Origin of the sequence: Cupriavidus sp. DF5525 (assembly GCF_040149425.2) — a bacterium.
Taxonomy (GTDB): Bacteria; Pseudomonadota; Gammaproteobacteria; order Burkholderiales; family Burkholderiaceae; genus Cupriavidus; species Cupriavidus pickettii_A.
On record NZ_CP168265.1, the window covers coordinates 2823080 to 2876350 of the forward strand.

General features: G+C 62.0%; 69 protein-coding genes and 1 tRNA gene (1 of these 70 running past the window's edge). 21 read left to right on the top strand and 49 right to left on the bottom strand.

Annotated elements, in window-relative coordinates:
* Positions 1-28: 28 nt before the first annotated feature.
* The 37 genes from ABNX08_RS13180 to ABNX08_RS13360 all read right to left on the bottom strand — a co-directional run bounded on the left by ABNX08_RS13180 (position 29) and on the right by ABNX08_RS13360 (position 29434).
* Positions 29-838 (bottom strand): hypothetical protein, encoded by an 810-nt coding sequence (locus ABNX08_RS13180; RefSeq protein ID WP_349609164.1) that lies wholly within the window; start codon positions 836-838, stop codon positions 29-31.
* A gap of 10 nt (positions 839-848) precedes the next feature.
* A complete protein-coding gene (locus ABNX08_RS13185) occupies positions 849-2021 on the bottom strand; it encodes a hypothetical protein (protein WP_349609162.1) in 1173 nt (390 codons plus the stop codon).
* Positions 2022-2024: 3 nt separating this feature from the next.
* Complete coding sequence (locus ABNX08_RS13190; RefSeq protein WP_349609160.1) at positions 2025-2195, bottom strand: hypothetical protein; 171 nt, start codon at positions 2193-2195, stop codon at positions 2025-2027.
* Between the two features lies 1 nt (position 2196).
* Positions 2197-3081 (bottom strand): hypothetical protein, encoded by an 885-nt coding sequence (locus ABNX08_RS13195; protein ID WP_349609158.1) that lies wholly within the window; start codon positions 3079-3081, stop codon positions 2197-2199.
* Positions 3082-3537, bottom strand: a complete 456-nt coding sequence (locus ABNX08_RS13200) for a hypothetical protein (protein ID WP_349609156.1) — start codon at positions 3535-3537, stop codon at positions 3082-3084.
* Positions 3534-4988, bottom strand: coding sequence for a hypothetical protein (locus ABNX08_RS13205; RefSeq protein WP_349609154.1), 1455 nt, complete (start codon positions 4986-4988; stop codon positions 3534-3536). Before ABNX08_RS13205 ends, ABNX08_RS13200 begins: the two co-directional genes overlap by 4 nt.
* Positions 4988-5533 carry a hypothetical protein gene (locus ABNX08_RS13210; RefSeq protein WP_349609152.1) on the bottom strand — a complete coding sequence of 182 codons (546 nt, stop codon included), beginning with the start codon at positions 5531-5533 and terminating at the stop codon, positions 4988-4990. The genes ABNX08_RS13205 and ABNX08_RS13210 overlap by 1 nt, the downstream gene beginning before the upstream one ends.
* Entirely contained in the window at positions 5530-6624 is a 1095-nt protein-coding gene (locus ABNX08_RS13215; protein WP_349609150.1) for a hypothetical protein, read from the bottom strand. Before ABNX08_RS13215 ends, ABNX08_RS13210 begins: the two co-directional genes overlap by 4 nt.
* On the bottom strand, positions 6624-7532 hold the full coding sequence (locus ABNX08_RS13220) for a hypothetical protein (protein WP_349609148.1): 909 nt from the start codon (positions 7530-7532) through the stop codon (positions 6624-6626). The genes ABNX08_RS13215 and ABNX08_RS13220 overlap by 1 nt, the downstream gene beginning before the upstream one ends.
* Positions 7522-7743 (bottom strand): hypothetical protein, encoded by a 222-nt coding sequence (locus ABNX08_RS13225; RefSeq protein WP_349609146.1) that lies wholly within the window; start codon positions 7741-7743, stop codon positions 7522-7524. The genes ABNX08_RS13220 and ABNX08_RS13225 overlap by 11 nt, the downstream gene beginning before the upstream one ends.
* A complete protein-coding gene (locus ABNX08_RS13230; RefSeq protein WP_349609144.1) occupies positions 7740-11369 on the bottom strand; it encodes a hypothetical protein in 3630 nt (1209 codons plus the stop codon). Before ABNX08_RS13230 ends, ABNX08_RS13225 begins: the two co-directional genes overlap by 4 nt.
* Before the next feature lie 169 nt (positions 11370-11538).
* Positions 11539-11973 carry a hypothetical protein gene (locus ABNX08_RS13235; protein ID WP_349609142.1) on the bottom strand — a complete coding sequence of 145 codons (435 nt, stop codon included), beginning with the start codon at positions 11971-11973 and terminating at the stop codon, positions 11539-11541.
* A 3-nt stretch (positions 11974-11976) separates the two neighbouring features.
* On the bottom strand, positions 11977-12750 hold the full coding sequence (locus ABNX08_RS13240) for a hypothetical protein (protein WP_374063607.1): 774 nt from the start codon (positions 12748-12750) through the stop codon (positions 11977-11979).
* An 18-nt stretch (positions 12751-12768) separates the two neighbouring features.
* Complete coding sequence (locus ABNX08_RS13245; RefSeq protein ID WP_349609138.1) at positions 12769-13221, bottom strand: hypothetical protein; 453 nt, start codon at positions 13219-13221, stop codon at positions 12769-12771.
* Complete coding sequence (locus tag ABNX08_RS13250) at positions 13218-13553, bottom strand: hypothetical protein (RefSeq protein ID WP_349609136.1); 336 nt, start codon at positions 13551-13553, stop codon at positions 13218-13220. Before ABNX08_RS13250 ends, ABNX08_RS13245 begins: the two co-directional genes overlap by 4 nt.
* A gap of 14 nt (positions 13554-13567) precedes the next feature.
* Positions 13568-13912 (bottom strand): DUF2190 family protein, encoded by a 345-nt coding sequence (locus ABNX08_RS13255; protein ID WP_349609134.1) that lies wholly within the window; start codon positions 13910-13912, stop codon positions 13568-13570.
* A 39-nt stretch (positions 13913-13951) separates the two neighbouring features.
* Positions 13952-16012, bottom strand: coding sequence for a ClpP-like prohead protease/major capsid protein fusion protein (locus ABNX08_RS13260; protein ID WP_349609132.1), 2061 nt, complete (start codon positions 16010-16012; stop codon positions 13952-13954).
* Between the two features lie 102 nt (positions 16013-16114).
* Positions 16115-17674 carry a phage portal protein gene (locus ABNX08_RS13265; protein ID WP_349609130.1) on the bottom strand — a complete coding sequence of 520 codons (1560 nt, stop codon included), beginning with the start codon at positions 17672-17674 and terminating at the stop codon, positions 16115-16117.
* A 2-nt stretch (positions 17675-17676) separates the two neighbouring features.
* Positions 17677-17904: a hypothetical protein gene (locus ABNX08_RS13270; RefSeq protein WP_349609128.1), complete on the bottom strand. Its 228-nt coding sequence runs from the start codon at positions 17902-17904 to the stop codon at positions 17677-17679.
* A gap of 69 nt (positions 17905-17973) precedes the next feature.
* Positions 17974-18282, bottom strand: a complete 309-nt coding sequence (locus ABNX08_RS13275) for a Mor transcription activator family protein (protein ID WP_349609126.1) — start codon at positions 18280-18282, stop codon at positions 17974-17976.
* Positions 18279-20279: a terminase gpA endonuclease subunit gene (locus ABNX08_RS13280; RefSeq protein ID WP_349609124.1), complete on the bottom strand. Its 2001-nt coding sequence runs from the start codon at positions 20277-20279 to the stop codon at positions 18279-18281. Before ABNX08_RS13280 ends, ABNX08_RS13275 begins: the two co-directional genes overlap by 4 nt.
* Positions 20279-20653 carry a terminase small subunit gene (locus ABNX08_RS13285; RefSeq protein ID WP_349609122.1) on the bottom strand — a complete coding sequence of 125 codons (375 nt, stop codon included), beginning with the start codon at positions 20651-20653 and terminating at the stop codon, positions 20279-20281. Before ABNX08_RS13285 ends, ABNX08_RS13280 begins: the two co-directional genes overlap by 1 nt.
* Before the next feature lie 308 nt (positions 20654-20961).
* Positions 20962-21777, bottom strand: coding sequence for a hypothetical protein (locus tag ABNX08_RS13290; RefSeq protein WP_349609120.1), 816 nt, complete (start codon positions 21775-21777; stop codon positions 20962-20964).
* Positions 21778-22047: 270 nt separating this feature from the next.
* Positions 22048-22326: a hypothetical protein gene (locus ABNX08_RS13295; protein ID WP_349609118.1), complete on the bottom strand. Its 279-nt coding sequence runs from the start codon at positions 22324-22326 to the stop codon at positions 22048-22050.
* Entirely contained in the window at positions 22316-22741 is a 426-nt protein-coding gene (locus ABNX08_RS13300) for a hypothetical protein (RefSeq protein WP_349609116.1), read from the bottom strand. The genes ABNX08_RS13295 and ABNX08_RS13300 overlap by 11 nt, the downstream gene beginning before the upstream one ends.
* Positions 22742-22994: 253 nt before the next feature.
* A complete protein-coding gene (locus ABNX08_RS13305; RefSeq protein ID WP_349609114.1) occupies positions 22995-24887 on the bottom strand; it encodes a hypothetical protein in 1893 nt (630 codons plus the stop codon).
* A 13-nt stretch (positions 24888-24900) separates the two neighbouring features.
* A complete protein-coding gene (locus tag ABNX08_RS13310) occupies positions 24901-25176 on the bottom strand; it encodes a hypothetical protein (RefSeq protein WP_349609112.1) in 276 nt (91 codons plus the stop codon).
* The gene (locus tag ABNX08_RS13315) at positions 25173-25442 is read right to left on the bottom strand and encodes a hypothetical protein (RefSeq protein ID WP_349609110.1); all 270 of its coding nucleotides are present in this window, start codon (positions 25440-25442) and stop codon (positions 25173-25175) included. The genes ABNX08_RS13310 and ABNX08_RS13315 overlap by 4 nt, the downstream gene beginning before the upstream one ends.
* Positions 25439-25717, bottom strand: a complete 279-nt coding sequence (locus ABNX08_RS13320) for a hypothetical protein (protein WP_349609108.1) — start codon at positions 25715-25717, stop codon at positions 25439-25441. Before ABNX08_RS13320 ends, ABNX08_RS13315 begins: the two co-directional genes overlap by 4 nt.
* A gap of 178 nt (positions 25718-25895) precedes the next feature.
* Positions 25896-26240 carry a helix-turn-helix domain-containing protein gene (locus tag ABNX08_RS13325; protein WP_349609106.1) on the bottom strand — a complete coding sequence of 115 codons (345 nt, stop codon included), beginning with the start codon at positions 26238-26240 and terminating at the stop codon, positions 25896-25898.
* Positions 26237-26608, bottom strand: coding sequence for a hypothetical protein (locus tag ABNX08_RS13330; protein WP_349609105.1), 372 nt, complete (start codon positions 26606-26608; stop codon positions 26237-26239). Before ABNX08_RS13330 ends, ABNX08_RS13325 begins: the two co-directional genes overlap by 4 nt.
* A gap of 7 nt (positions 26609-26615) precedes the next feature.
* Positions 26616-26897 carry a hypothetical protein gene (locus ABNX08_RS13335; protein WP_349609103.1) on the bottom strand — a complete coding sequence of 94 codons (282 nt, stop codon included), beginning with the start codon at positions 26895-26897 and terminating at the stop codon, positions 26616-26618.
* A gap of 21 nt (positions 26898-26918) precedes the next feature.
* The gene (locus ABNX08_RS13340) at positions 26919-27632 is read right to left on the bottom strand and encodes a hypothetical protein (RefSeq protein WP_349609101.1); all 714 of its coding nucleotides are present in this window, start codon (positions 27630-27632) and stop codon (positions 26919-26921) included.
* Positions 27583-28539 (bottom strand): hypothetical protein, encoded by a 957-nt coding sequence (locus ABNX08_RS13345; protein WP_349609099.1) that lies wholly within the window; start codon positions 28537-28539, stop codon positions 27583-27585. The genes ABNX08_RS13340 and ABNX08_RS13345 overlap by 50 nt, the downstream gene beginning before the upstream one ends.
* Positions 28540-28549: 10 nt before the next feature.
* On the bottom strand, positions 28550-28741 hold the full coding sequence (locus ABNX08_RS13350; protein WP_349609097.1) for a hypothetical protein: 192 nt from the start codon (positions 28739-28741) through the stop codon (positions 28550-28552).
* A gap of 79 nt (positions 28742-28820) precedes the next feature.
* Complete coding sequence (locus ABNX08_RS13355) at positions 28821-29066, bottom strand: hypothetical protein (RefSeq protein ID WP_078196964.1); 246 nt, start codon at positions 29064-29066, stop codon at positions 28821-28823.
* 131 nt (positions 29067-29197) lie between these two features.
* On the bottom strand, positions 29198-29434 hold the full coding sequence (locus ABNX08_RS13360; RefSeq protein ID WP_349609095.1) for a transcriptional regulator: 237 nt from the start codon (positions 29432-29434) through the stop codon (positions 29198-29200).
* 114 nt (positions 29435-29548) lie between these two features.
* On the opposite strand from ABNX08_RS13360, the gene ABNX08_RS13365 reads away from it, so the two are divergent.
* Positions 29549-30028 carry a hypothetical protein gene (locus ABNX08_RS13365; RefSeq protein WP_349609093.1) on the top strand — a complete coding sequence of 160 codons (480 nt, stop codon included), beginning with the start codon at positions 29549-29551 and terminating at the stop codon, positions 30026-30028.
* Positions 30029-30474: 446 nt separating this feature from the next.
* Here the strand turns inward: ABNX08_RS13365 and ABNX08_RS13370 are convergent, their stop codons facing one another.
* Positions 30475-30708, bottom strand: a complete 234-nt coding sequence (locus ABNX08_RS13370) for a hypothetical protein (protein WP_349609091.1) — start codon at positions 30706-30708, stop codon at positions 30475-30477.
* A gap of 218 nt (positions 30709-30926) precedes the next feature.
* Here ABNX08_RS13370 and ABNX08_RS13375 point away from each other — a divergent pair, with 218 nt between their 5' ends.
* From ABNX08_RS13375 to ABNX08_RS13435, 13 genes are all read left to right on the top strand, one after another.
* Positions 30927-31058: a hypothetical protein gene (locus tag ABNX08_RS13375; RefSeq protein ID WP_349609089.1), complete on the top strand. Its 132-nt coding sequence runs from the start codon at positions 30927-30929 to the stop codon at positions 31056-31058.
* A gap of 12 nt (positions 31059-31070) precedes the next feature.
* On the top strand, positions 31071-31418 hold the full coding sequence (locus ABNX08_RS13380) for a hypothetical protein (protein ID WP_349609087.1): 348 nt from the start codon (positions 31071-31073) through the stop codon (positions 31416-31418).
* Positions 31415-31648 (top strand): hypothetical protein, encoded by a 234-nt coding sequence (locus ABNX08_RS13385; protein WP_349609085.1) that lies wholly within the window; start codon positions 31415-31417, stop codon positions 31646-31648. Before ABNX08_RS13380 ends, ABNX08_RS13385 begins: the two co-directional genes overlap by 4 nt.
* The gene (locus tag ABNX08_RS13390; protein ID WP_349609083.1) at positions 31645-32199 is read left to right on the top strand and encodes a hypothetical protein; all 555 of its coding nucleotides are present in this window, start codon (positions 31645-31647) and stop codon (positions 32197-32199) included. The genes ABNX08_RS13385 and ABNX08_RS13390 overlap by 4 nt, the downstream gene beginning before the upstream one ends.
* 118 nt (positions 32200-32317) lie before the next feature.
* Complete coding sequence (locus ABNX08_RS13395) at positions 32318-32449, top strand: hypothetical protein (RefSeq protein ID WP_349609081.1); 132 nt, start codon at positions 32318-32320, stop codon at positions 32447-32449.
* Positions 32446-32790 (top strand): hypothetical protein, encoded by a 345-nt coding sequence (locus ABNX08_RS13400; protein ID WP_349609079.1) that lies wholly within the window; start codon positions 32446-32448, stop codon positions 32788-32790. Before ABNX08_RS13395 ends, ABNX08_RS13400 begins: the two co-directional genes overlap by 4 nt.
* Positions 32787-33023, top strand: a complete 237-nt coding sequence (locus ABNX08_RS13405; RefSeq protein ID WP_349609077.1) for a hypothetical protein — start codon at positions 32787-32789, stop codon at positions 33021-33023. Before ABNX08_RS13400 ends, ABNX08_RS13405 begins: the two co-directional genes overlap by 4 nt.
* On the top strand, positions 33020-33256 hold the full coding sequence (locus ABNX08_RS13410) for a hypothetical protein (RefSeq protein WP_349609075.1): 237 nt from the start codon (positions 33020-33022) through the stop codon (positions 33254-33256). Before ABNX08_RS13405 ends, ABNX08_RS13410 begins: the two co-directional genes overlap by 4 nt.
* Complete coding sequence (locus ABNX08_RS13415; RefSeq protein WP_349609073.1) at positions 33253-33558, top strand: hypothetical protein; 306 nt, start codon at positions 33253-33255, stop codon at positions 33556-33558. The genes ABNX08_RS13410 and ABNX08_RS13415 overlap by 4 nt, the downstream gene beginning before the upstream one ends.
* A complete protein-coding gene (locus ABNX08_RS13420; protein ID WP_349609071.1) occupies positions 33555-34241 on the top strand; it encodes a hypothetical protein in 687 nt (228 codons plus the stop codon). Before ABNX08_RS13415 ends, ABNX08_RS13420 begins: the two co-directional genes overlap by 4 nt.
* Positions 34241-34978 carry a hypothetical protein gene (locus tag ABNX08_RS13425; protein WP_349609069.1) on the top strand — a complete coding sequence of 246 codons (738 nt, stop codon included), beginning with the start codon at positions 34241-34243 and terminating at the stop codon, positions 34976-34978. The genes ABNX08_RS13420 and ABNX08_RS13425 overlap by 1 nt, the downstream gene beginning before the upstream one ends.
* Positions 34975-36648 (top strand): DNA cytosine methyltransferase, encoded by a 1674-nt coding sequence (locus ABNX08_RS13430; RefSeq protein WP_349609067.1) that lies wholly within the window; start codon positions 34975-34977, stop codon positions 36646-36648. The genes ABNX08_RS13425 and ABNX08_RS13430 overlap by 4 nt, the downstream gene beginning before the upstream one ends.
* Positions 36645-36956: a hypothetical protein gene (locus tag ABNX08_RS13435; RefSeq protein ID WP_349609064.1), complete on the top strand. Its 312-nt coding sequence runs from the start codon at positions 36645-36647 to the stop codon at positions 36954-36956. The genes ABNX08_RS13430 and ABNX08_RS13435 overlap by 4 nt, the downstream gene beginning before the upstream one ends.
* Before the next feature lie 26 nt (positions 36957-36982).
* On the opposite strand, the gene ABNX08_RS13440 is transcribed toward ABNX08_RS13435, so the two are convergent.
* Positions 36983-37507, bottom strand: a complete 525-nt coding sequence (locus ABNX08_RS13440; protein ID WP_349609062.1) for a hypothetical protein — start codon at positions 37505-37507, stop codon at positions 36983-36985.
* On the opposite strand from ABNX08_RS13440, the gene ABNX08_RS13445 reads away from it, so the two are divergent.
* From ABNX08_RS13445 to ABNX08_RS13465, 5 genes are all read left to right on the top strand, one after another.
* Positions 37506-38135 carry a hypothetical protein gene (locus ABNX08_RS13445; RefSeq protein ID WP_349609061.1) on the top strand — a complete coding sequence of 210 codons (630 nt, stop codon included), beginning with the start codon at positions 37506-37508 and terminating at the stop codon, positions 38133-38135. The genes ABNX08_RS13440 and ABNX08_RS13445 overlap by 2 nt on opposite strands.
* Entirely contained in the window at positions 38132-38404 is a 273-nt protein-coding gene (locus tag ABNX08_RS13450) for a hypothetical protein (RefSeq protein ID WP_349609059.1), read from the top strand. The genes ABNX08_RS13445 and ABNX08_RS13450 overlap by 4 nt, the downstream gene beginning before the upstream one ends.
* Positions 38401-38856, top strand: a complete 456-nt coding sequence (locus ABNX08_RS13455) for a hypothetical protein (protein ID WP_349609057.1) — start codon at positions 38401-38403, stop codon at positions 38854-38856. The genes ABNX08_RS13450 and ABNX08_RS13455 overlap by 4 nt, the downstream gene beginning before the upstream one ends.
* A gap of 80 nt (positions 38857-38936) precedes the next feature.
* Positions 38937-39101: a DUF4224 domain-containing protein gene (locus ABNX08_RS13460; protein ID WP_374063608.1), complete on the top strand. Its 165-nt coding sequence runs from the start codon at positions 38937-38939 to the stop codon at positions 39099-39101.
* Positions 39098-40195, top strand: a complete 1098-nt coding sequence (locus tag ABNX08_RS13465) for a hypothetical protein (protein WP_349609053.1) — start codon at positions 39098-39100, stop codon at positions 40193-40195. Before ABNX08_RS13460 ends, ABNX08_RS13465 begins: the two co-directional genes overlap by 4 nt.
* 23 nt (positions 40196-40218) lie before the next feature.
* On the opposite strand, the gene ABNX08_RS13470 is transcribed toward ABNX08_RS13465, so the two are convergent.
* The 3 genes from ABNX08_RS13470 to ABNX08_RS13480 form a co-directional block, all read right to left on the bottom strand.
* Positions 40219-40926, bottom strand: coding sequence for a YfbU family protein (locus ABNX08_RS13470; RefSeq protein WP_349609051.1), 708 nt, complete (start codon positions 40924-40926; stop codon positions 40219-40221).
* A 242-nt stretch (positions 40927-41168) separates the two neighbouring features.
* Positions 41169-41244 (bottom strand) — tRNA-His (locus ABNX08_RS13475).
* A gap of 98 nt (positions 41245-41342) precedes the next feature.
* Positions 41343-41621, bottom strand: coding sequence for a hypothetical protein (locus tag ABNX08_RS13480; RefSeq protein WP_022535694.1), 279 nt, complete (start codon positions 41619-41621; stop codon positions 41343-41345).
* Between the two features lie 428 nt (positions 41622-42049).
* Between ABNX08_RS13480 and ABNX08_RS13485 the strand changes: the two genes are divergently transcribed.
* Positions 42050-42202 (top strand): hypothetical protein, encoded by a 153-nt coding sequence (locus tag ABNX08_RS13485; RefSeq protein WP_022535695.1) that lies wholly within the window; start codon positions 42050-42052, stop codon positions 42200-42202.
* 476 nt (positions 42203-42678) lie between these two features.
* Here the strand turns inward: ABNX08_RS13485 and dusA are convergent, their stop codons facing one another.
* Entirely contained in the window at positions 42679-43656 is a 978-nt protein-coding gene (gene dusA / locus ABNX08_RS13490; protein WP_374063677.1) for a tRNA dihydrouridine(20/20a) synthase DusA, read from the bottom strand.
* A gap of 173 nt (positions 43657-43829) precedes the next feature.
* Here dusA and ABNX08_RS13495 point away from each other — a divergent pair, with 173 nt between their 5' ends.
* Positions 43830-44924, top strand: coding sequence for a site-specific integrase (locus ABNX08_RS13495; protein WP_349609047.1), 1095 nt, complete (start codon positions 43830-43832; stop codon positions 44922-44924).
* 234 nt (positions 44925-45158) lie between these two features.
* Here ABNX08_RS13495 and ABNX08_RS13500 read toward each other — a convergent pair whose 3' ends face one another.
* The 6 genes from ABNX08_RS13500 to ABNX08_RS13525 all read right to left on the bottom strand — a co-directional run.
* Positions 45159-45698, bottom strand: a complete 540-nt coding sequence (locus tag ABNX08_RS13500; RefSeq protein WP_349609045.1) for a HEPN domain-containing protein — start codon at positions 45696-45698, stop codon at positions 45159-45161.
* Positions 45699-45890: 192 nt separating this feature from the next.
* Complete coding sequence (gene brxL, locus ABNX08_RS13505; protein ID WP_349609043.1) at positions 45891-47978, bottom strand: BREX system Lon protease-like protein BrxL; 2088 nt, start codon at positions 47976-47978, stop codon at positions 45891-45893.
* A 5-nt stretch (positions 47979-47983) separates the two neighbouring features.
* Positions 47984-50524 (bottom strand): PglZ domain-containing protein, encoded by a 2541-nt coding sequence (locus ABNX08_RS13510; RefSeq protein WP_349609041.1) that lies wholly within the window; start codon positions 50522-50524, stop codon positions 47984-47986.
* Complete coding sequence (locus ABNX08_RS13515) at positions 50521-50673, bottom strand: hypothetical protein (protein WP_349609039.1); 153 nt, start codon at positions 50671-50673, stop codon at positions 50521-50523. Before ABNX08_RS13515 ends, ABNX08_RS13510 begins: the two co-directional genes overlap by 4 nt.
* Entirely contained in the window at positions 50670-52679 is a 2010-nt protein-coding gene (locus tag ABNX08_RS13520) for a type II restriction endonuclease subunit M (protein ID WP_349609037.1), read from the bottom strand. Before ABNX08_RS13520 ends, ABNX08_RS13515 begins: the two co-directional genes overlap by 4 nt.
* On the bottom strand, positions 52679-53271 hold the 3' portion of the coding sequence (locus ABNX08_RS13525) for an Eco57I restriction-modification methylase domain-containing protein (protein WP_349609035.1). 1297 nt of this gene lie beyond the right edge of the window; only the last 593 of its 1890 coding nucleotides appear in the window; its start codon lies off the right edge, out of view; its stop codon occupies positions 52679-52681. The genes ABNX08_RS13520 and ABNX08_RS13525 overlap by 1 nt, the downstream gene beginning before the upstream one ends.

The window sequence follows — 53271 nt, forward strand, 5'->3', positions numbered from 1 at the left end:
TCCGCCCTCCGGCGGTACCTCACTGAAATTAGGTGGCGATGACCTGCAGCGCTCCCGGCGGGAAGTTCGGTGGCAGCGCACCGGCCGGGAGCAAGCGGTTCGCAGCGAGCGGGATCGTCAGCAGAGCATTGCCTGCAGTCAAAGCGTCGAAGAGCACGACCTTCTCGGCATCGATCCAGTTGACAGCAGGGCTCGGCCAAAGGAGTTGGGCCGCGTTGCTGCAGCCGTTGTCCGCGTGAGGCGCCGCCCAGGCTCCCGTGCTGGGGCCAACTGCCTTGCGGGCATAGTCACCAGCCGAGATCTCCGCACCTGCGCCGGCCCCGGCCACACTGGTGAGCAACCCCGCGTAGATTGCCGAGGGCGCCGTCCAGCTGCCCGTGCGCAGCATGTGCGTGCCGATCGCCGAAATGAGCGCGTCGGAGAGGTGCCCCGAAAAGACGATGCGAAGGTCGCCCGCAGCAAAGCTCGGAGCCGGTGCACCGCTGCCGATAACGGTCGCGGTGTCGAGTGCGCCAGAGGCAAGCACGTTGCCGCCGGTCGAGGCGTCACAGATACCGAAGTGCGTGACGGTGCCCCATGCCGCTGTCGGCGCTGGGAACGTGACCGCTGCGGCATTGGTAAAAGTCTTGTCCCCGCTGACTGGCAGCGCCCACGAGGCATCCCCCGGGCCGCGGGCAACGCGGGCGTAGCTGCCGCCGGTCACCTCCTGCGCCATGCTCCCCGCTTCGCCTGGATCCCCTGTGAAGAGCGCGACATAGAGCGCGATCGGCTTGGTCCAGCTGGTGGCGCGCAGCAAGTGGTTGAGAATTGCGGCTTCGGTATAGTTGGAAAGGCTCATGTGTCAATCCTCAGAAAAGCAGGAAAAAGTTGCCGACGCCCGGGGTGACTCCTGCCCCTGCCAAACGGGCGCGCGGCGTGGCATCGATACGCCCGACTGCTGCTAAAGGTGTACCGGCATCGAGGTCTGCAATGCCTTCAATCGAAGCTGGAGCCTCGCCAGTGAGCTGAGTACCTAGCGCCAGATTTGCGATACCGGACAAGCTTGCAGGCGCACTACCGGCGATCGGCGTTTCCCCAGGCGCGACCGCTGTATAGGTGGCATAAATGTCAATGCCTTGCCCCCCAATGACATCCCGGAGCGTAGATGGGCTGGTCCAAGCTGAAGCTTCTGTCTCCAGACCATCCGCCATCAGGTTGGTGTTGAACGGGACAGTCGGCGTGGACAGGTTCTCACTGGCAATGAAGCAAAGCCAGTAAGTGCCAGGAGCCACGGACACCGGACTGGAGAAGGCCAGCGTTACCCATGAGTTGGCGGTGGTGCCAGTGATCTCGACCGTCTGGGCGACCTTAGTTCCCGGTGTACCAGCATTGTCGGCAAAGATGGCCGCCTTGCACTTCACGGTGGCCGAGGTGGTCTTGATATAGGTCGAAATCGATTCCACCAAGACCGTGTCCGCCCCCCCCAGCACGAACTTCTCCCCGTGCTCCCGGTCGGTCTGGTAGGTGCCAGAACCCGCATCCACCGAGGAACGCCCAAAGCGCAGCTGTCCGTCATCGCCTTCCAGCACGATGGGGTAGGTGTAGCCGGAGGCAATAGTCGGGGTGCCAAAGGTGGCACTGGGGCCATCGGAGTAGGTGTCCGAGTTGTAATAGATCGCCCCGGCAGCGAAGCACAGTCCGGTCAGGTCGGTGGCATCGGCAATGACACCGGCCCACACATACGCCCCGGCTGCCACCTCCAAAGCCGGCGAGATCGTGAACAGATGCCATCCGGTGGTGTGCCCGGTGCTCTCCGGCGAGCTGCGCAACAGCGCACTGGGGACGGCTCCGACATCGCTGTAGATCACCGCCTTGAAGTGGTTGCTGGCCATGGCCGAGCCCCAGTTGACCCAGACCTTGTCGACCATCACGGTCTGGCCGGTGGTGTTCTGGTAGCGGCAGACGGCCTTGTTATTGGCCGGGGGGAGCTGGGCCAGCAAGCCCCCTGTAACCTGCTGGCCGAAGTTGATCTTGGCGCCCATGCCTTACACCCCCGACTGGTAGGGCACGTTGGCCGCCCCACTCTCGAGGATGCCCAGCCAGGCCACTGAGGTTGCGTTGCTGTCTTGAAACCGGCAGACGGCCTTGTTGTTGCCGGGAGGCATCTGGACGCCAGTGCCGCCCGATGTCTGGTTGCCAAAGGTAGTGAGCGCCATATCAGAAGCCGCGAGAAATTGCCACGACGTCATACTTCGCCGCGGCAGTGTTGTAGATCAAGCCGATCCGGTCGAGCGCGCCGCCGGCCGTGGAGAGCGTGATGGACGGTAGGTCCGTGCCGTAGCGCACGTTCGCGCTCCACGTCACGGTGCGCCCGCCGGTCGCGTCCTGCTTGAGTTCGAGCACACACTTTTGCCCGTCGGCGGCACCAGCGAGCGTGATCGTAGGATTCCCGCCCAGCGTGATGCGGATGACGTCAGCATCCGAGAAGTCGGCGGTGATCGTCCCGGCGTAGGTAACGCTCTTGATCTCAGGCACATACGGCTTCGCGCCGGCGAGCGCCGCGGCCGCGATCGCCTCGAGGAGCGCATCGAGGGACTGATAGGTCGCGCCCATCGCGGTCGAGTTCAGTGCAGCATGGAAGTCGAGAGCGGTCGGAAATACGGCAGCTAGCCGCGTGATCGTGCCAAAGGCCGACCCGGTCCACACCACCGAATAGATCGGCTCCACCGAGGTAGTCACCACGTTCGGCTGACCGCCGGCATCTACCTCGATGTAATAAGTTGCGGCTGATTTGCCAGAGAAGCTCAGCGTTGCGGCACTCACCATCTGCAAGACCTTCGAGAAGGAGTTGCGCCAGGTGTAGCCGGGTTGCAGCGTGAGGTTTGACCCACTTGTCGATGTCGCATAGCTCCCATAGCCAATTAAGGCCACGGTGCCAAACATTCCCTCGAATGCAGTGACCGCAGTCGCTGCACTTGAAGCTCCGCCTTGAGTAGCAGCCTGGAGCCCATCGATGGCGCCCTTGATGATGTCGTAGTTGCTATTGTGCTTGGCGATATAGTTGTTATCGCCAGCGGACAGGGATGAGAGTTCGATACTCACTTAGCGAATCTCCTGAAGAACGCCGCCCCGGAAGATCGCCGAGGAACCATAGGGAACAGCGCCATACCCACCGTAAGTAGCTAGTTCGCCATAGGTCAGTGGCCGCCCTTCGATCGTGAGATCGGTGATCGATCCCACCGACAGGTCTTCCAAGTTCACCGTGACAAGGGTGTAGGTGCCGGGCAGCTCCTTTGAGAAGCCGAACACCTCATACTGGCCAGTGGCCGTACGACGCAACCGGCAGGCGTTGCCGGTGTCGGCATAAAGCAGCTCGTCATTGCCGCGTGCGATCGGAACGTTGCGCAGCGGATCCTTCTCTCCGATATCGACGTCGACCGCGTAGATGGTGTTCAGGCCGTCGGTCACCAGCAGCATCGGCCGGGTCAGGATCTTGCCGTCCAGCTCGGCCTTGGCGTCCCGAATCTGCGCCGAAACGAGATTGGTCAGAATGCTCATGCGACAAACCCCTGTAGATCGAGCACCGCTGGCGCGTTACGCGCCAGGTTGCGGGTGTAGTCAGTCACGCAAAACCGGGTACCGTCAGGAAGCTGCAGGATGTCGCCGGGCTCGATTCGTGGATCATCGACAATCGAAGCGCCCCACGACGTGGCACTGCGCGCCCGAAAAGCCAGCTCGCGGACAGCGACTGCCTGCGCGTGCGCCTCGTTCACAATCAGGTCGTTCTCGATGTCTTCGATGTTCTCTGTCCAGATCGAGGCGGCCCCGTTCTTCGCCTCCGTGGTGTTCCGGCCATGCACGAAGTCATATGGAGTACCCCAGACCTCGTAGATACCGGTACCGATGGACGCCATGATCAGCAGCACCACCAACTCGGCCGCGCCGTGGACAACCTTGCCGACCGGCGCCGTCGGCCCGCCAAAAGGCGGCGCGATGTCCGGGAGGGCGCTATAGACCTTCATGGCGAGGATCAAGCCCACCAGCGTTGGCGCCCAAGCCACCGTAGTCAGCAAGATTTCGCCGCTCGTCGTGGTGAGCTGCTTGTACTCCTCGTCACAGACGGGCAACAGGCCGCCGTTGGCGGACTGCTTGATGACCAGACGCGTGTTTTCCGCGCGCTGCGTCGCGTCGTCGGAGAAGGTGATGCTCTTGCGCTGGTGTAACTGAAAGAAGCCCGCCGTGATAGTCGCGTCAGCCAGCTTGGCGTCCTGTTGAGCCACCTTGGTCAACTGCGGGTCCAGCCATTTCAGCCGGACGCTGGAGAGCGCCGGCACCGACCGGCCACCATTGACCGAGACGATGCGGGTTTCGTCGAGGACGATGTCCGCCGCCCGGCCGAGCTCACGGGACTGGGTCACCAGCCGGCCAAGGCCATCGAACCGCGGAGCAAGCCCCAGCGGAAGCAGGATCTGCTCGAGCATATCCCAGGCGGTGAGGTCGGCCAGCTGAGTGTTGCTGTGCATCGTCGTCACCGGAGACTGCGGCAGGCTGATCTCGTCATCGTTCAACCCGAGCGCGCGCCCAATTCGGCGCGCGATCTCTGTCAGGGGCGTTGCCACCGGGAAGAAGTCAGTCACCCGGCGAACGCTGCGCCAAGCCGGCGTCGCGTCCGGGCTGCGGGCGGTCAATGTCAGGCGGCGGGTTCCTCGCTCCAAACGATAGTCGTTCACCGATTCGATGATGCCCAGCCATAGGATCTGGCCGTTCAGCTGCACCTCGATCACCTGGCCGGCCTTCGGCTGGGTTGCACCGTAGAGTTCCGTGTGCCAGGCGAGCGAAGCGGACAGCTCGCGTGGAGACTGCCGCAGCGTTTCAGACACGTAGTCCGACAGGTCGAACGCATCAGTGGCGACACCGACCCGAACGTCACGAATGGACGCCGATGGGTGCAGGATCAGCGCCACCGTGCGGAGCGCATCCTTGTCGACTGGGTACCAGCGCGCGTCCATTACAGCTTCCCCAAGATTCGGAGGCGGAGCTCGACGTCGAAATTCACGTAGCCCGCCTCATTGAAGATGACATGGTTCAGCGTGATCCCCTCCCCGCCGCCGGAAGCCAGCGAGACCATGGCCACCTCGTAACCGTTGCCGTTCACATAGCTCGGGTACCACTTGACACGGGCGACCGCGGGATCCGGTGGATTCGTCCAGTGCGAGACCAGCATGCGCAGCTGGTCTACCGTCATCGAGAGGCCGCCATCGGCGTTCCAGCGCTCCAGCACCTCGACGTCGCGCAGCTTGCCCTGCCAGAGCGTGTTCGCCGCGCCGCCAAGCGTACGGGTGCTGGCCCATGTCGGCGCAATGATCGCGTCGGCGTCCATGTTGGTCCACTGATCCGGCGCCCGCGCATAGTCGTATGTCCCCAGCGTCGGATGGATCAACCTGCCCTTCCCGGAGGCCGCTGCAACGGCCGGCAGAATGACAATTGCCAATTGCTCCGTCGCTGTCGCCGCGTCCCCCACGGAGAAGGTGGCCGAGCTGGTCAAGGTGGTCAAAGCCCGTCCTCCACAGTTGCAGTTGCAGTCGCATTGACAGTGCCGGGAGCGCTGCAGCGGACCTTCGCGATGACGTCCCCGTGCACATCTGAGCCAGCCGGATACTGCGCGATCGAGCCATCGCCGGTGGCGGCAACCTGAACGGATACCCCAGCCACTGGCTCCCCCACATCGCCGACCGTGCGCACAAGCACGGGCACATCGCGCCCTTTGCGCGGCGCCTGGAGCGGTATTGGCGTGGTCAGGTGCACTGCCAGCGGAACCGGGTACCATCCTCGGATCGTCGACAGGCAAGCTCCATCTGCTGCATTCGGGACGGTCTGGAACGCCAGCAGGCGCCGATAGACGCGATCCCACGCAAAATTGACATCCCCGGACGTGGGCGCGGGTGAGCGCAAAGTGTGCAGCACCTCCCCCGTGGTGTAGTCCACCAGGTTCAGCAGCCCTTCTGAGGTGAACACATAGCAGCGCCGCTCATCTTCCGGCAGGATGTCTACAGGGGAGCCCGAGACACTGATTCGCCGGATGAGCGTGCCGGTCGTCAGGTTGTAGACCCCGATCTGCCGCAATCCGGACTCATTGTTGGTGACGAGCACGGCGAGGTTTTGCGGCCGGTCAATCATCGGAATACTGACGAATATGGCGCCGAACTCACTAGGCTCGCGCCGGGTACCGGCAATCTCGGCGAAATTGATGGGATCCACCTCGAAGAATGAGCCGAGGACTGAGACTTGCCACAGCGATCCATCGCGCGCCTGGAAGACGTCAAAGTCGTAGTACGTCGTCGGCGTCGGGCCGCGCCCCATGAATTCCCCGGTGACAGCATTGAACTTCCACCAGAGCCGCTCCCATCCTGGCCAGTAGATACGATTGGTCCAGCCGACAACGTAGATCACCGCGTCGGCCGTCGCGGTCTTCTCCTGCGCAACGAACAGACCATCGACCCTGTTGATCTCCTCGGCATAGATTCGCGGCGGCGTCACCAGATAGCCGTTGTACAGCGCCTGCAGCCCTCCGCCGTTCGGGATGCCGTCCCACTCGGCTGGCAGCCGATACTGGACTGGGCTGGATTGGAATATCTGGCGGAACATTAGAACCTCAGCTCCGCGCCGATAACCGGCGAGCCGCCAGCAGCCATCGGCGCCACATACGTGTTCCACGCCCACCCGTCGCCGTCGGTCATGCTTTGGTCAATGGCCAGGCTCCCAGGCCCCGTCAGCGACCAGTCGACCAGCTCACCCGGACAAGGCTCGCTGTTCGATCCCAGCGCTCTCGCCTTGAGCACGCTTGCCCGTCCCTTGACCAGCGGCGTGACCGCAACCGGGTTCGAAAGCGTGGCTGGCCGTGGTGTGCTGGCGAAGACCTTCAGCTTGTCACTGGCAAGCGCCACGTAGATGTCGTGCCGCGGGCTGTACCAGACGCCGGCGTTTGCTCCAACGTAGACGGCACCTGAAACCTGCCGTTTCTGGACCCAGTCGTAGAAGAGGACAGTTCCATTGCCGAACGCTATGGCGAGGACGTTGGCATCGCGAGTGCGCGAAACCGTCATTGGACCGGAAACATCTCCGGTCAGGCTGGCCTCGTAGGTCCAGCCACCGACGAGCGTCAGCGGCTTGTATCGCACGTTCGTGCCGGACACGTTCAGATACCGGTCTGGTGTCCGCACCTGAGTTCCGGCAACATAATTCGTGACCGCGCTGTCGACGACGATCTCGCCAATGGTTCCGCTGCGCTTGTTGAACTTGTACAGGCGGCTCTCCGTCAGCGACTCATGGATGAGATACTCGCCCGGGTTCTGCAGATCCAAAGTGAAGTTGCTGGAACTCTCCTGAGACGCGCGTCGATATGCCCGCCCATCCAGCTGCACGACAAGCAGAGCGCCAGCGTAAAAGCCGACATCGTCGTCATAGAACGAGTTGCCATAAGTGGGCAGGCCAGCAAGGATCGCTCCGCTCGCGTCCTTGATATCGAAGGGGCCGGCGAGAAGCTCAAGTGCCATGCTGCACCTCGATCACGGCCGCCCCAGCGATCCCAGCCGGGTCATACTTCGCCCACGCACGCCCGCCAGCATCCGTCTGTGGGGCAAACGGCGTCACGACACCAGCCCCGCTGGCAACAGTCCAGGTGACAGCCACGTTGGCCGGTCCCTCGAACACCAGGATGGCCGTTGCGTCGGCGTGCAATGGGTTGGAGAGAATGCGCAGGCTCATCGCGTCGCCGCCATCCGAGCAAGTTCGCTGCCGAGCCAGTCCTGCAGCGTCCAGTGAAGCGCGCTGTCCGGGATCTGCAGCTGGAAGCTGGTCGGCGCCGGCTGCAGATGCGGAGCGCCAGAAGCCGCCGGCGCAGAGACCAGGCCGCCCCCGGCGAACCGCGCCACAGCGCTCGATCGGGCGAAGGACGCCGGGTGAACGCCACTCCGGAATTGCGAGGCTGCCGAGCGTACGGCCGATCCGCCGCGGTTCACCCAATTCAGGAAGCCGACACCGACATCGCGCACGGCAGACGCTCGCACGACGTACTCTTGGTCGGAAAGCAGCGCCGGGATGCTGTCGCTGGTGGTGCTGCCGGGGCCGCGGATGTAGCCGCCGTCGGCCTTCTCCTGCACGCCCAGGAAGCTAAAGAATCCGCCACCACCACCACCACCACCACCACCACTGAACAGGGAGGTGAAGAGCTTCTGGCCAAGCTTCTGCCCAATCGCATTCAGCATTGAGCTGAGCACCCCCTTGGCAAAGTCGCTCACCGCCCGCCCTGCACTCTTCGCCCCGGTGATGACATCGGTGAACAAAGTCCCAAACCCGGAGACCGTCGCGTTCTCGGCGACGTTCTGAAGGTTGATCGTTTCCTTTTGCAGCTCACCAATTTGAGTCTTGGCGTCAGCCGCATTGGTCTTGATCGTGATCGATGGCGAGGAAGCGGCAAGCGCGTCCAACTCGGCGCTCAACCGCTGCAGATCCGGCAGCGCCTGCTCTTTGATAGGGCGGAAGCGCTGTTCTAGCGCCGGGCCCTCAAAGCCTTGGAACTGGATCAGCTGGCCGGCGCGCTGCAAGTTGCCCATGATCTGGTCAATCTGCCCCTTGATCCGCTGGAAGTCAGCCTGGTCGACCTCAAGGCGAATCTTTTGCTCGACCACGGCCGGCGACAGCAGTTCTGGGTTGGCATTTGACATCTCGAGCAGGTCCCGGTTGCGGGCCCGCACGTTCTTCTCGATCTGCTCGCGAGTGAGGGTGCCGGTCGCGGCATCAACCTCGGTCTGAATGCCCGTGGCCTGCGTCTCCAGCAGGCGCTTAGCCCGATCCCGCTCGGTATTGGATTCGCGAATTGCCTGGGTGCGATCTTGCTCCAGCTTGAGGTTGCGGGTGTTCAACTGCTGGATCTCGGTCTCCAGCTTCTTGTTCTGGGTCGCAATCTGCACCCGCTCGTTCGGGTTCTTGGGGTTCTGGCCGCCCAAGCTCCCCTGCTCGGCCTGCAGTTTCTCGATCAGCTTCCGGTTGCGAGACTCTTCGGCATCAATGCCGTCGGTGACGATCTTCAGGCGCTGGTTATAGTAGGCTTGGACACCAACCAGGCTGTCTTTGTAGGCGCGCTCGTTCTCCGCCTGGTCAAACGCCAGTGCGTCCTTTTTGAGCGTCAGCTCCTGATCGAGCGTCGCCTTCAGCTGCTCAAAGTCGGCCTTGGCCGCGGCATTCTGCGTGCCGAGCCCCGAGCCAGCACCCTGCCGGCGCGCCTCGGCAATGGCGTCGTTGCGTGCCTTGGTGACCTCGGCCAGGCGCTTCGGATCGAACTTCGGGTTGTCCTTCTGGAGCTCAGGCGTCTCCGACACGGCCTTGGCGAAAGCGGAGTTGATCTCCTTGATGTCGTCGGCCGCCTTCTGGGACGTGCTGCGGTGCTTCTTGACCAAGTCCGTGAAGTCCTGCAGCGCGCCGCTGTTCTTCAGACCGATCTTGCCGACGGCAGCCTCTTGCTCCTTGGCCTGCTTGTCGACAGCCTGCTGTTGCAGCTGTCCAAGCTCCTCGAGGGCAGCCAACTGCTGCCGCGCCTGGTTCAGCTCTCGATCGCGCGAGCCACGGGAGAGCTTTTCGCCGTTGCTAAGGATGAACGGCCGCATGCCGCTCGGCCCCGGCTGCTGCGCCGCGCCTTCGAGCAACGCGATCCTGTTGCGCAGCGCATCCTGCCCAGCCTTGTTCTCGCCGATATCCCCTGCGCCGAACTTCAGCTCCCGCTTCATGCGGGCAATCTTGTCGCGGGTGGTCTGCACCGACACGTCGATGCCATTGAGCGAGTCCTTCGCCGCGCTGCCGAACGACGCCCAAGCCGCCACGCCGGTGATCAGCAAGGCGACGATCCCGATGGGACCACCCAGCAGGCCGGCGACGCGCGAAAGCACGCCGGCGACACCGGCCGGCCCCATGGCAGTCGCAAGGGCTGCTTGGGCCGCTGCGTGCGCCGACGCTGCTGCCGCAGCACGCTGCTGAGCAGGCACCAGCACCGTCTCAGCCAGAGCCAGCCGCTGGACGCCGGCAGCCGCCGCCACCGTGGCTTGAGCCTCGGCGAGCAGCAGGCCGGTGTGGATCCGAACGGCGTCAGCATGCGCCACCTTCGCCCGCAGATCCGCCAGCGTGGCGGCGGTAGCCGCGCGAGTCGCGGCATCACCGCCGAGCGTCGCACTGGTCGCCGCGGTGATGGCGCCGGCAACGCCCTCCAGCACCCCGCGCACCACCTGGAACACCTTCAGCGCGACGTATGCCTGCCCAAGCGCAACCACGGCCTCGCGATGCTCGAGCAGGAAGCCAGCCACCCGGCGCAGACCCTGCCCGAGGTCGACCAGACCCTCCGCAAAGCTGCGCATCGTCTGCACAGTCTGCGGATTGAGCTGGATCGACTTGACCTTGTCACCCTCGCGCTCGATCGTGACGAAGGCGTCGGCAGCTTCGCCCAGCCCTTCTTTGATGGCATCGAACAGCGGCTTGAAGCCCTCGGCCGCCGCCCGCGTCGCCCCCTCCTTCAGGCTGGAAAGCCGGCCATCGAAGGCGTCACCGAAGCGCGCGGACGCGGCCTCGAAGCCCTGCATCCGGTCCATCAGGAACTTGAACAGGCCTTCGCTCGAAGCCTTGGCGCGCTTGATGTCCTCGTCCTTGATGCCCAGCGCGGTGGCCAGGGTGGAGCCCGACGGCGTGATGCCGCCCTGCACCAGATCCCGCAGCTCCTGAATCACCTGGTTCGAATTCAGACCGAGGGACTTGACTGCGTTGACACCGGTCACGGTCAACTGCCGCACCTGCTCGAGCGTCAGTTTGGCGGCCAGCGCCGGGCCAAGGATCGCCTGGAAAGCGCGAACGAGTTCCTCGCTGTTGGCGGCGGTGGCCAGTGCGTCGTTGTTCAGGTCGGCGATGATCTTGCGCGAGATGCCCAGAGCCTGGTTCAGGCTGACAGCCTTGCCGTCGATCGTGATCATCGAGGAGAGGATGCCGGCCATGCCGAGCTCGGCCGTCTCCATGCTGGCAGAGAACTTGATGCCCGCTTCTGGCAGGCCAGTCAAAGCGGCTTTCACGGCCTGCAACGCCTGACCGATGATGAAGATTCCGGCAGCAACAGTGCCGATGGTCTTCAGGCCAGCCACGCTCTGGCCGATCGACCGTACCTCGTCGCCCACCTTCGCCAGCTCACCAGCGGTGGAGCGCGCTGTCGTCTGGACGCCCTGCAGGCCTGACTGAACGCCGGAGAGATTCTTGCCCGACTCGTCGGTCTTCTTCAGCGCCGAAGCAAAGTCGCGCAGAGCGGCCAGAGCCCGCTCGTTCGCGAGATTGATCCGGTAGCTGATTTCACGTTCGGTCATGGGCGTCTAAGTGGTGCGCTGAATGCCTTCCAGAGTTGTTTCCAGCCCTTCTCGTCGGCCTGGCCGCCACGTGCGATCAGGAGTTGCTCCCGACTACGCTCCTGCCCCTGCCGGGCTATTGCATCCGAGAAGCCCCTCAGCTGGGCCATGGTGTAGCCCAGCACTTCGCTCAGACTGTGGCCGGCCCCGACGAGCTGTTGGGCGATGTCGAACCACCCGGGAGCATCGCCTGAAGCTGGCTGGCTACTGGCTTCAGACGTTGCTCGAAAAAATCTCGGTTCACACTAAGCACGTCCGCGAACAGATTGACCGGCACGTCCAGCTCCTGCTCGTCCAGCCAGTCCCGCTCCACGCGCGCACCAATGCAGATGACAGTCAGCAAAGCCTCCGCATGCCGCGTGAACAGGTGCACGATGTCGCCAGCCACCATTGCATCCGGCAGCACGCCGATTTCGGCGAAGACGGGCTCCAGAGCGGAGAGCATGGGGCCGAATTCCTTCACCTTGAGGGGGGTAATCCGAACCTGACGCTCGCCGAAGCCGCTCTCGATCGAGGGGCCGCCGGCGAGTTGCGTCAGTTCGGCAACGGGTGCGGGGGTGCTCATGGATTACGTCAGCTGGACCAGGCGCCCGAACTGGCCGTAGTCGCTGGCCGCGGTCTTGGTTTGGTCGCTCAAGCACGACCCGGCCAGCTCAAACGTGTTGAGGTCGTCGCTGATCATCGAGAAATCCTTGGCCGGATCCAGGCGCACACGATAGATGTCGAGCACCACCTTCGGGAAGCCGGACACCGCCGTGTTCAGGCCGACGAAGCGCAGCCAGTACTCGACATTTGCCGCGGTGTACATCTTCACGCGAGTGAGGGCCGCCTTGGTGTAGTCGGCCTTCAGCGGAAGCGTGTACGGCCCGCCGGTCGTGGCGTCCAGTATCTCGATCTGGCCCGCTTTGGGGTCAAGTTCGTAGTTGGTACCGGCCGCCAGCGTCTTCGGGGTACCAGAGCTGTCCTTGATCGTCACCGCCGAGAGGTCTTGTCCACCCAGGATGAACACATTGCCGACGGCGAGCGAGCCGGTCGTGGGAGAAATGATCTCGTTCGTGGGAGACCCTGCCGACTGCGCCACCGAATCGCCCTGCGTGAGCAGTTGGATGTTCTCGGTGCTGATCTGGCGCAGCGAGGTCTTCATGCTCATCTTGAGCTCGCGCGTGATGCGCACGACGGTCTGGCGGTTGCCGGAGTAGTTCTCCTTGGCCTCCAGTACATCGGGTTCCGCCGAAAACGAGAAGTCTGCGGAATCGCCGACCCAGCGCATTGCCTTCGGATTGCCTGCGGTGTCGCGCTGGCCGAAGTACAGTTTCCCCTGCCCCGAAAAATAGTCCATCATGCTCTCCAGTTGTGGCCGTTACGGGGCCGTGGGTTTTTCCAGATATTCAACAGCGCCCAGCACCTGAGCGCACACAGTCTTCGAGCCGGCGGCACGCGGCATCGCGCGATCCCCTACGATGCGCAGGTTCATGACCAGTCCATCCAGCCCGCCATCCTTGAACACCGCACGCTTGATGTCGGCAATCAGCGCATGGGCTTTCACGAGCGGGTTGTCCGGGTCGCACGCATCAAAGGCCTCGATCACGAACGAGCGCACCCAGGTATTGGTTCCGGCATGCGGCCGCATATCGCTCTTGTTCTCGCCCGAGCCGTCATGCAACGAGACCAGCGGAACAGGATCCTGCTCATCGTTGCCGAACTCCCGGCCGAGATAGACCCGCGCGCCGATGTCCGTTTGATAGCCGCCTGCCACGCGAATCGTCGCGAGCCGCTCTTTGATGGCCTGGAGGATTTCAAGCGCCTGGCTCATGCCTTGGTCACCCAGTAAGCGGCAACAAAAGTGTCATCCTCGTCGCGCTCGTCGACGGTGTATGTCACCGCAGCGAGTGCACCGAGTTCCTCGGGGGTATAGCTGGCACTGTCATAGACGATGGTCGCGCCGCGGGCCAGAGTCGCGATATCCGAGCGCAGCACGGTAATGCGGGTGCCAATCTCGGTGCGATCGCCGTACTCCCCTGCGGTGCGCGGCAGGCGCTCGACCACGGCGTCGAAGACGTCTGCGCCTGAGCGCAGTCGCGCATTCGCGAGGCGGCGAAGCACCGCCCCGGAAACGCGCTGGTCGAAGGAATGCGGCGCGACCATTTCTTGCCAGCCCGTCAGGTTGCCACCGGCAGGTACGCGCCGAGCTTGATCTTGACGGTCGCGCTCGGGTTCGCCGCAGCTTCGACTGCCACACCCACACATTGCTGTGCTGTGGAGGTCTTGTTGACCACCTTGTTGGTCGCATCCCAGAACACGCGGTCACCCACGCTGATGGCCAAGGCCGAGGTTTTGGCGATCTCGACCACACCCTCCGTGCGGAACTCGTTCGCCACACCGTTCTTGGCGTCGTTGACTGCGACACCGAACAGGCCAGCACCGAATAGGTACCCGGTACCGGCCGCCACATCGGCGGCGGGGGCCAGCGTCAAGGTCTCGCCGTACTGAATGAAGTTCTTCATGATCCGATCCTTTCGAAGTCAGTGGGTGGAATCGGCCGGTTACGCGCCAGCGTTCTTGTGCGCGCCGCGGTAGTCGATACCCGCCACGCCGAAATCGATGCGGACCTTGTAGCGGGCGCCGTCCACGTCGAAGCCGTTCTGCAGCTCCAGATACGGATCCTGCGCGCCGTCCAGGAAGGCAACCTCCATCGCCGGAGCTTCCGCCGGATCGGCGAAGAAGTACCAGGCCGTGCCAGACAGGCGCGGGGTATCGACGATGTCGCGCACCAGGCCGCGCACCAGGTTCGGCTTCTGCAGCTTGTTGGCGGTGTCCGGGTCGTACTGCGCGTCGTTGGTCACGCGCGCGGTACCGCCGATGCCAATCGGGCCCAGCCAGATCGCGGGGCGCAGGTCGAGATAGTCGTTGCCGCCGACATCCTTCTGCTGCGCCATCTGCACGCGGCCGGCCTCGAAGGAGGCCACTGCCGGCGCCGCCGCGGTGCCAGCGATGTTTCCGTGGTTGGCATGGAACAGTGCCAGACCGTCTTCCAGAGTCGGGCCAGCGCCGGAGTTTTCAGCCAGACGGGCATACACGGCCGCCTCGATGGTGCGCTTGGCGGCGCGGCCAAGCATGCTGGCAAGACCGATGAACGCGCCCAGATCATCATTGATGATCATCTGGCGGCTCAGGTTGATGATGTTCCCGCGGGTGCCGGCCGTGATGGAGGCCTTCTCGCCATCCGGGATGGTCTTGTTCTTGAACTCGCCGAGTTCGTTCAGCACGTCCAGGTTGCCGAGGCTGCCGACACGGTAGCGCGGATGTGCGCGGAAGTCCGACACGCTGCCGATCGAGCAGAAGCGGCTCCAGGTATCCGGAGCGAGCGCGTAGGCCTGCTGGAGCGTCTTGTGCATGGTGTTTTCCAGCAGGACCGGGAAGTCGCTGGTCGACTGCGTGAAGGCAGCCGCCACGATTTCCATTTGACCCATGCCGTCCACCTTGACACCGGCGCGCACCAGGCAAGCCCGCGCCAGATCCAGCAGTTTGTATCCCCTGAGGGGGTTGGCGGCGCTCACACGCATCGGCGCGCCCTTGTCGTCGCGTGCGGCGGCACGCGCCAGGATCGCCTCGGTGGCTGCAGCACGGAACTTGTCGCGCTCGTCCTCGACGGTCACGATGTTGCCGGCGACCGGCGTGCCTTCCTTGCCGAGGTGGGCCAGCAGCTTTTCCCGCGCGCCCTGCACGCTGCATTGGGTGTCGGCCTCGCAGGCAGCCATCAGATCGGCGACGCCTTCGCGGGCGCCGAAGCTGGCAAAGGCCGCGCGGATATCGGTGCGGCGCTGGGCCTCGGCTTGCACGCCGCGCGCAACGGCTTCGGCCTGAGCGGCTTGGGCCGCGGGATCGACCGGTGCAGCGGCCGCCGGGTTCGGATGAGGCATGTGCTTCTCCTTCAAGTTGAAAGCGGCTGCCGCCGCCGGGATGGCGCGGAAGCGAGAAAGGTCGTGGGACGCGGCAATCGGCATCGCCGTAGTGACCGAATCGATGAATTTCTCGGCCAGCGCCTGCTCGGCCGTGTAGTAGTGGTCGACGCCATCAGTCAGCAACGCCAGCATCTCGTCCACTGGCCGGCCTGTTTTGGCGGCGTAGCTTGTCGACATGACCCCTGCCCAAGTGTCGAGGTAGTCGGCTACCCCGCGCAGGGCGACTGCATTGCCACTAGCATTGACCCAAGGAGCATGGATCATCAGCACGGCGTTCTCCGCCATTTCCACCCTGTCGCCAGACATGGCAATCAGGCTGGAAATGCTCATGGCTACACCTTCAATGCTAGTAGTGACCCATGCCCGGTGGCGCTTAATGGCGTTGTGGATGGCAATCCCGTCGGACACTGAACCGCCAAAGCTGTTGATGCGAACGGTCAACTCGTCAACATCAAGGGCCGCCACTTCCTTGACAAAGTCGGCAGCCGTCACGGACTCACCCCACCACGATTCCCCAATATCGCCGTAGATGAAGATCTCGGCGGAGGTGGCAGCGCTGCCGCCGGCCGCGACGGCCGCCGCGGCGGCTGCCGACACTGCCCGGGCGCGAATGCTGTACCACTTCTGGGAAGACTTGCTCATTGCCGTGACCTGTGCATTGGTATGCAGCAAGTGTGGCAAAAAGAGATTCCGGTTTTTAGGGGTAAAACCGGAATATTTTCACCGACGACATGAAGCAGCGCGTCAGGAGGACGACACGCCGGCGCGGGAACGCGTGCGACCTGGTTGAGTGGGCTCCGGCGGAGCATCGGCCAAAGCCGTGGCACCTTCCTTCGTGTTGGCGAAATCCGAGGCCAGCACCAGCCCCTTGTCGGCTGCTTCCTTCCTGAACTTTGTGATGTTTTCCAGCACGTCGTACGGGTTGACGCCGCGCTTGCGCATGACCTCGACCTCGGATGCGAAACCGCATTGCACCAGCAGCTGCCAGGCGAGCGCTTCCTTCATTGGGTCGATCCATGGCATGGCCTGGCCCACGAACATTGCATCGTCAGCCAGATCTGGCGCCACATCCTTCGGCCGCGGCACAACTCCGGACAGGTCGGCGATCGCGACGAAAGCCTCCCATACGGGCTGAACGAACATGCCAGTGAACTCGTCGGTCAGCACAGCATAGTTGACCCACTGCTCCACCAGTTCCTGCCGCTGAGAGGAATAGGTGCCGTCATAGTCCCGGCTGATACTCGAGTAGCTGGCGCCAATGCCGGCTGATGCCGCGCGAAGCTGGCCCTGCCGGAAGGTGAGGACGTTTGGATTCGGCCGCTTGGTGTCGACCAAGCCGATTTCCTCGCCCACCTGCAGGCCGTCGATGATGGTCCCGGGGTCAAAGGCGATCTCGCGCGGAATAGGGTTGCCCTGCTCGTCCCGCTGGATGCTGTCCGAGTTGAACCCATCCGGCGAAAGCTTCTTGATATAGGCGGTCAGCCGAGCGGCAAGCTTGGCAGCCACCCGCTCGCTCTCCTCATAGTCCTTGATGTCCTCGATCCGGGTGATCACGCTAGCGAACTCGGAAACGCCGCGGAGCTGGCCAATGCGGTCGATGGCCGCCACTTGCAGCATATTCTCTGCGGGGATTCGCTTGACGTCCGAGCCGCGCGCGAGGAAGGCGTTGTCTCCCGGGAAGCTCTTGTAGACGTAGTAACCAGTACGGCGGCCCCAGGCATTGCGCTGGATGCCCTGCCGGATATTGGCGGCCGGGTCCTCATAGTCCATTGGAACCATATCGGGCTCGAAGAGCTCAAGCGAGAACGGTACCTTGCTGCCGTGCTGGAGGAACGGCACCGTGCCGCGCAGCAACTGAGAGAATGCCTCGCCATCTCGAAACCAGGTCTTGGCAACCAACCGCTGGACCTTGGCCCAGTGGTGCTCCTGCGTGACTTCCGGCAGCTTCTGCCAGTCTCGCCAAGCTGCGCGCAAGTCAGCGGCATACTTCTCGTGGATGGTGCCATCGGGCCGTCGCGGCTGCGGCTCTACCCCGATTCCACCAGGCCCAACGACGTTATTCACCAGCGTGCGCAGCATTCCGCGCGAGATATCATGGTTCCGCTCGAGGTGACGTGCCTGCGCGCGCAGCCAGATCGCACCTTGCCGCACAAGTTGGTCCGGCGATGCCTGATTGCGATGGAACTTCCTCAGCCGACTGGGCTGCGCCGCTTCGTAGCTCGCCTGGAGAGCCGCGCGGTCAAATAGGCGGCGGCGCCCGGCCGTTGGATCGAAGAACGCAACAATCTGGTCGATCAGGTTCATGGTCAGCGGTCCAATCTGGCATTGAGAAAACGGATGCCGCCGGAACCTGACACGCCGGCGGCCTGCGCCTGCTCGTTGGCGACGCGAGCCTCCCATTCCTGCCGCCCCTTCCGAATTTCGGATAGGTCCTCCATGCGCAGCACACGGTCGCCCAAGCGGGCTTCCTTGCCTTCGAGAATGGCCTGCTCGGCGGCCAAGTACTTCGCGAGCATGTCAGTGGCGGTCGTCATGGCGTCCAATCTATGGGAAAGTGAGTCCGGTTTTTAGGGGAAAAAGCGGAATATCTGCACTCTTGGGGACTAGGTCCGGTTGATCACCTCGTAGAAGGTGGTTTTGCTGATCCCGAATTGCCGGCAAACCTCATCGCGATTCCGGCCATTGAAGGCGGCGCGGATGGCCTCATCCCGTTCCCGCCGGTCTGGCGCCGGGATATAGACCTCCTGTCCGCCCAGAAGCTGGCGCAGACCGCGCTCCAGCGCCTCGACGAATGGTTTGGCGAGCCTTTCGATGGGCGTGATTTCCTTGAGCACGATGGTGGTCAGCGCGCCGGTCAGATCGATGGCGGTGTCGGACTGCTGGGTGTTGTCGTTCTTCGGGGTGTCGCTCATAGGCGGCTGCTCCAGTCGTCCGAGGCAATGGAAGTTCTTCTGGCGGGTGGTCGAGGTGCTGCCGGCGCGGCCGCTACCGAAGGCGTCGCCGCGCGCGCCGATGAGCCGGCTGGCTGTGACCGTAGGCGTTGTTCCAACTGATCCCAGTACTTCGCCGCCTTGCGAGCCAGGTCAAGGTGGGTTTCCAACCAGACGGCATAGACCGTGCAATCCCAAGCCTCGACCCGCTTCCGGGTGGCCGACCATTTGGACTCTTCGCCCCTGGCCGTCATTTTCGTGGTGCGCTGCTCGCCGGCCATCTGGCGGAAAAACTCGTCCGACAGCTCATGCGAGAAGTGCATGTAACCGGGACCCGGACGGGGAATGTGCAGCCGGTTGTAGATCAGATCCTTGGCGTGGTTTGTGCCAACGTGCCAGAGCTGCACGCCGTTGCGCTTCACGCGGCCGCGCCAGTCGATGTCCACTTTGGCCACGCCGTCCTTGATGTGCTTCTCCCGGCCAGGCCGACCGGCAACGGCAAACACCTTACGGCGGGCATACTTGGCTGCATAGGCATAGACCGCATGCGTATTGTGACCGCGGGAGTCGATGGCCGCGCCCTCTATATAGAGAGTCGCGCCTGACTCGTGGGTGAATGGGGTGTCGAAGAGGTATTCCGTCAGGTCGTCCCACACCTTGTCCTGCGCCGGGTTTCCAAAGAAGACCTGGTGGTCGACCACCCATTTCTCGCAGCCGCGGCCATAGGCCCACACCACCACCTCCAGCCGGTTGTCCTGCGTATCCACCCCCGCCAGCAACAGCAGGCCTCCTAGCGGCACCCACCGCAGCGCATAGGGCTCTGCGCGCTGCTTGATCTCATCCACGTCCGTGCGCTCGACCTCCTGCTCCCAGGCCTCTCCTCGGGTGGTGTTGACGAAGGCCTTCAGCTTCGACATGTCGCCTGTCTGAGCCTTCTCGTTCGCCGCCAGGAACTCGCGCACGATATCGGCCCAAGCCACGGCTGGGCTATAAGCGGTCCACACCCCGACAAAGGCGACGTGGCGCGGTGGCCGTACCACCTTGCCCTTCGCATTGCGAAACACACCATCGTGGCTGATGGTGGTGCCGTCATCCGACTGGTACCGACCCTGCTCCCACACACGCAAGTAGTCGGCCTGCTGGATCAGCGCGCCGCAATGCGGGCACAGGTGGCGCACGGTCTCCGGGTCATCGTTCGTCCACTTGAAGCCGTGCGCTTCTTCCTTCCCGCCCCAGGTGATCGGGTGGAAGGTGTCGCATTCCGGGCAGGCGATGTGGTACCGGAACCGTTTCTCGGCAAGCTCCACCCGGCGCTCGATCAGCGACAGGCCCTTGAGCTTGGGGGTAGAGCCGCACACCAACTTCGGGAAGGTAGCGCCCTCGGTACGCTTGGCTGCCAGCGTGACGGGGTCCCCCTCCTTCTCGACATCGCTGTCGAAGGCATCGAGCTCGTCGAGGTAGGCCACGTCGACCGAGATCCGGCGGTAGTTCTTCGCCGCCTTCCCGCCGCGCAGATGGAGCATGGAGCCCAGAAACTTCTTGGCCTGCAGCGTGTTGTCCTTATGCCTGGCGAGGAAGGCCGGGAAGATTTCCCGCATCACCGCCACATCACGCAGCATCGGCTCCAGCTCGGTCTTGACGAACTCGTCGCGGTCATCATCGGCCGGCTGCCAGAGCGCCTGGTTCCGGCGCCGGTGATGCGCGAAATAGCCCACCGCGGCGAGGATCATCTTCGTGTACCCCACGCGCGCCGACTTCTGCAGGTCAACCTCCCGAATGGAGTCATTGCTGATGCAGGCGAGGATGGCGCGCTGGAAGGGCCATGCACTCCAGGCCTGCTCGACATAGGAGGACTCGGCCGACAGGTAGAAGTGCGCGGCCGCCCATTCCTCGAGCGTCATCGGCTCTGGCGTGCCGAACCCTGCCAGGCCCCGGCCGAGGTGGTGCGCAATGATGGGGCGATACTGAGGCGCCAGCATCAGGCAGGCTCCTCTTCGTCGGGCGCTTCGATGCCCAGGTCATCCAGCGTCACGGCGGCGGCGATATTGCGCGCCTTCGCCACCTCCCGGGTGATCAACTCCACATCGTCGGCGGACAGACTCGGCAGCCGCCGCTTGAGCATGCCGGGTATTGCTTCAAGGATCCCGGCCACGCGCGCGCCAGCCTGCGACAGAACCTGTTCGATCAGATGAACCGGCGCCAGCTCGCGCCGAGTGACCTCGTTCTGCAAGGCAATGCGGTCAGCCTGCTCTTTCGCCAGGCGCGCACGCTCGGTGACCAGGTCCAGACCCTCCTCTTCCGAAGCGCGACCGGCGGCAGTCTCGCGGAGGTGGCTGCAATAGGCGAGCAGCATCTGTCGACCGGTCATGCCAGCTACCAGGATCCCGCGCGCAACGAGGCTACTGACCGCTGGCTGGCTGATGCCGACCAGGCCAGCGAACTCTGCTTGCCTCATCTTCGCGTCGAGATTTATCACATAACCCCCCTAGAGCCGCGTCGTGACTAGAGCGCGCGCGAGGCTCGAATTACCCTTACAGGGCGCCTCTCGGGAGTACCTTTCGTCACTTTTGACGGCGCGCATCAGACCTGTGCAGCAGCCGGGCAGGCGCCGGGCGGCGACGCCCAAGGCGCTGGCACTGGCCGAGACCGGACCGATCGCAGTCATCGAAAGGCCCTCGAGTACTTGGCCAGGGCACGCGTCAGCTCGCCCTCGAACTCGGTGCGGGCGATCTTGTCTGCCACCTCAAAGAAGCGGAAGCGCGGCTGGTAGGCTGGCGCACGCACGAACACGAGCACCGGCACGATGTCGCTGCCGTGAATGCCACGCTTGGCATAGACACCAGATGGCAGGGTCTGCATGCGCCCGTGCATCCAGCTGCGCGCGCCGATACGGTGCCCGCGCCGGGCCACGAAGTAGGCCACGCCGTTGATCGTCTTGAACCCATTCTCACTGCGCCCTGTGCGCTGACGCCGCGCGCGGCTCTTGTCCGTGGCGTTTGCGCGATAGCCCTGCTCGCCGAAGGCCCGGAGATAACTGAGGATCTGGATGATCTGGGCGCGGCTCATGTTGCCGTAGGCGTCCAGCTTGGCCCCGGCCGCCGGGATTGCATACTCGTCTGGGAGCATGGCGCCGATACGCTGCAGCGCCTTCTCGAAGCGCTTCCAGCCCCGCCCCCCGCCTGACACCTCGGGGGCCAGGTACTTCACAGCAGGCGTGCCCTTGCTCGTGTCCGACTTGAGGCCCACCACAGCTTCGGGCTTGGCCGGCGTGGCGGGCGTCAGGTACACACTGTTGATGGTGTATCGGGTGGGCCTGTCAAAGGCACGCTGGATCTCGGTACGCTCAGCGTCGCGGATCTTGCGTCCTGTCTGCGTGAGGGCAACGACGCTGGCGAACGGCAGATCGCGGTTCATCAGCCGGTCGATGTCACGTATCACAGCGGCTGCATTACCACTCATGCTCAGCTTGTCGGCCATCGTCAGCCCACCCGCGGCACAGGCCGCACGTCGAGCCAGACACAGACCATGATGCCGATGACCACAGAGACCAGAATCCATACGTACATCGTCATCACCTCGAAAAGAAAAAGCCCGCCGAGTTGCCTCGGACAGGCAAAGCCCACATCGTGGGAGGAGACACAGGTTGAGGCGCGCGTGCACGCGCCCCAGATTCGGCGTGGCAGAGCGAAAGATTCCCCGGTGCTTTCACTTTGTTCCCCGTTGCAAAACCGTCAATTCCAGCCAGCGTCAGCCGCCGCCATACATCACCTTGCTGATCGTTTCATTGAGTACGGATAGCTCATCCTTCTTGAGCACCTTCCATATCCGTTGTTGCCCATGGATGCCGTTAAAATCGGACATATGGCAGCTTCGACACAGCGGGATGGACGTGAACCACTGGCCTTGATTCAGCTCATGGGCATCAGACGGCCCAGGTTCATCGCAGACACCGCAGGGCATCTGCTTGATGACCTCGATGTGCTTGTGCTCGCGGACGGTAGGCGCCTTCTTATTCTTACTTTGCAAAGCCTGCCCCCTGGTTGTCGATCGCCTCGATCGTCACCTCTGCGCGCGGGTTGGCGCGATCGATCCCGTGATAGACATGTTTTTCGCGCACCTGCCTATCATTGAGAATCACACCGCGCTGAACCACAACGCGCTTATCGCCCTTCCCCGAGTACCGGGGCTGCAGCACGTCTAGCAGCACCGACTCGTCCAGGTCCGGCCGCTCGCTGGCATAGAACAAATGCAACGTCACACGCACCGGTCCCTCCAGCATCTGGCGCGCCGCCGGTGGAATCTGCCGGCGCGCGTCATATTCGAACTTGCGCGCCTTTTCAGATTTGATGCTGGCCGGCCTGCCATTGATCGTGACGATCTTGCGGCTGTTGGCCTTGCTGGCACATTCGCCGAGGATGGTGAAGACAATTCGGGTCGTCATGCCCCATGCCTCCGGCGCGGAGCGAACCACCCACACCGGGCGCTCGTTTCGTCCATCCACTGGCACGGCGCGACATCGGTCGGCCAAGTTGGCGTGCGAAACCAGGTCTCGAATGCTTGCCAGGCTTCGGCTCGGCGCGCGGCCTCCCAAGCAATGCTCGCCTCGCACTTTCGCGCTTCGAGCCTTCGGATGCCATCGTCATCGCCGCAGTCGTTCAGGCAGTCACAAACCCGAATGTGGATCGATGGGCCCGTCATGCGCCCCCTTCAGGTGGCGTGGCGCTCATGGCGGCGTCGATGGCTTCGTCAAGTTCGCGTGTCGACTTCAGTTCCCTTACGCCTCCAACCACCTGATAGCAGGACGTTCCGTTGTGGATGCCTTTGTCGCGTTGATATGCTTCGAGCGAATTGCGGTTGTCCCGCATCCACCGATACCGCGCCGCATCGCGCGCATCCTCCACCTGGTCGGCAGGCGATGCGGCTCGCTCACTAGAGCAATTGACGCAATGGCAATACGCCGGGCGAATGTGCGCAGCAGGCGATACGCTTGGCGCAGGCACGGCGTAGAGCGGCAAAATCCGGCCGCCGCATTTCTCATCGTGCCATTTGCGCCATTCGCTCATGCGGGTTTCCGGCTTCCCCCACGCAAGCCATCCTTGTGCGCCTTGCCATTTGCATAGGCTGCCGTGCTCACAGTGGTTCGCCACCGGCTCCGCCTGTTGCACGCTGGCGCTCGGCGCAGGGGTGACGTCATCCTTCATCACGAACTCGGCCATCTCGGCGTAGTCCGTGTCATCCCACACCGCGCCCAGGCCGCCGCACTCACCGCATCCATTGCCCAGTTCGCAGCCAAAGACGTCGCTGTGCGCGTACTTCTGTGTCGGGCGGCCGTCCTCAGTGTCGTAGCATCCCGTGCACGGCCTCCAGAAGCCGTCGCCCTTAGCAACAGTCTCGGCCACCGCACGCAACTCAACGGGCAATTTCTCCGCCTGTGCGCTGGCGCTCGGTGCGACATTCACGCACGAATCACTATGCGCAGGATGGCCGCATTTGAAGCACTTCGCGGCGCTGGCGCTCGGAGCGGCTTGGGCGAGGATGGCGCGGGCTTCTACGTATTCGACATAGCCGTCCCAGTCCGCCGCCAGCGATGCCGCATGATCCTGGGCGGGGCCGTCGAACGGCACGACTACCGCGCGCGTCGTGGGGTAGTGATCTGGATTCCCACCGGACGCGGCAATCTCGGCGCGACGCTTGGTGGCCCAGTTACCGTGGACAGCATTGATCGCGGTGGCGATTCGCTCCGCTTCCTTCTTCGTCGGAGCGGCAACCAAATCGTCCGGGCCTTCGATGTGGATCATCCACAGAGGCGTCGCCGGCTCCGCCTGTTGCGCGCCGGCGCCCGGGGCGACATTCACACACGAATCACTATGTTCGGCATGGCCGCACTTGAAACACTTAGGAGCGGCAGCGACAGGCCAGGAAAGCATGGTGGCGAGATCCTTCGCATCGCCATAGGCGCCATTGAACGACAGCACCATATCGCCGTCGCAGTGGTCGACGGCGGCATAACGGCGCTCGTCGCGCTCGCCGGCGTGGTCCTCGGTCGCGTTGGGATAGATCCAGTTGCAGCGGCTGATGTAGAGGTAGTCTCCGTCCACTCGCATCCAGCGCGAGACGTCCGACGCCACGGAAGCGGCTTGCGGCGGGGCGGCGTAGACCGGCATGGATATGCCGCACATGCTATTCCGCGCCCTGCGCAACGCCACCGCAGTTATGGGCTTCGCGAGATCCTCAGGGTTGATGTACCCGATAGGCACCGCCTCGCCTTGCGGTTCCTGCGCCAGGGCGGCGCTGGCGGCTTGGGCCTTGACCAGCGCGCGCGACAGCCAGCGGATGCGGTCTTTCACGGCCGTCATCCATACGATCGGCATGAACCGTTTTCCGGCGAGCAGATCCTCCAGGCTCGGCCGGTGGTCGTAGTTCATGAAGGCGCCGTTGGCCAACTCGTCGTCGGTCAGCTTGCCCATGGGCAGCGTCGCTCGCTCTCGGTCGTAGTAGTCGCCGTGCGGGTCCGGTTCCCCGTTGGCTCGCCAGGTTGCGGCAGGCGTGCGCGCCACGGCCTCGTCTTGCTTGTTCTGCTCGGTCATGCCGTCACCCATGTCATGGTTTGTGGAAATCGTTACCGGTAGCAAAAGCCGTGTCTTCGCCACCAATGTTCATGCGAAGCAGGCATGCGGCAGCCTTCAGCAAGTTCTGAGCGCGGAGGGCCGTCGCGGGCTTCATTTCGCCAATCGTGACCAGGTCCTCGGCTGCTTCCACGCAAGACAGCGCCAGGCAAGTTCGGTCCTCGACCTTGCACGCGGCATTGACCAGCGCAACGTCATTGACCTTGACCGCGTTGTCCTTCAACAGCTCGATGGCGGCGGTGGAGCTCATACGGTCACCTCGTCTCGCTCTTCGTCGTGGAGAGGGACGCCACTGATTGGGCGCAGCCATGCGTCGGGGCAATCCGCATCAACGCCAAGCGTCAGAGCGCCGGACTTCTTGTTGCGGACGATGCCGACTCCTTGAAACTGGACAACCCACGCCGGAAGACCATTAACGTTCGGCGCAGAGCGGAGCACCTCAACGACCTTCCCCACCGCAGCAGGCGCGCCCTCAGCCCGCACTACGATCGCCAGATCACCAGGTTTGCAGTTCATGCCGTCACCTCGTCCAGCTGTTCGTCATGCACCGGCACGCCGCTGATCGGGCGCAGGTCGGCGTCGTAGCAGTCGCCCTTGGTGTCGAAGGAGAATTCCCACGGCCGGTCTAGCTCCTGCACGCGAAGCGGCGCGCCTTCGACCTTGCAATGCCAGGCTGGGCCGTCGTCGAGCCAGAGGGGCGGCGCAACGACACGCACCACCCGGCCGACGTTCTCGGGGAAGGCGTCGCGCACGATGAAGGCGAGATCTCCCACTTTGCAACGAGTCTTCATGCTGACCTCCGCAGCTTCTTGGCCTTCCGTTCACGCTTTGCCTCAGCGGCGGCAATGGCGTCACGGTCAGCCTGGGTGAGTCGGCCCGGCTTGCGGGTCTGGGGTTGCGGTCGGCGGGCGGCGGCGAGCGGCGAGGGGGCGAACATGGCGGCCATGGCGCCAAGGAACGAGAGCACCCTCATGCCGGCACCCGATCGGAGCGGAGATGGCGGCGTGCCGGCAGCTGGATGTGCGCCACGCGGATGCCGAAGAAGGCGAGCAACTCGGCCGCTGCACCACCGGTCTCCCGCGGCGGCTTCTCGACCACCGCACGCTCGGCGACGGCCGGCAGTGCTTCCGGGCTTGCAAGCGTCCACTCGCCCCGCACACCACGCCGACGCACCACGGCGCCCGCCCGCTCGAGCTTGACCAGCTCCATGTGCACGGCCTGCCTGGACACCCCCGCCGCATTAGCAATTTGCGAGGCAACCACGGCTTCACCGCGCCGCAGGGCCTCGATCAGGTACTGCCTCGTGGTTTTCATGCTGTTGCTTCCTCCGGTTCGTCGTAGCAGACGTGCTTGTAGACCGGCAGCTGGAGCTTGGGCGCCTTCAGTGGCATGCCCCACGCCTCCATCAGCGGCGCGATGTCGGTGCCCGTGCGGACGTGCTGGCCTGGCCTGAGCGGCCGGTATGCGGCCAGGGCTGGCAGGTCGGTCGCCGTCCAGATCTTCAGGTAGAACTTGCCTCGCTTGATCGTCTTGGCCTTGACGAGCGACAGCGCCTGCAGCCGGCCAAGGACGTCAGCCACCGCCCCTCCGGTGCAGCCGGCTGCCTTCGCAAATTCCGTCGCGCTGACGCTCTCGCCCCTGAGCAATGCCGCGCATACCTGCTCTCTCACGGTCATGGTCATGGCTGCCTCACTCGACGCTGGCCGGGACATCCCAGCACGAACCGAACGAGCCGGCGTCCGCCGCATCGCCCTCGCTGCTGAGCAGGGACAGGAGCATCGCGGCATGCATGGGTGATACGCCCTCGTCTGCCACCGGCGCAGCGGCGGCCGGCCGGGCACGGCGCGGTACCGAGGCAACCGCCCAGGCGCGCGCCATGCGCGAAGGCGCCGGCCTGGCCACGGCGGCAGGTGTTGCGGGCATGACCGACTGGCGCAGCACGCGTGCGATCAGGTTGCGAATGACTTTCATCTCCACTCCCTCCTCTGCAAATCAAGAGCCAGACCGCAGGCCAAGCGCTGTCTGGGCCATCCTCAGCACGCCAAGGGCGATCTTCTCGCCGGCCTTGACGCGCGCCACAATCCGTTCGGCCCAGCGCTTGTTCCCGGGCTCCTTGGCCGTTGCTCGCACCTCGCGCATCGCCGCCTCGACCCGCTCCGGACTGGCGCGGCCGCGACCTGGCGCCGGCAAGGCGACCAGCCGCTCCGGCACGTCAGGGATCTGGTCCTGTCGTAGCACGGTGTCCAGCGCGGCGCCGAACCGCTTAAGCAAGGCGCCATGCGATAGATTCAGCATGTCGAACTCGCCGACCTTCATGGCTGCCCAGTAGATCGCCGGGTTGGTCCACTCGTCCTTGCCCTCGGCGCGCAAGCGCAACTGCTGGGCAGCCTCGTAGAGGGCGGCGTCGACGTTGATGCCGGGCCGGCAGAGCGACACGAACTCGGGCAGCGTGGGCGGAAATGGGCGACCGAGGAGCGCGTCGCTGCCGCGGCGCAGCTCATCGCGCGACAGGGACGCCAGTTCCTTCCCCCAGAGACGGCGGACCGACGGGAGATCCGTGCCACGCCACAGGTCAGCGAACTTGGAGCCGTACATGCCCGACATGCGCGCGAACAGGCTGTCCACCCAGGACTCAGGGATGGCGCCGGCCGGCCAGTCAGCCGACGACGCGGGCGTCAACATCGAAGGTCTCTGGGGTGCGTTCATGGCTCGATCTCCTCCCGGTGAGGGTGGCGTGGACGTCGGCGCGCTCCTGCGCTCTGGCGTCGCCTGTGGTGCTGCTGGGTGCCTGCGACGCGAGCACGCGGTCGACGTACGCCGGCAGGAATGCGATCGGTTCCTTGGATTCCTTGCGCGCCTGGGTTACGGCGGCGTCGACGCGATCCAGCGTCAGGCCGGCATTGACCCAGCCGGCAAAGATCGGCCAGGCCTTCTTGCGGTCGTGGATGCTGCAGACGTCGATCTCGACGCCGTGACGTTCGCGGAAGTGCGATGCCCAATGGCCTTCGCTCGTCGGCGGGTTGGGAATCGTCACACCCCCCGTCGCGCGCGAACCACTGACGATTGAACTACCACTATCCTTTCCCTTCCTATTCCCTTCCCTTCCCTTCCCTTCCGTCAGTGAGCCCTCCGTGATCGCTCCGTGATCACTCACTGAGTCCTCCGTGAGTCCTCCGTGAGACCTCCCTGAATCGTCCGCGCCTGTACCCCCACCATTCACGGAGTCGGGGTGGCTAGCGTCACCAGCATTCAGTGAATCGCCAGCCTCAGACGCCTTGTTTTCAGTGAGTTGAGCAGGAACCGGAATGGCGGATTTGGACTTCCGGTTGATGACTTGATGTCGCTCGAAGCCCTCGATGTGGAGAAAGGTGTCCCCATTCACTGAGTACTCACTGAGCAGGCCAAGGGACAGCAGCCGCCCAATGACAGGCTCACAATCGATCGAATCAGCCGGGAAGATCTGCATCTTCAGCTTGCGGGCTGAGCGCTGCAGGTTGCCGTTGTCGTCGGCAAAGTTCCAGGTGCCGATGAAGAAAAGGCGCGCCTCGAAAGGCAACTCCACGATCTTCTCGTCGGTCCAGAAATCCGGCTTGATGGTGCGAATGCGGGCCATGTCTGCAACCTCAGCCGCGGCGGCTCTTGCGTGAGACCGGCGCGCTGGCCTGGCCGTATTGCTCGCCCTTGTAGCCGGAGAGCCATTCAAGGTGCGCGTCAGTGCCGGGGACATGCGGGTTATCGTCCGCGTGCCTGCCGCGCCGGAAAGCCTCGGCTCCGGCGTCGCGCACGTGTTCCCGGGGTGTAAGTTCGTGAATCACTGTCTCTCCGTCCCTTTGCCTGGCGTGAAATGCCGGGGTGTGTATCGGGGTGACTTGACACCCCATTCACACCCCGTTCTCACCCCTTTCTCGCCACGACGCCGATGCGCTCGGCGTATATGCTCTTCATAACTTCCTCGCCGTGAGCGCTGATCATCAGCAACTCGCGAACGAACTCGGAGAGCGACATGCCCACTTCGCAAGCCCTGGCCTCCAAAGCCTCGCGGGTTTCCCAAGGCACCTTCACCTTGGGAATCTCGGCCGCCATCTTTCCGAAGAGGTTGCTACGTCCGCTGCGCGCCATGCCGTCGTCCCGGTCTGTCATCCCGAAATCCCCGTTGGTGGACCAAACCCGTTGCCCGCTGATCGATTTCGCAGGCTCTTGTCAAACCCAGGCGCGCTACCATTCTTGGCAGTCCCGCCCGCGACCACTCGTGTCGGTGGTCGCTTCAGTCTTTACGCAGGTGCTGCGGCGGATTCAGCCGCGGTTGTTTTGTGGTCCTTGGACTGCAGGAGCGATACGAAGTCGAGCTTTCCTTCCGAGGCCAGCACAAGTCGTTGGGCGAGCTTTACCGATGGGCGGCGGTGCCCATGGGCTATCTGGCTGAAATAGGCGTAGTTGGTCCCCGCCACTTCGCTCACGCGGGCGGCCTCCTCCGAGCCAAACTGCTTCAGGAAAGTCTTTGCATCCATCCCGCGCTCACTGAACTGTGGTCACCGATGGATTTACGATAGCAAAATGCTAGTGGCAAGTCAAAAGCATTTTGCGTGTTCCCGTACGTAGCAAATTGCTATGTAATGCCCCGTATGGATATCAGCGAGATCCGACGTCTCAACCTCCTACGCTTGATCGGCGACCAAACCATCACCTCATTCGCTGAGCGAGTGGGTGTTGCGCCCGCCTATCTCAGCCAGATCAAGAATCAGGCTGACGGGCGTGGAATGGGCAGTCGCACGGCTCGCCGTATTGAGGACGCTCTGGGCCTCCCCCACGGGAGCATCGACCACGAGCAAGGCGACTCATTGGGAGAGCTTCAGGAAGCCATTGAGCTGCTCAAGTCGCTGTCGGAGGGCACCAGGCGAGTAGCAATCGCCCAAATTAAGGCTCTCGCAGATCTGGATTCAGAAAAGGTTAATTCAGCACTCGCCGAAAACGCCATGGAACGTGATACCGTTGCCTCACGCACTTATGCCGAGAATGTCTCAGAACAAAGACAAAGGCTGAAGAGCACGCTCGAAGGTGGGGTCAATCGTGCAGGCAAACGTCACAAATCTGGTGGTGGATAGGGAGGCTGTCGAGGTCGCCCAGGAATTGCTGCGCAAAGCCACAGCGGGGGAACTCTGTGGCTTCATGTTTGCGGCGAGAACAATACACCGCGGGTACGAGTTCGCCATGACCGGCGCATTCAAGACAAACCCGTTGGAAGCCGCCGGCGCGTCAGGGCTGCTCCGAACCCTGGCGGAACAGCAAGCGATCGAACGCCTCTAAGGGCAGACCCTAACGCGGCGAATTGCCATGTTGTACTTCCGCACTACCCCCCAAGTGGGGTATACGAAGTCCGCCGCGTACGACGCCACTTTATTGAAGAAGATCGGCTTCTAGCAGACGAGGTCGCGCCCGAATCCATAAGCCCGCCGATTGGCGGGCTTTTTGTTTGCACTAGAGTCGCAAGGCGCTACGGGGCCGGGCGAGCAGCTCTGCCCGGCACAGGCATAGTCGCCTGTCATTTCCATTATGCCTGGCGACGGATATCGAGAATCTCGGCGCGGACGTTGCGATCCGTCATGTACAGCAGAAAGGCGGCCACTACAAAGGCCACAATTCCGACGCAGTCGGCCGACAGGTCCTCGCCGTAGGTCAGGGCCACCACTCCAACCGCAGTGGTGATGCAGACCAGCACCAAGCCGGAGATTGCACAGATGACGGCAGCACCGTAGCTGGTCATGAAGCGAAGAATGGCTTGCATGGGCTTTCTCCTGTTTCTTGTTGTCCAGGCAGATTAGCGCGCATTCCCTCTCCGCCATATCAGACAAAAGTATGTTTCAGCAGTGAACAGCCACGCACTTCCATGGCTCGTGCGCTTTCGCACATTTCAGATCGCATTTTGCTATTGCACGACTAATAGCAGTTTGCTATTGTTGACTCACGGCACGAACAAAGTGCTACCTGCCACGGGAGTCAGCAATGCGAACCAGCACCCTTCTCTTCACCTGCATCACCACCATCCTGGTGGTCGGCGCCGTGGTTTGCGCCGTTCTGCCGACCATGGCCTCAATCGCCCGCACCCTGACCGCCGCACTGGCGATCGCTCAGTAAAGGTGCCCGGCCATGAACCGCGAACAAGCCCGTGCCGACATCGCCGCGCAACTCGCGCGCGGCAACGTCGAATCCTTCTGCGGAGGCGATGACGCCCTCCTCTACCTCAGCAACCTCTTCATCCTGCGGAACGCCCGCCGGCGCGCTGGCGAATCCGATGCCGCCTATGCCGCCCGCGTTGGCTCCTTCCTGATATCCATGGTCGACGCAATCGGGCATGCGCTGATCGAAGAGAACGTCCCCTTCGTCTTGGCGGACGCCGCGGATCAGCCCGTAATCTGCGCAACCCGTGAAGCCTCCCTGCTGGCTATCAGCCGCCAGGTGGCACAGGACGTCCTGATGGCGCGAGGTGTGGCATGAACGCCGATCAAGCCGCCGTCCGCCAAGCGATCCAGGCCAACTGCAACACCGAGCTGCTCCGCGAGCTGCAGGCCGCCCACCGGATCATCCGGAACACCCTCGGGATTCTCTCCGTCAACCAGAAGGCAGTGCTGGCCGAGCGCAATGCGCGCGACGGCGTTGATGGCGAGGGCATTACCCGCGCCCATGAGCGCGAGGCTGTCATCAAGCGCGCCGGAGGTGTGGCATGAACGCGCCGACCGCAACTCAGATCGGGCTGCTGCAGCACACGCTGGGCATCAACGAGCATCGCCGCGAACCGTACCGCAACCACTTCGTCGCCAGCCCTGGACACCACGACATACCGGACCTCGAGCAGCTGGAGACGGCCGGTCTGATGATCCGTGGGCATCGTCCCGGCTTCCTGCCGGGCGACTCGATCGTCTTCTACACGACCGAAGCAGGCCGCGTGCTGGCGATCACGTCCCTGCCGGACCTGCCCGTTCTCACGGAAGCCCAGTCACGGTACGAGAAATACCGCGACGTCTGCGAATGCTACGACTCGTTCGCCGCGTTCCTCGGCATCTGCGAGACCAGCTACGAGGAGCGGGATAACACGGGTTGGCCGGATTACAAGCGGGTGCGCGAGTACCGGATGTACCGCGGCGGTCGCTGGGACAGCTATACCAGCAACCTGAAAGGCGAGTGGGCTCCGACCAAGAAGGAAGCCAAGGCCAGCTACAAAGCCGCGCTGAAGAAGCATCAGCAGCAGCAACGCGAATGGGCTGGGAGTGTCCTGTGAAGATCTTGCGCGCCCTCCTCTTCTGGTTCGGGATCTCCCTCGGCGTCATCGGCCTGTCTGGCCTCTACGCCTGGCTGAACCCTGACACGCCCTCCACTGCTATTTGGAGGCAGTCGTGATGTTTCGCATCTTCATCAACCGTCAGTGCGTCTATACCGGCCCGTTCGCCAGCTGGTGGGATGCCCATGACGCCGCAATCAACCGCGGCCTGCTGTGCGGGGCGCGCAACGTCCAGGTGAAAGCAGCATGAAGCTCTCCGAACGCCTTCTCGAAATCTTCGACGTACAGGTAGCAGTTGACCGGGCAAAGATCATCGAACAAGCCCCGGATCTTGATGCCCTGGGCGAGATCCTGGCCGCCGCACACTACGCCGGCGTGGAGATCGAACCCGATTGCATCCACGCGCATGGGGACTCGATTTTGTTGACCGGAAGCCAGCGAGTGGCTGCGCTCGAGTGGATGCTGCGCAGTGGCTTCAGTCTTCAGAGCGCCAGCCCTTCCGACTACTACCTACACAACCGCCTCGCGCATCCGGGGCTTCGTTGTCTGGTTGTCATCCTGACGCCGCTCGAGCGCAAGGTCCGGTCATGAGCATGCCCGGCTACCGCGCTCAGACCGCGGCCGACAACAAGGCGTTTGCCGAGCGTGCTAGCCGCGTCGGCAAGGCGCCCGTCCCGCCTGGGCTTCCCTCGGCGCAGGAGGTCGTCACCGCTATCGATGGCGTCCTGCAGTGCGAGAACTTCTATTCGCCGGCCGCGCAGGACGCACTCGCCCGCCTGGTGATCGTGCGCGAGCAGTTCGCCGCGTCCATCAAAGGGGAATGACCATGGCGATTGTTCATATTAGCTTGGACGTCAAAGGCTTCCTCGCCAACGCGCCCAAGCGCCAATACCGCGGCATGTTCCGCCATGACGACGGCCGCCAGATGACGCCGGACGAGGCGAAGCACCACCTGCTTGATGCCCTGGCCGCCGGCAACGAGTTCCTGCCTTTCGGCAAGTGCGACAACTTCGACCCGAAATCCGGCTGTCTCGGCCATCCAGAGGAGCCGAAATGAGCTCCCTGATCGTCGCTAGCAGCTTGGCTGCGTCTGCTTTCGCAATCGCTGCGCTGGGCGCCTACGCCAACTACCGATTTATCAAGCGCCTCACCGAGGGGGAGGGACTCGCAATGAAGCTGGTCAGCACCACCACCATGATCAAGCGCCTGTCAGGCCTGCTTGGCACCCGCGACCTTAGCGGGTGGGAGCAGGACTTTGTTCGCAAGCTAGCGGAACAGGCACAGGCCGGCCAGGTGACGCAGCTCACCGGCGCCCAAGTCGATAAGCTGGACGAGCTGCACGGGAGGCACTTCGCATGACCTGCACCCAAGAACGCTTCGAGCGCGACGTCGCCGAGCACCAGATGACTGTGCTCCACGAGGACGGCGTGTACCGCCACATCCGATTCCGCAGGCCCGACTCATCGAGCATGCACTTCGACTTGATCACCTACCCGGGCTATCTGGTCTACTCAGGTGATATGGGCTGCTACGTTTTCTCGCGCCTGCGGGACATGTTCGAGTTCTTCCGCACCGACCGGCTCCACGGGAAAGACCCGAGCAAGCTTTACATCAACCGTGGCTACTGGTCCGAGAAGCTGCAGGCCGTGGACGGCAATCGCCGCAACGGTAGCGCCACCGAGTTCTCCGAGGAGAAATTCAGGCGGGTCATCAACGAATACCGGCTCAACTGGATCCGTGATGGTCGCGACAGCCTCACCAAGGACCAACGCCGTGAACTGTGGGAAGCCGTCGATGATGACGTGCTGCGCTACCTTGACGACGGCGAGCATGCCGCATACCAGCATGCCCAGGAGTTCAGTTGGTCGGTCAAGCCAGACGGCCGGCGCCACACCTACGCCTTCGAGGATCTGTGGGAGCACGACTTCACCGAGTACACCTTCCACTTCACCTGGTGTTGTTACGCCATCGCCTGGGCGATCCGCCAGTACGACGCAGTGATGAGCGCCAAGTCTTTACCTACCGTCAAGGCGGTTGCGTAATGCACACGACCGCAATCTCGATGCGGCTGGCTGAGATCTGCGCATACAGATCGCCCGCTCGTATTAATTGGTTCGGCTGCCAAACCAGATCAAATCTTCTCAAGGAGTTCGTCGTATCTCTTCCGCTGTTCCACGCCCCGCTGCTGCAATGCCTTTGCGTGCTGAGTCACGTCCCTCATTGCTCTTGTGAGGGCACCAGGGAGTCGATGAAGACTAGGCTGCATCTCCTTGAGAAGAAGCTGCAGCTTCCGACGGAGATCGGCGCACCCTACTTGGACGTCAACGTCGTCAACTCTGTCTTGCACGAGTTCCAGGCGTTGAGCGAGAGCTTCACCGACATTATGTGGAAGAGGATTGACATTGCCGCTCAGCACACCTACCGAGCCACCTCCCAGAGAATTAACGAAGTGTTCTGCTTCAATCGCAAGGATGGTGAGCCGTGTGTGCTGCTCACGCTTCGTCTCAAGCCGACGACGTTCAGCATCTCTCTCGGAGTCTCGCCGCTGACGCCAAGGGATGTAGACCGCTATGCCGATAGCAACCACCGAGCCGACCGCCTGAACCCATGCAGCGGCGCCTTCCCCACGCCATTTCTCTGGCCACACGGCCCAAAAAAGTACCGAAGTGGCAACCAAGGCAAGAGTCCCCATCCCGAAAAGAAAAAATGCGCCACTCCAGCGCAAAACACGATCGTGCACTTTCGACCCTCCCCATTTTTGCGAGGCATCCTAGCATGATCCGCGACCAGTTCCTGCTCGACATCGCACCCGAAATCATCATCGACAACTTCGCCGGCGGTGGCGGTGCCAGCTGCGGCATCGAGCTGGCCCTCGGCCGGCACGTCGACATCGCCGTCAACCACGACCCCGAGGCCGTGGCCATGCACGCCATGAATCATCCCCAGACGGAACACCACTGCGAAAGCGTGTGGGACGTGGATCCGCTTGATCTGGTGAAGGGGCGGCCGGTGGGCCTCGCCTGGTTCAGCCCCGACTGCAAGCATTTCAGCAAGGCCAAGGGCGGCAAGCCGCGCGACAAGAAGATCCGGGGCCTAGCCTGGGTGGCGATGCGCTGGGCGGCATTGGTCCGGCCGCGCGTCATCATCTTGGAGAACGTCGAGGAGTTCCAGACGTGGGGCCCCGTGCTTTCCGATGGAAACCCCTGCCCGAAGCGCAAGGGCGACACGTTCCGCTCGTTCGTGCGCCAGCTGCAGGAGAAGGGCTACGCCGTGGAATGGCGCGAGCTGCGGGCCTGCGATTTCGGCGCGCCGACGATCCGCAAGCGCCTGTTCCTGATTGCCCGCTGTGACGGCAAACCCATCGTCTGGCCGGAGCCGACACACGGCGCGCCAGGCAGCGCCGCGGTGAAGGGCAGGCAACGCAAGCCGTGGCGCACTGCAGCAGAGTGTATCGACTGGTCGATCCCCTGCCCTTCGATATTCGAGCGCGCCCGGCCGCTGGCCGAAGCCACGCAGCGCCGAATCGCGCGCGGCCTGCGCCGGTACGTGATCGACGCCGCTGACCCGTTCACGGTGAAGCTTCCTACCACCACCGCGGCGCCGATCATTACCGAGTGCGCAAACGCTTCGAATGAACGCTCTTGGCGCACGGATGAGCCGCTGCGCACGCAGTGCGCGGAGGTCAAGGGAGGCCATTTCGCCATAGCGTCTGCCACGCTGATTCAGACAGGCTACGGCGAGCGCCCCGGCCAAGCGCCGCGCGCGCCGGGGCTCGACAAGCCGTTGGGCACCACTGTCGCCGGTGGCGTCAAGCATGCGCTGGTGTCCGCCTTCCTCGCCAAGCACTACGGCGGAAACGAAACGCCCGGCGCAGACCTGCGCGATCCGGCTAGCACGATCACCGCCAAGGATCACCACGCGCTGGTTTCGTCGCACCTGGTGAAGCTCCGCGGCGAATGCACGGGCAGCCCCACCGACGCGCCGGGGCCCACCATCACCGCCGGCGGCACGCACATCGGCGATGTCCGGGCCTTCCTCGTGAAGTACTACAGCGAGGGCGGCCAGGATCAGGACTGCCGCGACCCGATGCACACCATTCCGACCAAGGACCGTCTCGGCCTGGTGACGGTGGCCGGCGAGCAGTACCAGATCGCCGACATCGGCATGCGCATGCTCGTGCCGCCCGAGCTGTACCGCGCCCAAGGCTTTCCGAGCACCTACATCTTCGCGCCGACGATTGATCCTGCCGACCCCTTACTGGCGTTCGTGCGTGAGGCCCTGATGTGCATGGGGAAGATGAAAGCCTACCGCCTGCCTCAGCACGCCCAAGTGCGCATGTGCGGCAACAGCGTCAGCCCGCCGATGGCCGCTGCGCTGGTTCGGGTCAACGTGCCGGAAATGGCCAGCTGGACGGCCAAAGAATCGAAGGCAATCAGGGAGGCAGCATGAAACTCTTCACCGTAGAAGTGAGCGTAATCGCTGTGGTGATGGCGGAGAGCGAGATGGATGCATTCACCATCGCTCACAACCACCGCCGCGACATCTGGGATGAGGGGGATCCGGACATCGACGTCCACGGCGAAATCAAGAGCCTGGCCCGACTGCCGGCCGACTGGGACCCGATGTGCCTGCCCTATGGCGGCGACGGCGAGACGCGCCTGAAAGACCTGCTGCCAGAGACTGAGCCCGCGCGCGACACCCGCACCATCGACATGTTCGAGAGCCAGGAGGCTACTACTGCTGGGGAGGCAGCTTGAGAGCCTCACCTACTCATTCTAAAGGCCTACTTGATCGCGGCCAGTTGTGCCGAGATTCGTTGCTTGATGTCTTCGCAAGCGACGCACATTTCACCGAGCCCGGTGAAAAAGGCATCGTGCTGAGCTGCATCCATGCTGCTGTGGAGGCGAATAGCAGCTTCGACGTTCTCTCGGAATTGGCGCACGGTGCCGCTCAACATGAGGACCAACCTGACGAGTTCGGGTGTATTCAGCTCATGAAGCGGGATAGCCGTGACTGCTTTCTCAATCTCACCCAGACCATGCTGATCGAAGTGCTTATCGCCAACACCAATCAGGTAGAGGGCTTCCCTGTCCTTGATCTCGCTGGCCGCGTGCCCAAGCATTTGGCGAGCTGCTGTGGCAATTTCCAAGACTGCGCCGGCCAATGTCTTCCGAGCATGCAGCCGATCCGACCGCTGAAGTCGCGTTCCAGTGCGGCCCGCCCACCAGATAGCAGCAACCGACGCGACGGCTTGCGCCCATCCCGCGAGGGCTTGGTGGGACTCAATCCACTGAAGGATGCATGCCATGCGTGAACTCCCGATTTTGTTTTCTGGCGCTATGGTACGGGCGATTCTGGACGGCCGGAAGACTCAGACGCGTCGGATCGTGAAGCCGTGCAAAGACATCAGCGTCGGTTGCATGCTGGCGGCTCACGAACTAGCGGGCGAGATCAATAACGGGGATCTCTCGAACTCTCGTTATGGCCGGCCCGGCGATAGGCTATGGGTCCGAGAGACCTGGCAAGGCCCGATGTGGGATGGCGAATGGGAGGATCGTCCCGCAGACGCTAAATCGCCGAAGTACTGCCAGTATGCGGCCGACGGCGGCCCAATCCCCGAGTACCTGGACGCCGAAGACAACCTGCGCCAAGGCTGGAGGCCCAGCATCCACATGCCGCGCTGGGCCTGCCGTCTGACGCTGGAGATCACCGGCGTGCGGGTGGAGAAATTGGGTGACTGCAGCGAGGCCGACGCCATCGCGGAGGGCATCGCTCCGGAACTGGACGGGTGGACTGACTACAGCAACCCGAGCTGCCAGATGTGCATGAACCCGATGGACTCTTATCGCACGCTGTGGGACAGCATCAACGGCGCCGGCGCATGGGAGGCCAATCCATGGGTGTGGGTAGTGGAGTTTAGGAGGATCGCACCGTGACCCGCCCCACCCTAGCCCGCACCGCGGGGATCCTGGGCGGCAATGCCGACTTCCGACGCTTCCTGGCTGAGCGCTACCCGGCGGCCTGGGCTCAGTTCGGCGCGCTACGCGACACCGAGCGCGCGGCCGCCGTGGTCCGCGCCGTGTGCGGCATCGATTCACGCAGCGAGCTGGACCGCGACCCCGAGGCCGCTCAACGCTTCCACACCAAGCTCGGCTTCCCCTTCAACGCCTGGCGGCCGCAACGGCCAGAGCTGGAGCGCCCATGATCGAATCCATCATCAAACCCAAGCGCCCGACCGGCCCAGGCTGGATTCGTGAGACGGGACCGGAAATCGAAGCTATCATGCGCGCCGCTGCGATGGGCTTCGCTTGCGAGGCCTGGTTGCACCCTGGATCCGGCATTGCCACGTTCAGCGCGGTAGAGGTGGCGCACGATCCCGGTCAGCCTGACCTCGGCCCCGAATACCACCTGAGCATCAGCAAGAACGATGGCCGCGGCGGGACGCGACGCACGACCAGCGCCGAGGCGCTCTGGTGCCTGGCGCAATTCGAGCTAATCGACGCCAAGGAAGACAACCACGTGCCGCACGGCCTGGTGCGCAACTTCTGGCGGCCGGTCACCGACCAGCTGTCCGGCTATGAGTGCCCGTGCGCCAACGATGAGCCGGCCATGCTGGAGGACAAGGGCGACTACGTCTGGCGCGGGGTGACGGAATGAACTGCCGCGGCGTAGGTACCTATCTCACGGTGGCCGAACTCGCAGAGCTGGTCGGATGTCAGCCGACCAGCCACAGCTGCATGAAGCGCTGGCTCACGAAGCATGGCTGGCCCTTCGCGGTAAACATTGCCGGTGTACCCCAGGTGAGCCGCGCATACCACGCGGCCCGCATGACCGGGACCGCCAACCAGAGCGCCAATGATGGCGCCGAAGACGAACCAAACTTCGAAGCACTGCTCGCATGATTTCCCGCCGAAAGACCCCTGATGGCCTACCGTTCCGCTTGTACCGGCGCGAGGGGAAGTTCAAGGTTAGCTATGGGTACAAGCTGCCGAACGGAACATGGGCCTTCCGCCTATCTGCCCAGCGCAACAAACCTGATGCTGTCGCCGAGATCGACCTGGAAGCAAGGCGGCGCGCCGACGAGCTGAATGGCAATTTCGTGCTGGCAGGTACTACGGAAGCCCTGATCAGCGAGTACTTCAAATGGCAAACCCGCCTGCCCGCCGACAGCGAAAAGCGGAAGGCGGACATCACGCTGGCCGAGAACCGCATTGAGGCCAAAAACCTCATCAAGGTGTTCGGCAAGGTCAAACCCGCATCGATCAAGCCGCACCACATCTACCGGTACCTAGATCGGCGCGCAGAACTCGGGGCACCGGCCAAGGCCAACAAGGAGATCGCCCTGCTGTCGGCGGTACTCGAGTATGGCCGCCGGTTGGGCGAACTGCAGGACAACCCCTGCCGCGGCATCAAGTACAACCCGACCCGGCCAAGGCAAAAGTATGTCCAGCCTCATGAGATCGCTCTCGCGCTGGAGATTGGGCGGGCCCGCGGCGGCAGCTACCTGGTACTCGCGCTATGCGTGCACGTGGCCTACTTGACTGTCAGCCGACCAGAGGAGATGCGCACTCTTGTTAGGCAGGCCTCGACCGAGGAGGGGCTCGTGGTTCCCGTTGGCAAGCGAAAGGGAGGCCAAATCCAGCGCACGAAGCTCGTCCGCTGGTCGCCCATTCTCCAGCAAGCCATCAATGAAGCACTGGCACTGCAGCGCACGGCCAGCATCTATGTGTTCGGAAACTCGTCCGGCCAGGTCTACAGCCGCAGCGGCTGGAACACGATCTGGAAACGCCTGATGGGGTACTGCCAGGCGACTGCCACTGAACGCGACATCCAGTTCAGCCCGTTCACCCTGGCCGACATGCGACCCAGTGCCGTCACCGATCGGATGGAGGAAGGCGACGACCGCATCACGGACGCCACCGGCCACGCCGACGGAAAGATGGTGGCAAAGGTCTATGATCGCCGAAGAGTGAGAAAGGTCCGCCCAACTGCCTGACAGACCAATCTCGCTGTGCCGACCTACTCTGAGGTGGCGTTGCGTGCCTGGAGAATCGCAATAATCTGATCAGCTCCGAGGTTGGCACCAATCAAGGTCTTACGCATGGGCTCAAACGCACGAAGCATCGCCCTGTAAGCCCCAACCATCGGCACATGCGAATTCATGTCCCGCCCCTTGAACTCGCCGAACCGGCCCATCTTCTCCACAAAGAAGAGTGCGATTCCCATATAGGAGGCCTCATTGTTTCCGTCAAAGCCGCGAAACGCGACGTGCTTGCCTAGGGGACCAACCTCCCGCTCAATCCGATCCCGATCGTCTTGATCGAGATTCCGATAGCCGATCTCGACGAAGCTCCACATGTCCAGAACGTTGACGACGAACCGCACTTCTGTCGGTTCATCTTCATAGTCGTGGTAGAGCCCGTGCATTTTCCACTTAAGTGCCCAGCTGTGGCCGCCGCAGATTGCCTCGGACACGAAGTCGGGGTCAATCTCCCCGCTCTTCATTCCCAGATGCTTGTAGATGTCACGCAACATGATCGTGAGCAGCTTTTCCCCATCGCTGAACTTCACGCGGTCGCCGCCTGTACGCGACAGGCCCAATTCCACGAGGCGCCTAACGGCCTCGGATCGCGTCGGCAGGTCTTCCTGTTCTCCCCGCCAATCATCGATGCGAGCAAGAACGTCCTCGTCCATCCGTAGTTCAAAACGCTCTGTCTTGGGTGGCATTTCGGCCTCCGTGAAATACGACGAAACTACGTCATGTACGTAATACTACCGTACATAACGGAAATGTCAACGGAGGTTCGGGGGGAGTGGGGAGAAGACCACAGGTTGCGTGCTTAAGTTGGAACGCAAAAAGCCCACCGCAATGGGTGGGCTTTTCAAATTCAAGTTCCAAAAATTGGAAGATCATCTTCCAAAAATCGGGTTAAGTCAGTGGGCCTTAACCTTGGAACCTAATGAATACTTGGGGTGGCTGATGGGACTCGAACCCACGACGACAGGAATCACAATCCTGGACTCTACCAACTGAGCTACAGCCACCGTAGAGGTCATCAGCGAAGCGCTGATCGACGAAAAACAAGATTATACAAACAGTTTTACGAGATGGCTAGTATCCCGCACAATTTTTTTTGAGAGGGTCACGCCCGGGGTGGGACCCACTTTGCCTCGAGCAGCACGGCTTCCTTGATTGCGTCGATGGTGTCGGCCTCGGTGTCGAACTGACCGAGAAGACGGCGCGACTTGCCGTTCAACACCGCTTCCTGGAGCGCCTTGCCGGCGGCGTCGGACGTGCCGCGCTGCCAGCAGTAGCGAGCGGTCCATTTGCCATCCTGCAACTGCTCGGCGACCCATACCAGCCGGAAGTCTTTAAAGACTTCGCCGAACGGCTCCTCATTTTCCACGTCCGATTTTTCCACGCTTGCCGCCTTCCCGGACCGTGCGAGGTGCCGCTCAGCCGCCAGCGCGTACTTCGCTGGCGCCCCGACCTCAGCATCGGTCCGCGTGCTTGAATTCGCTTCGCCTGTGGCGCTGCGAATGATCGTATCACGCTCATCAACCCGGCAGGCGAACCGCTCAGGGGTCGACGCGCCGCGCCTTGCGGCATATCAGCAATCGCGGGACGAGGGCGCGGCCCCCACCTCGGCAGGGTTCTTGGCGGACATGCTCGAAGCGATACTTTCGCCTGAGGGACATTGACCCCCTCGACTTCCCGTCAGGCAGCCCGCTCCCCAGCGTACTGCCTGCCTCTTTTCCCTCCTCGCTCTTTCCGCGCCGGCAATGCGCGGAACCGGAACCTCAGGGCGGCGCCACGGCCCAACCATCGTTAGTACAAGAAGGAGTGGGAATGCGAAAGCTGTTCTGGCGGATGTCGGGAATCGTGGCGATGACGGCATTGGTGGCCGCACTGGGCGGGTGCGCCGGCGGCGTGACGGACGGACGGGAATCTGGCATTACGACATACGGCACGCTGGATGTCGGCGTGAGCCATACGCGCTAGCGCGAGCGGGTGATCGATGAAACTCTCATGCGCAGTTGCCGTCAAATCCCTGCGTCTGGCGCAGGAATACTGAGCGCAAAAAAAAGAGTCCGCAGCGCGGACTCTTAACTTTAGCGATCTCAAATGCCCTGAAGGCAGTTGCAATGTACCTGTCATCTGCAAACTGCACCATTCGGGTAAACGAAGAGCGCGAAGCGCTCGGCGAACGGCGCCAAACAAAGCCGACGAAAAAAAAGCCCGCCGAAGCGGGCTGAATAATCAGTTGAAGAAAGCCCTGTATTCGAGGGCAGGCACAGTGTATGAAAGTGCCCTGCCTCGGCGAATTAGGGGAATCCCTTTGCGGACGCCAGTTTCCGGGCGAGGAGCATTTCAGGTGCCGCCCGCGCTACCCTCTGGCAAGCATGCACAATTCCGCAATTCGGATTTAGAGCAAAGGCTCGGCAATGCCACGGAGCAGGGCCTGCCGGCAGCATGCATTACGCCGCCAGGGGCGCGGAGGCTGGCGAGTGCAAATGCTCCCGGGCCTCTTCGAACAGCGCATCCACATCCGCGCGCGTACGCGCCGCATTCATCCGCTTTGCATCCGACAGCACGCGGCGCCAGCCCCGCCCGCCGGCAACACCACGGTGCAGGCCGAGCATATGCCGCGTGACGGCACCCATATAACCGCCCCGCTCCACCAGGTCGCCGATATAGCGCTGCATCGACAGTTCGACGTCCAGACGTGAAAGCACCGGCGAACTGGTGTCGCCATAGAAGCGTGCATCCATTTCTGCCAGCACATACGGCTGGTGATAGGCCTCCCGGCCAATCATCACGCCGTCGACGTGCTGCAGGTGACTCTCCATCTCCTCATAGCTGACAATGCCGCCATTGATCAGGATCTCCAACTCAGGAAATTCCTGTTTCAGCTGGTACGCAACTTCATAGCGCAGCGGCGGGATTTCACGGTTCTCTTTCGGGCTCAGGCCTTTCAGGATGGCATTGCGCGCGTGGACGATAAAGGTGCGGCAGCCCGCCTCGGCCACGGTGCCGACAAAATCCCGAACAAAATCATAATGCTCGGTTTTGTCGATGCCGATGCGATGCTTGACGGTCACCGGAATACTGACCGCATCGCGCATCGCCTTCACGCAGTCGGCCACCAGTTGCGGCTCGGCCATCAGGCAGGCACCGAATGCGCCGCGCTGCACACGCTCTGACGGGCAGCCACAATTCAGGTTGACCTCGGCATAGCCCCACTGCTGGCCGAGCTTTGCCGCCATGGCGAGGTCCGCCGGCTCGCTGCCGCCTAGCTGCAGCGCGACCGGATGTTCGGCTGCGTCAAAATCCAGATGCCGCGGCACGTCGCCATGCAGCAGCGCGCCGGTCGTCACCATCTCCGTATACAGCCATGTGTGGCGGCTGAGTTGGCGATGGAATGTGCGGCAATGGCGATCAGTCCAGTCCATCATGGGGGCCACAGAAATCCGGCGAGGCCTGATTTTTCCTTGATTCCCTTGTGTGTACTCGGTTTGCGGGATGCCACGTGTCTGTTCCATTTCCTGCTGATTCTGCCTGTTTCGTCCTATTTTCGGACTGAAGTGCTACGATGTAGCACCATCACAATTTGTGTAGCACTGAGCCTATGGGGACGATCACAGAACGCGTGCGAAAGGACGGAAGTATAGGGTACACGGCGCAGATCCGCCTGAAGCAAGGCGGTGCCGTGGTTTTCACCGAGGCCAAGACTTTCGACCGCCGGCCGGCAGCGGCATCATGGCTGGACAAGCGCGAGCGGGAGTTGGCGCAGCCTGGCGCGCTGGACGTGGCCAAGCAGGAGGACCCGACTCTGGCGGAGGTCATCAAGAAGGTGACCGAGGAGTCGACAAAGAAGATCGGTCGGACGAAGGCCCAAGTGCTACGGACGATCGCCCATTCGGATTTCGGCCAGAAGCGCTGCTCACAAATCGGTAGCGCGGACATCGTCGCGTACGCCCGCAGCCTGGAAGTGCTACCCCAGACCGCCGGCAACTATATGGCGCACCTCAGTTCGGTGTTCTCGATCGCGCGGCCGGCGTGGGGATACCCGCTCAGTGAGCAGGCCATGGTGGACGCACGGAAGGTGCTGGGCAAGCTGGGGGCCATCAGCAAGTCAAAGCGACGGGACCGCCGCCCCACCCTTGATGAGTTGGACAAATTGATGGAGCACTTCGGAAGGATCCGGGCGAAACGCGTCGACAGCAACGATATGCAGGCGATAACCGCCTTCGCCATCTTCTCGACGCGTCGGCAGGAGGAAATCACCTGCCTGACCTACGAGGACTTGGACGTAACCCACAGCCGTATCATGGTCCGCGACATGAAACACCCGGGGGAGAAGATCGGGAACGACCAGTGGTGCGACTTGCCGCCAGAGGCGCTCCGGATCATTCAGGCGCAACCGCATAAGACCGGGCGAATATTCCGGGCCAACTCGGACGCCATCAGCGCCGCATTTACCCGAGCGTGCCTGTTCCTGACCATCCCTGACCTGCACTTCCACGATCTGCGACACGAGGGTGCCAGCCGGCTGTTCGAGATGGGTCTTACCATTCCGCACGTCGCCGCAGTGACCGGGCACCGCAGTTGGTCGAGCCTGCAGCGCTACACACACCTGAGGCATACCGGCGATCGGTTCGTGGGGTGGAAATGGTTGGACGTAATTGCGCCACAAGAAAAAAATCCCTCCCACGCAGCATGACTGTTATCGCTTGGCGAGTGGTGTTCTGCGCCGCTGCCGGTGCAGCATACCTGCACCCCATGCAGGTCGGCAATCAACCGAAAAGTCAATGCTGGTGCGGGTTTCCAGGGGCAGCTTCTAATAAAATGCTCAAGAGTTGGGCACGTAGTCATGCGGGTTGCAAGGAAGCGGGCTTCTATTTATTAGAAGCTCATTGGGCTGCAGGGCCGGCACACGCGGCAGTGTCGCCAACTATCAAACCTCGATCAAGGCGCTATCCGTCGCAGCTACGAGACCCTTGAGAAATCGGATCGCCTTGTCAAGGTCCTCGCGCTTCACCAGATGTGGCGCTGGAGGCACCCCCGCAATCACCGGCTTCGACCGGTGCACGGCCTCTCCCCGTTTTACAATCAGTTCGTCGAGCGTTTTGCTGGCTTTGGCCGGGTCAAAGTGCAGCCACTCCCAGTGGCCAATAACATCGACCTCGAGGAAATCTTTGAACAACCGCCGCGTCTTCTCGGTAGATGGGCTATGGAAACGCCTAAGTTCTTCTTCCAGTTTGCCTTGGACGAATTTTCCTATGTAACTGCCGGTCACGACGCGCAGTCGGCGCGCCACCTCTTCGCGTACTCGATCCTCGATGTACGTTTCCCAGGCGGTAAGGGCCATCACAAGCCCTGCGCGTTTGAGCACTTCGGCATTCTCGGAAGGCGGTTTAGGCATTCGATCGAAATGTGCCAGCAACTCTTCTGCATCTTTGATCGAGCTTTCAAAAGATTCTCTTGCTTTTGACATGTGTGGCAATGAGCGAAGTGTGGGACTATCCAGCCAATATCCGCGGTCGAAAACTCAACGCAGTGCCCTACCCCCCGCTTAAAGCTGGGGAAGGGTTCAGCGATTCGATCCTCGTGTCACTGCGAGATTTTGAGGTATTCGTCAGTCGCGAATTTTCTAACCACGACCAATCCCGCCTCAGATTTCGCAGAGTCACATCCGAAAAATGTCCACCTTGGTTTCAAGGCATTTGCGCAGGCTCAGGTCATGCGCCCCCACCTCGAACCATCCCCCTGGCTTCTGATAGAAGTCCAAACCGCGGCCGATCTTGACGACCCACCCGTTATCGAGACGAATCTCCCGGTCATGTATATTGGGATTGAGCTTTACCTCAAGCTCAACATCCTGCTCCAACAGACTCTGCTTGAGCTCTTCCATCTTTTCGGCTATTTCGGCCAACTGCGTCTTGTCATCGTACCCGGTAATCAGGTTAATCTTTTTCACCGTGCTGGACTTCAGGACAGTTTCGCAAAAGCGCACAAAGTTCTGGATCTGATGCTGGAGGCGGATGTAGGGGTCTTCTATGACAACTGCCTTCGCCCCTTGCAAATACGGGCCAAGAATTGACTCATAGCTGTAGCCCGTATCCCCATACAGGATGGTGAAATGCTGCTCCCTGGGTTCGCCTGCTGCCGGTGTGGACGCAACCACTGCAGAAGCCGGAGCACTCTGCGGCTGGGCCGGCAAAGGAGCCATGTCAACGGCGGGCACCGGCTTGGCCTCGACCAGCGCACTTGGCTGCTCCGCTGCTTGACTTAATCGGCGACGAGCCGGCTGCTGCGTCGCCGCAGCATCCTTCGACTCCGGACAGAAAACCACAACTTCCTCCCCTCCCGCATTGAAGTAAGACAGATTGATGCGCGCAAACTCGTCGTCCGGTTTGCGCTTGTTCATCTGTTCCTTCACCCGGCGCCGGCATTCCATTGCGTAGACGACGTACTCTTCAAATTCCTCGTCAGTCGGCGTACCGGTCGGGTGCAGGATCTTCAAGAACGCACAGACTGTCTTCTTGATGCCCTTCTCATCGCGACCCTCGATCGACTTGCCTAGGCGGATGCGCTTGCTGACTTCCTCATACCGGTTGGTGTGCTTGAACTGGTAGTGGAAGGCTTCGGCCAGGTAGTCCGTGATAAATCCGTAGCGGCTAGTCAGGAACTCGCTGCTGTTCTTGGGCATCTCCCAGCCTGGAATGTATGCGGCAAAGCGGTCCTGAATTGCATAGTCAAACTCCGGCGGTAGTGGCAAGAACAAATCATGTTGAGTTGAGTTGACAACCTGTTGTACAGACTCATCAAAATTGCCGACAAAGCTCAAACTGGCGTCGGCAATGACTTCCGCACCCCGGGAAAACCGCCCGTTGGCCATGAAGTCCTTCATGATTTGAATGGTGTCTGGATCACGCACCTTGATCCCACCAATTTCATCAAACGCCACGGTATCCCAGTAACCGACAAGCCCCACCTTACGGCGGGCGTTGTTATAAAACAGTGTGGACTTAGTCGCCTGTCCGCCAGAGATCAACGTCGCGTAAGGTGAGAACTCGCTGAAGAAATACGACTTCCCCGTGCCGCGCGGCCCAAGCTCGATGTAGTTGTAGTTGGGCTCAACCAAGGCTGCAAGACGCGCGATGAAGTGCATCTTCACTCGCTGCGAGAGCTTTGAAGGCTCAAGGCCAACTGAACGCATGATGACGTCCAGCCACTCGTCACGCGTAAAGGCGCCTCGGCCCTCAGCGTAGCGCTCGAAATCGAAACGCGACAACTGGATCGGCCGCAACTCCTCTATATAGAAGGCGTAATCGTCATCCTCAATATCGTTGTGAGACAGCGTCACCTCGGCCCAAATCCCACCCTCGAGTAGGCGGTCGTTATCGCGGTAGAACTTCTCGCCAATTGCAATGCGCTGCGAGTTGAAATTTTCCAGCGAGGCCCAGTGACGCTTCTCCTTCTCGACATAGCGGACGTGAACCTTGTCGATAAACCGATGCTTGCCCTTGGTCGCCACCTTCGACTGAGCAGCATTGGCCTCATCGGGGCGAACATAGTTCTCCTGTAGCGAGGAGAGCACGGCCTCCATGCCAGCATCCATTTCCGCTTGATCATTGCTGGCGCAGTACTTGGCAAGCAGAAACTCCAGAACGAACGTCGGGACGTTGGTGCCTTTCTTGATTCGATGCAGCAAGTCCTTACGCAGAACTTTGCCGTCGAAGGTCGCGTTTAGCTTTTGGTCGAGTTCGTCCATCTGACTCATTCCGTATAGTCGGTTTCAATCGCAAGGGCGCTGTACGCAGCGAGCGTGGTGGGATTCAGCGCCTTGATCGAGAACTTGCCCCTGAACTCGTCGTCCATGCGCAGCGCAATCTGCTTGCGCTGCCCAGGCATCAAAGTCACCGTCCGGGTTGCTGGATTCACATCACCGCCCGGCCGCGGCTCACCAACCACGTTGCCCTTGCTGTCCTGCGCTTCCAGCAAGATTTCGACACTCACCCCCTGCGAAAACATATCGTCGGAAACCAGTATGACTTCGATGACCGGCAACCTAGTAGTAATTCGTTTGGCCCCGTTCTTGTAGCTGAGTTCAACCCCTACTTTGCGCAGCTCCGGCTGCCCTGCGGCATCAAGGCGTGCGACCAGCACCGGCACAACGGCTTCGGGCAATGATGCGCCACCGTGAAAATACAAATGGCCGGATCGGTAAGGAGCCATGCTTCGAGGCAGGGCCACCTGCGCGAAGTCCCCGCGAATGCCGATCTTCTCGGCACTGACCACCAGACTGTGGGAATCGGCCGTTCCATCACCCAGCATCATACGATCATGTGCATTGACCGGCCACTTCCCCTGGGGCTTGACACACACGTCGCCAGCTTCCGCATGGGCATTGAGGAAGAAGCCATGGTCCGTCACGATCACTGCTTCTTTAAAACCCATGCTGCGCAGCTTGTGCAGCGCTACCCGGATCAGCTTGAGAGTACCTGGAATGAGGCCGAGCGTCGTCTCCGGGTTACTCTCCAATTGGCTGTCGATTTCTGTGGATCGCAGGACCAGCAGGTCGACGGTCTCCGCGATCTTCGGTTTTCCGCGCACAAAATCATTCAGCACCATCTCATCGAAGCGGTCGCCGAGGCGTTTCTTGAACACATCCATGCGTTGAGTCACGCTGCCCACCGGCATCCCGGCCAACTTCGGAACCAAGGAGTCGTTTTCCAGCGCCAAGCTCAGGTTGGTGCGTGCGCCGGGCAACAGACTCGCCATCCCTACCAACGTGATCGTGGGCAACTGCGCATAAGCGGCTTGCAGTTCGACCGGCCCGTCTTCGGCGAGCAGCTTTTCGAGCGCCACACCCAACTCATAACGCAAGGCGTCCACCATCAGGTAGGCGATCTTGCGACCACTTTCCTTGAGCCGGTCCGCCACCACGCGATCAAAGGCATCGGCATTCGCCATACGGCCGGTCGGTGGCCACCCGCCGGTCTCGACGTGTTTCACGAACACGCCCTGTACCTTTTCGGCGAGCCGGCGATAACGCGCTCGCGCCTGGCTGATCACTTCATGCATCAAGCCGTGTTGGTCGAGAAAATCGCCCACCGCTTGTTCAAACTCACGTTGCAGTCGATCTGCTTCCCGAAGGCTCCCCAGGTAGAAGTCGAGCAGATCGGCCTGGCAACGGGCGTGAGCCGGTAGCTGGCGCTCGTAGTCGTCGCAGGCCTCCACCAAACTGAGTCCAGCCCTCACCAACTCCCACTGAGCCTGGCTTTCGCCCTTACCGAGCCACACCGAGCTCTTGTAGCGCGTAAGCACACGGCGCGTTGCGTCGGTGTGGTTGGTGATGATGCCCTTGATGGCGGCGCGTAGGAAAGTTCGTTCTTCAAACGGGAAGGTGTCCCGCTCGCCTAGGTCATCAATGGCAGCGCACAGGTCGGACAGGTTCAATTCTGCCTCGATGGCCTCGGCGCGCTCGATATACACAGCACGCGACTTCGGGTCGCTTCGCAGCCGGTCGCACACATCCTCGACGATGGGCCTGGCTTCCATCGATGCACGCGGCACGCCCTTCAGGGTGTCTGGCAATGCCCCCGGCAGGTCGAAGACGAACTCGCTGAACAACACATAGCGCCAAAGTTCCTCGGCCAGTGCCGTCCACGTCTTGCCGCGCGTCTTCACCGTCATGGCTAAAGTCGCTCGCAGGAAGTCGCGGGCCTCTTGCACCCATCCTTCCTGAGCATTTAGTGCTTCGCTCTGGGCTGAGGTAGGCGCCAGCAAGGCTGCAAGGATTTCGCGGCCCGACTCAACCGTCAGGGTCGCACGCAACTGCGGCCAACTCACTCCGCCACCGATCGCATCAACTACCGCAAACGTCGGTCCCGCCGGCGACCCAGCAAACACCTGACGAATCTCCGTAGCGTGATCAGGCTTGGCTCGCAGGCAAAGGCTCAAGTATTCGTCACCGTCGTCCTGGGGGAAAACCGCACCGCATTCGGCGTAGAGCGCGAAGGGGTCTGCCTGCTTTTGCTCGTCGGTCTCCGGCCGCTTTGCCGGGACATAGATTAGAACCCCTTCGAGAGATGGCTCTCCCTTCTTAGGAGGCTGTCCAATCTCTCTCAAAGCCAGCAGGGCCGCCTCGCGGCTCTCAATGCTGCTCTCAGACGCGTCCACCACGCGCACTTTGTCGGCAAGCAGGTCAAAGCACTGCTCGCGGTAGCGCTTGTCGGCGTCGTACACCACTAGGCAGCCCGACAGCTTCAATCGCGGGCGCAGTACGCTCTCACGGATGAATTCGGCGATAGTCATTTATCCTCCCGCAGGCTCAGGATATATTTCACTTCCTTGAGCTTCTTGTCTGTTCGTGCTGTGATCGCAGCCTCGTTCCAATCGACGCGATCTGCCAGATTGGCATTCAGGTAAAGCCCATTACGGTAGTCTTGAACGCTGCTGATCATTCTTCACCCCGGGTCTTCTTGTTGCCGCGCGCCTTTTTGGCCGTGGCTTCAGGCTCGACATACAGGTCCTCCAGACCATGGGCGATGGCGAGCGACTTGTCTGTCTTGCACTTCTCGCGCACGCGGTCGAGCCAATAGTTCATGGCTAGGTGTGCCCAGTCGTAGTCGCCTTTTTCCAGCTTGGCCCAGGTATCCTTGAGGACCTTTTGCCATGGCTTGTGTCTGAACAGCGACCACAGAGGCGCGGCGCTGATTTGTACCCCATCGTCGTGGTTGGGCTTGTAGGTTGGAGCCAGCTTGAGCAGGGTGTCGCGGAGTTCGATCAATTCCAGCTCGAATGTTTGCAGGCTTTCGAACTGCTGTTCATCGTCGCGTGAACGGGCCACCCCTTTGTTGCGCAGGGCGACCACATCGTCACCCACCTGCTTGAGCTTGGGCTCAACAAAGTCATTGATCGCCGTGTAGAGCGTCTGGCTGCTCAGGCTGGGGTAGTAAACCCAAAGCGTGTAGCTACCTGACGTGGTGGTCAATGGCCAGTAGATAGGCGCTTTGCGGCGGCTCTTGGAGTAGCGCTGCAGATGGAAAGCAAAGAACTCCTTGTGGAGCCAGCGCCGCACGTCGTCGGGTACCGGAACGCCCGCAGCCAGCAGGACTTCCTCGACCAAATGGGTCAGGTCGTGAGTATGCCCAGGGTCGTCAACCAAGATATCTGCTGCGCGGTGAAACACCTCCTTGTCAGTGCCAACCATGCCCGGACTAATTGAGGGCATTGGCTCGAAGGGAACAGATTCCTGTAGGGCGCGTTGACCTCGATCCGATTGAACAGGATCGATAACGAATCTACCGAACGCAACGCCAACGGCCCACGACAGCGGGGCAAATGATTCGTCTGCACTTTCAGGCTCATCTTCATCCTCTTCCTCCTCGCCTAAAGACCATGAAGATGAATCACGTCGCTCGCTGTCCAAGCCCACGTCATCGATTGTGAATCCATACAGGCTTGCGCCGATGCGGTCGATTTGTTGTTGGAGCTCTTGAATCTCTGCGCGAATCTTAGCCTCGTCCAGCAAGCCATGTTTGGTCAGCAGGCAAGCAGGTAACAAGAAGTCTCGCGACGTCTCCACTGATGAGCGAAGAAGCCTGCTTAGGTTCCATGCTCGATGAACCAATTGTGAAAGCTCAGCGATGGCCTCAGGGGGCAGTGGTGGTAGCGGCGTCCGTTGAATTACGCCTACCTCGAATGAATGCGCCGCGCCTCCTAGCTGCGCATCGGCAGCAGCGAGTTGGACCTCCACGAGACTGTAGAAGTGTGGCGTCGAGCAAACGCCCAACACAGCCATTAGTAAGTCGGGATCGTCCCCTTCGCAAAACGCACCAGGCCCCTTATGGGAGAATGCGCAGCCAGCAGGCAGCACTCGCATCGATAGCCGGCTCTTCGTACGAAGACTCCAGGTTAGACCTGGGCGCAGAAAGTACTCCGTGTTCTGCGGGCGAGACAGCAGTCGTCCAGAAGCCTTATCCACGAAGTTCTTAACTTCTTGGCCGTCGGCCGCCCAGTTCACCACTAGGTAGATGTCGCCATAAATTGGGGAGTAGGCGCCGCCTTTGGCGAAGGGCAACCATTTTGACGCACCACGGTGTGACTCCCACCAACTTCTCACAAAACGGAAATCGTCTGAAGTCTGCACACCAACTCGGGCCTCCAACGTTGGTTGATGCAGGTCTTTTGTCTCCCACCAAGTCCGTACAAACCGAGAGTCATCGGCTGTCGCTAGCCCTTGACGGGCAACTCGCCCGGCGCTTTCGAACGGAGGAAAGCTGCGGAATGCAGCCCGCACACCGCCTGAAATCCAATAGGAAAATGGTGCACCGGGAATTTCGCGCAATAGGTCGGGGGAGCATTCGAATGATTTGGGACTTACTTTGCCTTGACGAAGCGCGCTGACGATTTGGCAAAGGCTTTGTTCCTTGTCCTTATCCTCAAGAATTCGAAGGAACACTGCCATTAAGCTTTCTCCAGTATGTAAGCGGCGGCTTCGACAAGGGCGTCATCCATAACTCCCAAGCCCAGATCCGCCATCAGGATTGGCGTTGATTTTCCAAGCACGACTTCTTCTCTCCACCGCTTAAAACTGGACAAGAAGAAACACGTACGCGATGTAATGGCCCCGACACGTCCGTCAGAACGCAGCAACTGCAGGCCACGTTCAACAAATATTGCCAACAAATCGTTCTTGCTACAGGGATACGCTTTAACTAGGTGATCCTTTGTTCCGCTCGCCAAAGCACCGAACGGTGGATTCATGACCACCACATCGAACACTTCGCGGGAGAGGTCAATTAGCCGCAGACCCTGCAAGGCATCCTGAGCAAACAGGCGGCCCTGATATGTCGATTTCGCCGCGTTTGCGAACTCCGTCAATGCTTCACGTAGGCGCACTTCGGCCTGCTGCCAGCTCTCTTGCTCCTGCTCCGCAAACAGTCCACTGCCTTTGCCCGCATAAACCTGACGTATCAGGTGCGGCAGCTCTCGCTCCACTTGGAGCAAAACGCCCAACTCTGGCAGCCCCTTCAAGAGTTGCAAGGTTTTCTCGAACA

Coding starts and splice junctions, on each gene's coding strand:
- ABNX08_RS13180 (WP_349609164.1), bottom strand. CDS start 838: ATGAGCCTTTCCAACTATACCGAAGCCGCAATTCTCAACCACTTGCTG.
- ABNX08_RS13185 (WP_349609162.1), bottom strand. CDS start 2,021: ATGGGCGCCAAGATCAACTTCGGCCAGCAGGTTACAGGGGGCTTGCTG.
- ABNX08_RS13190 (WP_349609160.1), bottom strand. CDS start 2,195: ATGGCGCTCACTACCTTTGGCAACCAGACATCGGGCGGCACTGGCGTC.
- ABNX08_RS13200 (WP_349609156.1), bottom strand. CDS start 3,537: ATGAGCATTCTGACCAATCTCGTTTCGGCGCAGATTCGGGACGCCAAG.
- ABNX08_RS13205 (WP_349609154.1), bottom strand. CDS start 4,988: ATGGACGCGCGCTGGTACCCAGTCGACAAGGATGCGCTCCGCACGGTG.
- ABNX08_RS13215 (WP_349609150.1), bottom strand. CDS start 6,624: ATGTTCCGCCAGATATTCCAATCCAGCCCAGTCCAGTATCGGCTGCCA.
- ABNX08_RS13220 (WP_349609148.1), bottom strand. CDS start 7,532: ATGGCACTTGAGCTTCTCGCCGGCCCCTTCGATATCAAGGACGCGAGC.
- ABNX08_RS13225 (WP_349609146.1), bottom strand. CDS start 7,743: ATGAGCCTGCGCATTCTCTCCAACCCATTGCACGCCGACGCAACGGCC.
- ABNX08_RS13230 (WP_349609144.1), bottom strand. CDS start 11,369: ATGACCGAACGTGAAATCAGCTACCGGATCAATCTCGCGAACGAGCGG.
- ABNX08_RS13235 (WP_349609142.1), bottom strand. CDS start 11,973: ATGAGCACCCCCGCACCCGTTGCCGAACTGACGCAACTCGCCGGCGGC.
- ABNX08_RS13240 (WP_374063607.1), bottom strand. CDS start 12,750: ATGATGGACTATTTTTCGGGGCAGGGGAAACTGTACTTCGGCCAGCGC.
- ABNX08_RS13245 (WP_349609138.1), bottom strand. CDS start 13,221: ATGAGCCAGGCGCTTGAAATCCTCCAGGCCATCAAAGAGCGGCTCGCG.
- ABNX08_RS13250 (WP_349609136.1), bottom strand. CDS start 13,553: ATGGTCGCGCCGCATTCCTTCGACCAGCGCGTTTCCGGGGCGGTGCTT.
- ABNX08_RS13255 (WP_349609134.1), bottom strand. CDS start 13,912: ATGAAGAACTTCATTCAGTACGGCGAGACCTTGACGCTGGCCCCCGCC.
- ABNX08_RS13260 (WP_349609132.1), bottom strand. CDS start 16,012: ATGAGCAAGTCTTCCCAGAAGTGGTACAGCATTCGCGCCCGGGCAGTG.
- ABNX08_RS13265 (WP_349609130.1), bottom strand. CDS start 17,674: ATGAACCTGATCGACCAGATTGTTGCGTTCTTCGATCCAACGGCCGGG.
- ABNX08_RS13270 (WP_349609128.1), bottom strand. CDS start 17,904: ATGACGACCGCCACTGACATGCTCGCGAAGTACTTGGCCGCCGAGCAG.
- ABNX08_RS13275 (WP_349609126.1), bottom strand. CDS start 18,282: ATGAGCGACACCCCGAAGAACGACAACACCCAGCAGTCCGACACCGCC.
- ABNX08_RS13280 (WP_349609124.1), bottom strand. CDS start 20,279: ATGCTGGCGCCTCAGTATCGCCCCATCATTGCGCACCACCTCGGCCGG.
- ABNX08_RS13285 (WP_349609122.1), bottom strand. CDS start 20,653: ATGCTGCTCGCCTATTGCAGCCACCTCCGCGAGACTGCCGCCGGTCGC.
- ABNX08_RS13290 (WP_349609120.1), bottom strand. CDS start 21,777: ATGGCCGACAAGCTGAGCATGAGTGGTAATGCAGCCGCTGTGATACGT.
- ABNX08_RS13300 (WP_349609116.1), bottom strand. CDS start 22,741: ATGACGACCCGAATTGTCTTCACCATCCTCGGCGAATGTGCCAGCAAG.
- ABNX08_RS13305 (WP_349609114.1), bottom strand. CDS start 24,887: ATGACCGAGCAGAACAAGCAAGACGAGGCCGTGGCGCGCACGCCTGCC.
- ABNX08_RS13310 (WP_349609112.1), bottom strand. CDS start 25,176: ATGAGCTCCACCGCCGCCATCGAGCTGTTGAAGGACAACGCGGTCAAG.
- ABNX08_RS13315 (WP_349609110.1), bottom strand. CDS start 25,442: ATGAACTGCAAACCTGGTGATCTGGCGATCGTAGTGCGGGCTGAGGGC.
- ABNX08_RS13320 (WP_349609108.1), bottom strand. CDS start 25,717: ATGAAGACTCGTTGCAAAGTGGGAGATCTCGCCTTCATCGTGCGCGAC.
- ABNX08_RS13325 (WP_349609106.1), bottom strand. CDS start 26,240: ATGAAAACCACGAGGCAGTACCTGATCGAGGCCCTGCGGCGCGGTGAA.
- ABNX08_RS13330 (WP_349609105.1), bottom strand. CDS start 26,608: ATGACCATGACCGTGAGAGAGCAGGTATGCGCGGCATTGCTCAGGGGC.
- ABNX08_RS13335 (WP_349609103.1), bottom strand. CDS start 26,897: ATGAAAGTCATTCGCAACCTGATCGCACGCGTGCTGCGCCAGTCGGTC.
- ABNX08_RS13340 (WP_349609101.1), bottom strand. CDS start 27,632: ATGAACGCACCCCAGAGACCTTCGATGTTGACGCCCGCGTCGTCGGCT.
- ABNX08_RS13345 (WP_349609099.1), bottom strand. CDS start 28,539: ATGGCCCGCATTCGCACCATCAAGCCGGATTTCTGGACCGACGAGAAG.
- ABNX08_RS13355 (WP_078196964.1), bottom strand. CDS start 29,066: ATGACAGACCGGGACGACGGCATGGCGCGCAGCGGACGTAGCAACCTC.
- ABNX08_RS13360 (WP_349609095.1), bottom strand. CDS start 29,434: ATGGATGCAAAGACTTTCCTGAAGCAGTTTGGCTCGGAGGAGGCCGCC.
- ABNX08_RS13365 (WP_349609093.1), top strand. CDS start 29,549: ATGGATATCAGCGAGATCCGACGTCTCAACCTCCTACGCTTGATCGGC.
- ABNX08_RS13370 (WP_349609091.1), bottom strand. CDS start 30,708: ATGCAAGCCATTCTTCGCTTCATGACCAGCTACGGTGCTGCCGTCATC.
- ABNX08_RS13375 (WP_349609089.1), top strand. CDS start 30,927: ATGCGAACCAGCACCCTTCTCTTCACCTGCATCACCACCATCCTGGTG.
- ABNX08_RS13380 (WP_349609087.1), top strand. CDS start 31,071: ATGAACCGCGAACAAGCCCGTGCCGACATCGCCGCGCAACTCGCGCGC.
- ABNX08_RS13385 (WP_349609085.1), top strand. CDS start 31,415: ATGAACGCCGATCAAGCCGCCGTCCGCCAAGCGATCCAGGCCAACTGC.
- ABNX08_RS13390 (WP_349609083.1), top strand. CDS start 31,645: ATGAACGCGCCGACCGCAACTCAGATCGGGCTGCTGCAGCACACGCTG.
- ABNX08_RS13395 (WP_349609081.1), top strand. CDS start 32,318: ATGTTTCGCATCTTCATCAACCGTCAGTGCGTCTATACCGGCCCGTTC.
- ABNX08_RS13400 (WP_349609079.1), top strand. CDS start 32,446: ATGAAGCTCTCCGAACGCCTTCTCGAAATCTTCGACGTACAGGTAGCA.
- ABNX08_RS13405 (WP_349609077.1), top strand. CDS start 32,787: ATGAGCATGCCCGGCTACCGCGCTCAGACCGCGGCCGACAACAAGGCG.
- ABNX08_RS13410 (WP_349609075.1), top strand. CDS start 33,020: ATGACCATGGCGATTGTTCATATTAGCTTGGACGTCAAAGGCTTCCTC.
- ABNX08_RS13415 (WP_349609073.1), top strand. CDS start 33,253: ATGAGCTCCCTGATCGTCGCTAGCAGCTTGGCTGCGTCTGCTTTCGCA.
- ABNX08_RS13420 (WP_349609071.1), top strand. CDS start 33,555: ATGACCTGCACCCAAGAACGCTTCGAGCGCGACGTCGCCGAGCACCAG.
- ABNX08_RS13425 (WP_349609069.1), top strand. CDS start 34,241: ATGCACACGACCGCAATCTCGATGCGGCTGGCTGAGATCTGCGCATAC.
- ABNX08_RS13430 (WP_349609067.1), top strand. CDS start 34,975: ATGATCCGCGACCAGTTCCTGCTCGACATCGCACCCGAAATCATCATC.
- ABNX08_RS13435 (WP_349609064.1), top strand. CDS start 36,645: ATGAAACTCTTCACCGTAGAAGTGAGCGTAATCGCTGTGGTGATGGCG.
- ABNX08_RS13445 (WP_349609061.1), top strand. CDS start 37,506: ATGCGTGAACTCCCGATTTTGTTTTCTGGCGCTATGGTACGGGCGATT.
- ABNX08_RS13440 (WP_349609062.1), bottom strand. CDS start 37,507: ATGGCATGCATCCTTCAGTGGATTGAGTCCCACCAAGCCCTCGCGGGA.
- ABNX08_RS13455 (WP_349609057.1), top strand. CDS start 38,401: ATGATCGAATCCATCATCAAACCCAAGCGCCCGACCGGCCCAGGCTGG.
- ABNX08_RS13460 (WP_374063608.1), top strand. CDS start 38,937: ATGAAGCGCTGGCTCACGAAGCATGGCTGGCCCTTCGCGGTAAACATT.
- ABNX08_RS13465 (WP_349609053.1), top strand. CDS start 39,098: ATGATTTCCCGCCGAAAGACCCCTGATGGCCTACCGTTCCGCTTGTAC.
- ABNX08_RS13470 (WP_349609051.1), bottom strand. CDS start 40,926: ATGCCACCCAAGACAGAGCGTTTTGAACTACGGATGGACGAGGACGTT.
- ABNX08_RS13485 (WP_022535695.1), top strand. CDS start 42,050: ATGCGAAAGCTGTTCTGGCGGATGTCGGGAATCGTGGCGATGACGGCA.
- dusA (WP_374063677.1), bottom strand. CDS start 43,656: ATGATGGACTGGACTGATCGCCATTGCCGCACATTCCATCGCCAACTC.
- ABNX08_RS13495 (WP_349609047.1), top strand. CDS start 43,830: ATGGGGACGATCACAGAACGCGTGCGAAAGGACGGAAGTATAGGGTAC.
- ABNX08_RS13500 (WP_349609045.1), bottom strand. CDS start 45,698: ATGTCAAAAGCAAGAGAATCTTTTGAAAGCTCGATCAAAGATGCAGAA.
- brxL (WP_349609043.1), bottom strand. CDS start 47,978: ATGGACGAACTCGACCAAAAGCTAAACGCGACCTTCGACGGCAAAGTT.
- ABNX08_RS13510 (WP_349609041.1), bottom strand. CDS start 50,524: ATGACTATCGCCGAATTCATCCGTGAGAGCGTACTGCGCCCGCGATTG.
- ABNX08_RS13515 (WP_349609039.1), bottom strand. CDS start 50,673: ATGATCAGCAGCGTTCAAGACTACCGTAATGGGCTTTACCTGAATGCC.
- ABNX08_RS13520 (WP_349609037.1), bottom strand. CDS start 52,679: ATGGCAGTGTTCCTTCGAATTCTTGAGGATAAGGACAAGGAACAAAGC.